The sequence below is a fragment of the Okeania sp. SIO2F5 genome, assembly GCF_010692685.1.
Classification (GTDB): domain Bacteria; phylum Cyanobacteriota; class Cyanobacteriia; order Cyanobacteriales; family Microcoleaceae; genus Okeania; species Okeania hirsuta.
This window is the reverse complement of record NZ_JAAHGU010000039.1, coordinates 1-51,358: the sequence shown is the minus strand read 5'-3', so window position 1 is coordinate 51,358 and position 51,358 is coordinate 1. Positions and strand designations below refer to the sequence as shown.

At 37.3% G+C, this 51,358-nt stretch carries 13 protein-coding genes; all 13 read right to left on the bottom strand.

The window, feature by feature from the left end:
- The coding region (locus tag F6K27_RS14915) for an amino acid adenylation domain-containing protein (RefSeq protein ID WP_287300886.1) at positions 1–2,505 on the bottom strand (2,505 nt) is incomplete at its 3' end.
- A 356-nt stretch (positions 2,506–2,861) separates the two neighbouring features.
- Positions 2,862–3,896, bottom strand: a complete 1,035-nt coding sequence (locus F6K27_RS14910; RefSeq protein ID WP_287275968.1) for a TauD/TfdA family dioxygenase — start codon at positions 3,894–3,896, stop codon at positions 2,862–2,864.
- An 84-nt stretch (positions 3,897–3,980) separates the two neighbouring features.
- A complete protein-coding gene (locus tag F6K27_RS14905) occupies positions 3,981–13,229 on the bottom strand; it encodes a non-ribosomal peptide synthetase (protein ID WP_287275966.1) in 9,249 nt (3,082 codons plus the stop codon).
- A 179-nt stretch (positions 13,230–13,408) separates the two neighbouring features.
- Positions 13,409–15,142, bottom strand: coding sequence for an NAD(P)/FAD-dependent oxidoreductase (locus F6K27_RS14900; protein ID WP_287275965.1), 1,734 nt, complete (start codon positions 15,140–15,142; stop codon positions 13,409–13,411).
- A gap of 85 nt (positions 15,143–15,227) precedes the next feature.
- Positions 15,228–20,912 carry a non-ribosomal peptide synthetase gene (locus tag F6K27_RS14895; protein ID WP_287300885.1) on the bottom strand — a complete coding sequence of 1,895 codons (5,685 nt, stop codon included), beginning with the start codon at positions 20,910–20,912 and terminating at the stop codon, positions 15,228–15,230.
- A 72-nt stretch (positions 20,913–20,984) separates the two neighbouring features.
- Positions 20,985–25,535 (bottom strand): type I polyketide synthase, encoded by a 4,551-nt coding sequence (locus tag F6K27_RS14890; RefSeq protein ID WP_287275961.1) that lies wholly within the window; start codon positions 25,533–25,535, stop codon positions 20,985–20,987.
- A gap of 157 nt (positions 25,536–25,692) precedes the next feature.
- Positions 25,693–29,910 (bottom strand): amino acid adenylation domain-containing protein, encoded by a 4,218-nt coding sequence (locus tag F6K27_RS14885; protein ID WP_287275960.1) that lies wholly within the window; start codon positions 29,908–29,910, stop codon positions 25,693–25,695.
- Between the two features lie 178 nt (positions 29,911–30,088).
- Positions 30,089–33,871 (bottom strand): beta-ketoacyl synthase N-terminal-like domain-containing protein, encoded by a 3,783-nt coding sequence (locus F6K27_RS14880; RefSeq protein ID WP_287275958.1) that lies wholly within the window; start codon positions 33,869–33,871, stop codon positions 30,089–30,091.
- Between the two features lie 220 nt (positions 33,872–34,091).
- Complete coding sequence (locus F6K27_RS14875) at positions 34,092–38,984, bottom strand: type I polyketide synthase (RefSeq protein WP_287275956.1); 4,893 nt, start codon at positions 38,982–38,984, stop codon at positions 34,092–34,094.
- A 10-nt stretch (positions 38,985–38,994) separates the two neighbouring features.
- Complete coding sequence (locus F6K27_RS14870; RefSeq protein ID WP_287275954.1) at positions 38,995–43,659, bottom strand: polyketide synthase; 4,665 nt, start codon at positions 43,657–43,659, stop codon at positions 38,995–38,997.
- 151 nt (positions 43,660–43,810) lie between these two features.
- Positions 43,811–45,070, bottom strand: coding sequence for a hydroxymethylglutaryl-CoA synthase family protein (locus F6K27_RS14865; protein WP_287275952.1), 1,260 nt, complete (start codon positions 45,068–45,070; stop codon positions 43,811–43,813).
- 37 nt (positions 45,071–45,107) lie between these two features.
- Positions 45,108–48,902, bottom strand: a complete 3,795-nt coding sequence (locus F6K27_RS14860; RefSeq protein ID WP_287275950.1) for a beta-ketoacyl synthase N-terminal-like domain-containing protein — start codon at positions 48,900–48,902, stop codon at positions 45,108–45,110.
- On the bottom strand, positions 48,892–51,358 hold a 2,467-nt coding region (locus F6K27_RS14855), incomplete at its 5' end, for an SDR family NAD(P)-dependent oxidoreductase (RefSeq protein ID WP_287300884.1). The genes F6K27_RS14860 and F6K27_RS14855, both read right to left, overlap by 11 nt.

Below are 51,358 nucleotides of genomic sequence, written 5' to 3'. Positions count from 1 at the left end.
AATGAATTTTGCTGCTGTTAATTCTGGTCTGTTCAGATATCCACGAGCTAAACCAGCCCCGCCGATGTACAATTCTCCTGGTACTCCTAGGGGGACTGGTTGCTGATGTTTGTCTAGAATATACAGTTGAGTATTGGCAATAGGAGAACCGATAGGAATTACTTCTTTGAGAGAATCCTCTGGTTTCACCTGATACACACAACAACCTACTACTGTTTCAGTTGGTCCGTATTCATTAATTAGTTTTGTTTCTGGAGCATTGTTTGACCAAAATGATACGGTTGTTGCTGGTAATGCTTCTCCACCAATAATGAATGCTCTGGTTTCATCGGATGCTTTTTCTGGTGGTATCAGAGTATTGAGTATTTGCAAGTGAGCTGGTGTCAGTTTCACTAAACTCAAATTATTTTGGGAACATAAAAGTTCTTTCAGAGCTTCTATTTCATTATCTTCCGGTAACAAAATCATTTCTTTCCCTGTCAACAAAGGAGAGAAAAAGGCAGTTACCGTAGCATCAAACCCAATAGAAGAATTAACAGGAACTCCATTTCCTTCTTTTACCTGATATGCTTTTGTACACCAGCTTAAATAATTTACCACTCCTCTATGAATAATCATGGTTCCCTTTGGTTTTCCTGTGGAACCTGAAGTATAAATTACATAAGCTAAATTATCTGGAGTTACTTCAATAACTGGGTTATCAATACTTTGATTGGCAATAGTATCCCAGTTACTATCTAAACAAACAACTTGTGCAGAATGTTCTGGTAAACTAGGCAATACTGATTCACTCGTTAGCAAAACAGGCAGCGCTGCATCTTCCAACATATAAGCTAAACGTTCTGTTGGATAACTCGGATCAATAGGAACATAAGCACCTCCTGCTTTTAATATTCCCAGTAATCCTACAATCATTTCCAGAGAGCGGTTGATGCAGATACCTACCAGTGTTTCCGGTTTTACACCTAAACTTTGCAGATAATGAGCAAGTTGATTAGCTTTGGCATTTAACTGCTGATAAGTTAACTGTTGTTTTTCAAATACTACTGCAACTGCATCAGGTGTTTTTTGTACTTGTTCTTCAAATAACTGATGAATACATTTATCTTGGGGATAAAATTCTTGAGTCTGGTTAAAATCAATTAGGAGTTGTTGCAGGTGATGACTAGCATTAATTTTTAACTTACTAATGTCTGCTACAGGATTTTCGACTACACTTGCTAATAATACTTGGAATTGTTCAGTTAATCTCTGGATATCTTCAGAATTATAGGCATTAGCATCATAGTGAAGTTCTGCACTTAAGTTGTTATCTTGAGTAATTACAAGTTTAATTTTATATTTATCAGTACAAGTGTAAATCCTGTCTATTTGAAAATCAACATTTTGAGAAACATTATTCAGTTCTATAAATTCAAAACTCAGAGGTAAAAAAGATTGTTCAGAGTAGTTTTCAGTGGTCGAAATAAATTGTTCCCAAGTAAAATAATCCTGCCATTTAAAAATATCAGATATTGATGCTTTTACCTGTTCTAATAATTCATTAAACTTCAAGTATTCCTGAACTTGAAAAGACAAAGGTAAATGTTTAGCAAATAATCCTAATGCTTGTTCTAAATCTTCATATTTTCGACCATCGCTCACCAGGCCAACTACAATATTTAACTTTCCTGTTAGTCGCCAGATTAATATTAACCAACAAGTTAATAAAAAGTCCGATGTTGAGATATCTAATTGTTTAGCTATGTTGTCTACTTTGGTAGCTAAATCTGAATCTATAATATTTTGTTGAACTTTTGGCTGAAATGCTTCTGACTGTTTTTCAAAAGGAAGTTTTAAATTGAAACGATTAGAAATGTCTTGTTTTTCCCAATATTCTTTTCCTAATTCAGCCTCTTCTGCTGCAAGTAATTGATTTTGCCATTCAGCAATATCAGCATATTGTAATTCAGCTTCTGGTAACTCATTTCCTTCTAGACAAGCAGCATATTCTTGGTTAAGTTCATTGACTAAAAGTTGCAGACTTTTAGAGTCAGCAATTAGAGCAGGTAAAGTAATTAGTAAAGTTTGTTGTTCAGGAGATAATTTTACAAGAGATGCGTGAAAAAGAAAGTCTTTTTTTAGATCGAAAAAATTTTGAGCTAAATTTTCCGAAATTCTAGCAAATTCAGCAGTTTTATGAGCTGTTTCTACTTGAGTTAAATCATATTCTTTTCCCCAGAAAATATTATAAGAAATATTCTCATCTCTAATAATTTGTACTCCAACGATCATGCCTGGCAATGAGTCGAAGTTTGTGCGGAAAATTTCATGGCGTTCAACAATTTTTTGTAAGGCAGATTTGAGTATTGATAAGTCTACCTTGCCAGGAATTGAAATTGCACATTGAGCTAAATATATTCCTATTTTTTCAGTTTTTTGCAACAACCACAGATGTTTTTGTTGTGGAGATAGCCCATATCCTTCAGTAATTTCTTGTTTTGTTTCAGCTACCAAATTATTCATATTTTTACTGCTATTATTTTTTCGTAAATTATATATATTTATATAGCAATCCTATTTTATTTGTGTCAAAAATATTGCTACTATTTGGGAATATAAAATAGGCAATGGGTAAAAGTTTCGGAGCTTATTTATAGTTTTTGAATTTTTACAACCTACTTAGGATTGCTATAGTCGATCGGAATATAGTCAAATATGATATATTCTCCTGCATTGCAAGTTTTACCTTGATTGGGTGTTGGCGTTTGCGTAGCATTCCGCAGGAAAGGAGGCATTACAACACCCTAATTCCCATTGTCAAAGACATCTTGATAATTGATAATTAAAGATAATTTTCATTATTAATTATTCATTATTAATTATTCATTAATTTCTGCCATTCCTACTACAACTTTCCGCTTACCAACAAAAGGAGTTCTACCATGAGCAGTCAGCATATTATCTAGTAATAAAACATCTCCAGCTTGCCAAGGAAATTGTACAGCTTCTTGCTGATAGATTTCGCGAATCTCATCAAGAATAGATGTTTCAATAGGACTACCATCACCATAATAAGTATTACGGGGCAGTTCATCTTCTTCAAAAACAGATAAAAGTTGCTCTTGAACTTGCTTTGTTAAATTTGAGATATGAAATAGATGAGCTTGATTAAACCATACCATTTCTCCTGTTTTTGGATGAGAAGCAACAGCTTGACAAACTTGATAAGTTCTGAGGGAATTTCCTTCTTGCCAATCAAACTTAATTCCCGCGCGATCGCAATATTTTTCTACTTCGGATTTATTATTAGTTTGAAAAACAGTTTCCCAAGGTAAATCTAATCCATTACCATAGTTACGGACATACATAATTTTTTTATCCTGAAACTTGTCTCTAATAGTAGGATTAATACGCTCAAAAATCTTTCGACTATTAGCTATTGGTGTAGCTCCTCCTTGTTCTGATGCTTGAACACAATAAAAACAAATTTTCATTGGCCAACTGAGAGTATATGCCATTTCATTATGCAAAGGAATTGATTGTTCTGGCGGATATTCAGTGGAAGTATATACCTGATTACTAACTTGAGTTCTAGGTGTCGAACGATAAGAATATTCTAACAATTTGCCAAAATTAGATTGCATAAATATTTCAAATTCAGTAATCGTATTTAATTGGAAATTTCTGAACAGAATACCACCATGTTTTAACAAATTAGTTTCAATTAATTCTCTATTATTACTTGCCCAACTAATTAAACTTAATTTTTCCGTAGATGGTTGAATGACAACAGGAAGTGAGCAATCTGGTTGAAAATAATCAATTTTAATCATGTCTTGAGGGGATAGTTTTACCCCTTGTCGTTTGACGCGCTCTATTTTCATTGGACTAGGTTGGTTAGGTGTTTTGTTCATGGTTTTTTTTAGGATAAAGGTGTTGAAAATATAGTATAGGTAGATGATAGCGTTCGCTTCATCTACCTAAAGACTAAATGAGTTTTAGCGAGTAGATTTTGGCTTTCGTTTAATCTTTTTCAGCATTTGGCGACTATTCGCCTCAAGTTCTTGTTCCTTGAGAAGTTGTTGTCGTTTTCGGTCTTTGTCAACAATATCTAATAGCTCAGTTAACTCCATATCCGTTGCTTGGGTATTAGCTACAATAGCCTCCAATAAAGTTTTGAGATTTTCTAAGATTTGAACTATAGTCTGCGCTGTAAAACGACTGTCATCATAATCTATCCTCACCAATAACTCCTCACCAGGTGCTACTACCATAGTTAAAGGTGTACTGGTTTTGAGGATATATTGAGACTTAGTTACGCTCATAGATTCACTATTTTGTTTGAGAGAGTCATCCATCGGATAGTTCTCAAACACCACAATACTTTCAAATAAAGGAGTTCCTCCAGGTAGTTCGCTCATACTCTGAATTTCTGCCAGTGGGCTATAGGAATACTCCTGTAATTCCGCTTGATGTTCCTGCAAAGCTTTCAACCAAGACCAAATTGATTCATTGGCAGAAACATTGACCCGCAGTGGTAAAGTATTGATGAATAGCCCCACTATATTTTCTACTCCTGGCAAACTGGGAGGACGACCTGAAACTGTTACCCCAAACAAGACATCTGACTCTCCACTATAACAACTCAGAAGCACTGCCCACATACCTTGTATTAGTGTGGATAAAGTAAGCTGATGTTCTCGAACCTGAGATTCTAATGCTTTTGTCGTTGCAGATGATAAATGTAATTTTTCTATGTGGTCTATCTGTGCAATTTTAGAGTTATCGGACTTTGACTTATCCTCCAATAGCGGAGTCGGAGTCTTAAACCCTGATAGAGTTCGTCGCCAAAAAGTCTCTGCTGCCACAGAATCTTGTTGTTGTAACCAGGCAATGTAATTTTTATAGGGAACAGGGGTTGGCAGACTGCTACCTTGACCCAGATACTGTGTTTGATAAAAGTTCAAGACTTCTTTAAAGATAATTGACGATCCCCAACCATCTATCAGAATATGGTGATGACTCCAAATAAACTTATAAGTTTGCTCCGACACCCGAATCAAAGTACAGTGCATCAAAGGAGCTTGGTTAAGTGCAAAACCATCTTGTCTTTGGGTTGTCAGTAAAGTATCCAAATTATTTTGTTGTTCGGCACTAGAGAGGGTTTGCCAGTCCAAATAATTCCAAGGCAAATCTACTTGTTGATGCACTATCTGTAGTGGTTGTTGGCATTTTTCCCAGACAAACATAGTTCTGAGTATTGACTGACGATCTATTACTTTTTGCCATGCTTGTTGGAAAGCTTCAACCTGAAATTCCCCAGATAAAGTTAAGACTAGCTGGTTAAAATAGGTTCCTGAATTTGGAGCAACTAGGACATGGAATAGTATTCCTTGTTGCATGGGAGAAAGAGGATATATAGATTCTATCTTATTCAGTTTTTCTGCTGCCAATATTTGGTCGAGTTGTAGTTGGTTTAACTGAGCTAATGGAAAATCTGAAGGTGTATAACCACCCGCCTCTGGGGATAAACAATGCTCTATCAGTTGCTCTAATGCTTCTATGTAATTACGGGATAACTTTTCTATCGTAGATTCATTATGGAAATTACGACTATACTTCCAGGTGACTTGCAGTTTTCCAGCCACTACTGCTGCATTAATATCTAATAAATAACTGCGAGTTCCCTCTGGACTATGTTCGGTTCCAATAGATTCTGATGCTACTTGCCAATCTATTTCAGAGGATTGAGTGTTGTCAAGTTGACCTAAATAGTTGAAGCAAATTTGAGCTTTGGGTAATGTATTTAATTCAGAGTCGCGACTGAGATAACGCAATATTCCATAGCCAATTCCACGTTCAGGAATAGCTCGCAATTGTTCTTTCACTGACTTGATAGATTCTCCCAGTTTCTTACTATCATTACCTGCTAGCAGCACTGGGAATAAACTGGTAAACCATCCTACTGTTCTAGATAAATCTATATCTTCAAACAAATCTTCCCGTCCGTGTCCTTCTAAGTCTATTAATACAGTTGATTTCCCTATCCATTGACTCAAGGTTTGTAGAGTTGCTGTTAGTAGTACATCATTAATTTGGGTATTGTATGCTTCAGGAACTTCCTGTAAAAGGGCGCGAGTTTTTTCTACACTAAGACTATCTGAAATCTCAGCTTTAGATGCAACTGTGTTTTGCTCTAAATTTACATCATTGTCTACTGGTATGGGAGTGAACTCAGACCAAGGTAGCGATCGCCAATAATTCAATTGTTGTTGTAATTTTTCTGATTTGGCATATTCCTGTAAACGGATAGCAAAATCTTGAAATGCTGTAGTTTTCAGAGGTAATTTTACAGTCTGTTTTTGTTCTAATTGTTGGTAAACTATCAACAAGTCTTGTAGTAAAACGCGCCAAGAGACTCCATCAATTGCTAGGTGATGAATGATAATTAATAAACGGCGACCATTATTTCCTAACTCGAACAGCACCACTCGCATTAGCGGCCCCTCTGAAAGGTTCAAGCTCCCTTGTCGGTTGTTGGCTATTTCCGATAAATTTGCCGACTGTTGCGACTCAGGAATATCGGATAGATTTACCACCTCGAATGGTACTGTTTCATCAAGTTCCTGGTTTGTTTGCTGCCATCCAGTCTCTGTGCGGATAAACCGTAGACGTAAAGCATCGTGATGTTCTAATAACTTAGATACGCTTTGAGACAACAATTCTGGCTTGACAGTATCAGGAACTTGCAACAATATTGATTGATTAAAATGATGGGGTTGGGATTTGTTTTGCTCAAAAAACCATTGTTGAATGGGAGTCAGGGGTAGTATGCCACTAACTATACCTTGTTGAGCTAATGTAGCTGTTACACTTTCTGCTACCTGAGCTAATTGTGCAATAGTTGGATATTGAAATATCTGTTTGGGAGTAATCTTGATTTTAGCTTGTTGAGCGCGGTTGACAACTTGCAGACTTAGAATAGAATCTCCACCTACCGCAAAGAAGTTATCGTGGATGCTAATTTTTTCAATCTTTAGTAATTCTTGCCAAATACTTGCTAATGCTTTTTCAATAGGTGTTTGAGGTAGAACGTATTCGGACGTTCTAGTTAATTCTATATCTGGTGCTGGTAAAGCTTTGCGGTTTATTTTGCCATTGGGAGTTAGTGGTATAGTCTCTAAGAAGACAAAAGCAGACGGCACCATATATTCTGGTAATTTTGACAGCAGGTAGGATTGCAGTTCCGCACTACTCAATGATGAGTCAGAACTAACTATATAAGCTACCAGTCGCTTATTCCCTGGGTTGTCTTCCCGAATAATAACTACAGTTTGCTGTACTTGAGGATAACTTGATAAAACCGATTCTATTTCTCCTAGTTCTATGCGGAAACCTCGGAGTTTCACCTGATTATCAATACGACCTAGATACTCTATGTTACCGTCGGGCAAATATCGAGCTAAATCTCCGGTTTTATATAACCTCTTCCCTCCTGACTCCGTAAGGACGTTGCATGCAACGTCCCTACCTCCTGACTCCTTCCAGATAATGAATTTTTCTGCTGTTAATTCCGGTCTGTTCAGATATCCCCGTGCTAAACCTGCACCACCGATATGTAATTCTCCGGCAACTCCAATGGGTACTGGTTGATTATTCTTGTCTAGAATATAAAGTTGGGTATTGGCAATAGGACGGCCTATGGGAACTATTCCTGGATATTTTTGCACTGCACAATTCCAGAATGTCACATCTATTGCTGCTTCTGTTGGTCCGTAGAGATTGTGTAATTCACATTTGAGCTTTTCTTGAAAATCCTGTTGAAGTTGGTAAGATAATGCTTCTCCACTACAAATTACTCGTTTGAGACTACTACAATCTTTGATTTTTTCTGCTTGTAGAAATACGCTCAACATTGAAGGCACAAAATGAATTGTGGTAATTTGCTGTTGAACAATCAAATTAATCAGAGCTTCACTATCTTTGTGAATTCCAGGAGCAGCTACTACCAAAGTTGTACCTGCTAGCAAAGGCCAGAAAAATTCCCAGACTGAGACATCAAAGCTAAAAGGAGTTTTTTGAATAACGCGATCGCTTGATATTAGTTGATAAGTATCCTGCATCCAGAGCAAACGATTATAAATTCCCTTGTGGGTATTCATTGCTCCCTTTGGTTTCCCAGTAGAACCTGAAGTATAGATTGTATAAGCTAAATTCTCTGGATTAACTCCACTAGCTATATTTTCAGAACTCTGATTGGCAATGGTATCCCAGTTACCATCCAAACACACCACCTGTGCAGAATGTTCTGGCAAAAGCTCCATTACCGATTTACTGGTGAGCAACACTGGTACTGCTGCATCCTCTAACATATAACTCAAACGTTCTGCGGGATAACTGGGATCTATCGGAACATAAGCACCACCTGCTTTTAATATTCCTAACAATCCTATTACCATTTCCAGGGAACGCTCTATACAAATACCCACCAATGTTTCAGTTTTAACTCCTAAACTTTGCAGGTAGTGAGCAAGTTGATTAGCTTTGGCGTTTAGCTGTTGATAGGTTAATTGTTCCTGCTCAAATACGAGGGCAACTGCATCAGGATTTTTCTCTACCTGCTCTTCAAATAACTGATGAATACATTTATCTGACGGATATTCGACTGCTGTATCATTCCACTCCACTAATAATTGATGGCGCTCTGCTTCTGTTAATAGAGAAAGTTGAGTAACAGGTTGTTCGGGATTGGCAATAATTGCTTCTAATAAATGCTGAAAATGCTCTCCCATGCGAATGATTGTTGCCGCATCAAAAATATCTGTATTGTATTCTAAAATTCCTTCAATTTCTGTGTCTGTCTCTCTCATAGCCAAAGTTAAATCGAACTTTGCTGTCACATTCTCTGCACCCAAAGGAGTTAAAGTTAAATCAGGTAGCTCCAGTTTATCCATCGGCGCATTTTGCAAAATAAACATCACCTGAAATAGAGGACTATAACTGAGAGAGCGTTCTGGTTGTAAAGCTTCTACTAATTGCTCAAAAGGTACATCTTGACGAGCGTAACTTTCTAGAGTCACCTGTCGTACTTGTTCCAATATATCTGAGAAACTAGAATTACCTTGCAATTGAGTCCGCAATACTAAGGTATTCACAAAAAATCCCATCAATGGTTCAATTTCCGAGCGATCGCGATTAGCAATAGGAGAACCTACCACAATGTCGTCTTGGTTGCTATAGCGCGAGAGTAAAACTACAAAAGCACTCAGTAAAGCCATAAACAAGGTTGCCCCAGACTGCTGACTCAGGGTTTTCAATTTCTGAGTTATTGTAGAATTTACCCGAAATGATTCAATACTGCCTCGGAAAGTTTGAATAGCTGGACGTGGGCGATCGGTAGGCAATTCTAATAATGGTGGTGCCCCTGCTAACTGTTGTTTCCAATAGTTGAGATTAGCTTCTCGCAATTCTTGGGATAACCACTGACGCTGCCAGTAAGCAAAGTCAGCATATTGAATGGATAACTCAGGCAAAGTCGAAGGTTTTCCTTCTGAAAATGCTTGATAAAGACTAGATAATTCTCGGATTAATATTCCAGTTGACCAACCATCTGTAACAATGTGGTGCATTACCAGCGACAGAATATGAGATTCTGCTTCTAGCTTGAGCAGGGAAACTCGCAATAAAGAATCGTTACTCAAGTCAAAAAGTCTTGCTTGTTCTTCTTTTACTATTTTTTGTGCAGCAGTTAATTTTTCTGCTTCTGGCAATGACTGTAAATCTATTATTGGGAAACTGAAACTAGATGGAGCATTAATTACTTGTATGGGATTTCCATTTTTCATCACAAAATTTGTCCGCAAGACTTCGTGACGGCGAACAATTTCCTCAATAGCTGTTTCCAGGGCAGAAATATTGAGTTTTCCTTTTAGCTCTAGTACACCATAGTTATGATAAGCAGTAGTTTCTTCCTCAAAGCGATCGAGAAACCAAAGTCGTTGTTGGGCAAAAGATAGAGGAATATCAATATCTCGTGAAATCGGTTCAATAGGAGGTAATTGTAATTTTTCTCCTTTAAAATCATCTATAGCTTTACTAAGTTCTCCAACTGTAGGAAAGTCAAATAAATATTTGAGAGGAATTTCTGTTTTAAATGCTATTCGTAACCGAGAGATAACTTGGGTTGCTAATAAGGAATTGCCTCCCACTGAGAAAAAATTATCGTGGATACCTATTTTTTCTACTTTTAATAGTTGAGACCAAATATTAGCTAAAAGTTCTTCTGTCGGGTTGCGGGGGGCAACAAAATTTTCTAATTCCTGCCGGATACTGTCTGGTTCGGGTAAAGCTTTTCTGTCAATTTTGCCGTTGGGAGTAAGTGGTAAAAATTCTAGTTTGACAAAAGCTGATGGGATAGCATAGTCTGGTAATTTTTCTTGGAGAAACTGACGTAAATTATTAGGAGAAGACTGTTTTTTAGTAGGTACAAAATAGGCGACTAAACGCTTATTACTAGAATCATCACCCTTAACAATAACTACGGCAGTTTGTACTTCTGGATGGGAGGCGATCGCTGCTTCTATTTCTCCCAACTCTATACGAAAACCACGAATTTTTACCTGGTTATCAATACGTCCGATAAATTCAATATTCCCATCTGGTAAATACCGTACTAAATCTCCTGTTTTATATAGGGAAGAATCCCCCCTAACCCCCCTTTGTAAGGGGGGAACGTTTTCCTGTATCTCCGTTGATAAGGGGGAAACATTCTCCAGTCTCCCCCTTTCTAAGGGGGACGGAAGGGGGATAAATTTTTCCGCTGTTAATTCTGGGCGGTTGAAATAACCACGAGCTAAACCAGCACCTCCAATATGAAGCTCTCCAGGAACCCCAACCGGAACAGGTTGCAATTTTTCATCTAATACATAGACTTGAGTATTAGCTAGGGGACGCCCGATGGGAACAGTTTTTGCATTATAGTTGTTGGAGTTATCAACTGGATAGGTGAGAGCGCCGACTGTAGTTTCTGTAGGTCCGTAATGATTGAGAATACGACATTGAGGCAAGTGCTGTTGGATGTTGGCAATTAAATCCCAAGTTGCTGCTTCCCCTCCCAGGATTAAACATTGACGTGGCAACAAAAAGGGAGATGGGTTAGATGTTAAAAGAGTTGAGAGGTGGGAAGGAACAATTTTTAGGTAGTCGATGGGATGGCGTTGAAAATAATTTGCTAGTGCTGTTGCATCGGAGGCGCATTCTTGGGAAATAATGTGCAGACATCCCCCACTGCATAAAGTAGGAAAAATAACTGTGTTACCTAAGTCAGCAGCAAAAGTGGAGACTATTGCGGATGTCGCAACAGAAGAAATTTGCAGTTTTTCTTGGATACCTTGGAGATAATTTAGAATTTGTCGGTGTTCGATCGCCACACCTTTAGGTTTACCTGTGGAACCGGATGTATAGAGAATATATGCTAGATTTTCTGTGTTGACTTTGCTAGTAGGATTTGTTTGTGGTTGTTGGGCAATATTTTCATCAGTTTTAGTGATGATTTTGATGTTTTGATTGAGGTTTTTTGGTGCAATTTCTGACTGAGATAATAGGATATTAACTCCTGCATCTTCTAAGCGAAAAGCTAAGTTTTCTTCTGGTAACTTTGTGTCTAAAGGTAAGTATGCAGCACCAGCTTTAAGAATAGCTAATATAGCTATAATTACTTCAAGCGATCGCTCCATAAAAATACCAACTATTGTTTCTGCTTCAACTCCTTTTTTTTGTAGATAATGAGCGAGTTGATTTGCTTGAGAATTAAGTTCTGCATAAGTAAGTTTTTCGTCTTCAAATACTACTGCTATATTATTGGGGTAAAGTTCTACTTGTGACTCAAATATTTGATGAATTAATTTTTCTTGTGGGTAATTTTGTCCTGTTTGGTTTAACTCATCTAGAAGAATTTTAATTTCAGATTTATTGAATATATTTAACTGGCTAATCGTAGCATCTATATTTTCAACAACACTGGCAACTAACGCTTCAAATTGCTTTGCAAAAGATTTAATTACATCAATATTTATCAGTTCGGAATTATATTGAAATTCTGCTATGAGAGATTCTTGAGTTTTGATACAATTTAGCTTAATTTTAAAATCTTCAAAAATGACTGACTGATTTTCTAAACTAAAAGATAAATCTCCTCCTAAGTAGGTTTTTGAGATATCAATAAACTCAAAACCAATACCTGGAACTTCTGTTTCTGAGTTAATAAAATATTCTTGCCTTTCTGAAGCTTCTGTGAGGCGATCGCTAATTTGTTCTAATAATTGAGTAAATTTCAAATTCTCTTCTAACTGACAAGAAATAGGTAAAGATTTTGCCAGTAAACCCATTACTTCTTCCAGATCTTCATATTGTCTGCCAGAAAATACAGTTTTGATAGTAATATCCGATTGTTTTGTGAGTCGCCAAAGTAAAGTTTGCCAACAAGCAAGTAAAAAATTCTCAATAGTAATATTAGGTAAAATATTTACTTCTAACTTAGCAATTACATTAGCATCTAAATTTAAACTATATTGTTCGGGTGTAAATTTTTCTGCCTCAAATTGAGACTTTTCAAAAGGTAAATTTACCCACTGGAATTGTTTATTTTGCCAATAAGCTATTTCTGCTTCTGCATCCTCTTCTTCTAATAATTCATTTTGCCATTCTGAAAATTGCAGATATTGCACCGCTTCCTCATCAAAATCTGATTCTTGGAGGCATAAATCATAGCTTTCACTAATTTCTTTAACCAAATTGTTTAGGGTAAAACTATCAGCAATAAGTGCAGGCAAGCTAACTAATAAAAGATGTTCCTCTTCAGACAGAGTTAGGAAAACTGTAGGAAATATTGGTTGTTGGTCAAGTTGAGCCATCAAACCATTTTGATTCTGTAGTATTTCCCCTATTTGCTCGGTTTGTTTTTCCGATTTTAAGTTACTTAAATTTAGATGAGTCCAGGAAATATTGCTATCTTCTAAAATAACTTGAATCGGCATTTTGATACCGGGGCGACTTTGGAATGTTGTCCGAAAATTGTCATGTCGGTTAAGAATTTTTTCTAGTGCCGATTTGAGAATACTTACTTTAACTTTGCCTTGAATTTTTATCGTACATTTTGCTAAGTAATTTAAGTTATTTTCTTGTAATCTCCAAAGATATTTTTGTTGGGGAGATAATCTAAATCCGGCGATAGTTGTAGTAGCAGTCATAGTTATTTTTTATATAAGGATGGTTTTTAAAACGAAAAAAATAGGTAAACAATAATAATAAAATTCATAGTTGCGCTTAATCCACAAGAATAATTATTCAGGTACAAAAGCGCAACTACAAAATTTTTGATTAGTAACGAGTTACGGGTGTTATAGAACCGGATTCTATGTAAATTATATTATCTATTGAAAGATAATTTAGGTATACTATTAAGGAAGATTTGACGAATCTTGTAAAGGATACTTAATAGTTTTAATTTGATATTATTTTTTGATTTTGCTGCTAATAAATCTGCCATATCGTAATCAAAAGATTTCTTGACTTCTGGTTTTGGAGATTTCTTAATCCAAAATAAAAAACGTAAAAACTCGGACTTATACCAATCCGATTTGATATCTATATGTTTTTGTGAAAAATCTCCCATCTGGCAAAAATTATCTGGTAGAAAATCAATCGAATTTATCAAAGACATAATTTTCTCTGAAGCCTCATCAGGAGAAAGTAAGCCTGATTCTACTTTTTCAACTGTTTCTGTAGCCTCTCGGAAAAAACCATCGCCTAAACCTTCATAACTAGGAGTCAAACGATATAATTCATCATCGAAATTAATTTTTGATAATTCTTCTGCTTTACCTGCCTGGATTTTTAGGCTCTTTGCAAATCCTGCTTTTGCTTGACGCATAAAACTTCCAAGACCCCAAACACGTCTCCACGCATCCCAAAGATTAAAATTGCAGAAAGAAATGTATGAGCAGTTTACTAAGTTATCATTGTAATCAAGAAGTTTTTGCTGTAAACGTTCAACTTTAGAAAAATTTTCCATCGAATAGTCGTTTTCTGAAATAGCCTTCATAATTAGAGAGGCTAAGGGAATCATAATCGTACAGCTATTTACTAATCCAAAAGAGTAGAGTGGATCGATAAATCCGGTAGCATGAGGCAGGAGATAAAATCGTTCTCCCGTGCATGAATGTGAAGAATATTGCAAACGATCTGTCGATATCCAGTTTTGAACAGGTTTAGCATTTTTAAATTGAACAGCAACCCCTGGATAATTTGAGAGAAAATTTTGAAATTCTTGTTCGGGAGATATATCTGTTTTCGGAAAACGGCGAGGATCGAGGTTAAGTCCCACACTACAAATTTGGTTAGTTGATTTTTCGTGATTGTTAAATGGAATCACCCACATCCAACCACCGTCAAATATGTGATGCAGAGTTCCTTGATACCAAAAAATATCACCTTCATTTGTACCGTTAGTAACGCAGTCATCGTATCTCTCTACACCAACCATATGAGTAAAAATACTTCTTGAGTGAGTCTTAAATCTAGTTGGAACTTCTCGCAAATTAAATTTACGACTAAGTATAGAGTTATACCCACTGGCATCTACTAAATACTCAGAGGTAAATTTTTTCCCATCTTCTAATTCGACTTTAACTCCCTGTGAGTTTATATCCAAGTCTAATACTTTAGTTTTTTCTAAAAGTGTAGCTCCATATTTAACAGCAACTTTTGTCATATAGTGGTCTACATCTTGGCGAAATAAGTGGCTGCTAGGGCGAACTCCAAGTTTATTGGTTTCTTGTAATTTTTGCTCTTCTCCTTGCCGATGATATATGAAATTGAATGAACGCTTTAACCCACAAGCAGAAGGTGAAATATTTTCGCAAATATTCTTAAAGGAACTTAGGTGTGCAATTTCAGGAACAGAATATTGATGACTGAGAATTTCCATCATTAAATCTGTATCAGGAGTCATAGCTTCTCCGATCGCAAATCTAGGATGTGCATTCTTATCAATTATGAGGACGCGGAGATTATGTTTAGCTAAGATAGTTGCTAGAATCGATCCTGCTAATCCTGAACCCAGAATAATTATGTCAAAATTTTGCATCTTTTTTTCACTCATTATTTATTTTTGTTAATCTAGAGAAAATTTACTAATTTTCTCAACTAAATTAGTTGACTCAAATCCGTTTAATTAAGCTGAAATTTTATTGTTCCTCCATCAATTCTCCCATAGCAACAACAATTTTCCGCTCCCCAACATAAGGATTACGACCATGAGCGATTAGCATATTATCAAGCATAATCATATTTCCTGGTTGCCAAGGAAAACTAATTGCGGCTTGTTCATAAATAGCTTCAATTTCCTCAATTACTGAATCTTCAATTGGGGAACCATCACCATAATAAACATTCCGAGGCAGTCTTTCTTCTCCAAATTCAGATAATAAAGATTGACGTACAGCAGCGTCTAAATATGAGATGTGATGTAACTGAATTTGATTAAAAAATATCTTTTCTCCAGTTTGGGGATGAGTAGTTATTGCTGGCCTGATTTTAGCAGTTTTTAAACCATTCTTATCTAACCACTCAAATTCTATTCTAGCATTTTTACAATAACTTTCAACCTCCGATTTATTGTTAGTATGGAAAAAGTCTTGCCAACTAACATCTAAATCTTCAATATAATTTCTGACATACATTAATTGTTTTTCCTCTAATTTTTCTCGTAACTGAGGATTCAACATTTGATAAACTTTTCGGCAATCAACAATTGGAGTTTCTCCACCAGATTCAGCAGCCTTTAAACATAAGAAAAATATTTTCTGAGGCCAACGATGTAAATGAGAGCTTTCATTATGAAATAGGATAGCTTTATCCTCTGGATAAGGTGTGGAACCATAAACTTTTTTACTCACACCTTCCCTTGGTAAATCTCCATATTCTCCAAATAAACTAGGAGTAATAGCACCAGCAACCTTTTCAAATTTTGAGGCAGAATTAATATTAAAATTTTTCAACAAAATTGCACCATGTTGACGTAAATTAGTCTCAAAAAAATCTTGGTTATTTTTTGCCCAGTCAACTATATCGACTTCCTGACTATTAGGTTGAATTACTAAAGGAAAGGTTTGTTCTGGTTTTAAATAACTGGTTTTAATTAAATCTTTTTGTGGCAGACTAACTGCCTTTGGTTTAATAGATTTAAACTTTTTAAAGTTAGCCTTTGTCCGTTTAACTTTAGCAGCTTTTTCAGCTTCTTTTTCCGATTCAGTTAGCATTTCTAAGTCCTTAATTTTAATCTCTTGGTTATTAGCAATATTAGTTAATAATGTTTGTAAATGGCTGGACATTTTAGCAATATCTTGTCGATCAAAAAGGTCTGTACTATACCTTAAATTCCAGGTAATTCCTGCTTCAGTTTCTTCAACAAATATGGCTAAGTCAAATCTGGCAATTTCAGTATCTATAACAAAAGGTGAGATTTTTAAATTGGGCAGTTCAAACTCTGGTACGGGAGCATTTTGCAAAACAAACAATATCTGAAACAGTGGAGTTGTATTCGCCTTTCTTTCAGGTCGTAAAACATCCACCAATTTAGCAAAAGGCAAATCCTGATGAGCATAAGCTTCCAATGTCACCTCCCTAACTCGCTTCAGTAACTCCTTAAAAGTGGGATTGCCAGATAAGTTAGTTCGCAACACCAGCAAATTTACAAAAAACCCAATCAGAGATTCTGTTTCTGCCCGATTACGATTAGCAATATCAGTACCTACAACAATATCATCCGAATTTGTATAACGATACAAGAGAGTTTGCAAAGTTGCCAACAATGTCATAAACAAAGTAGCGCCTTCTTGACGACTCAAAGCATGGAGTTTTTCTGCAATTGTTGGAGACAGGGTAAAAGATTCAATTTTACTTTGCCCATTCCTAATTTCTGTTTCCTCCTTCTTAAATGGTAACTCCAAAGTAGGAGGTGCCCCTGCTAGTTTTTGTTTCCAGTAAGAAATCAGATTTTCTAGCACCTCTCCGCTTAACCACTGTCGTTGCCAAAAACTATAGTCACCATACTGAATAGGTAATTCAGTTAATGGGGATGTCTGGTTTTGACTATATGCAGTGTAGAGAGCAGAAAGTTCTTTGACAAATACTCCAATCGACCAACCGTCAGAAATAATATGGTGCATTGTCACCAATAGTATTGATTCTGTGGCAGAAAATTTCAGCAGATTAACTCGTAACAGATGACTTGTGGTGAGATTAAAAGGTTTTGCAGACTCTTGGCGGGCGTATTTTTGCAGCTTTGTTTCCTGTTGATCAGAAGATAGATTTTGCCAATCACTAACTTCTAGTTGGAAGTTAATATCTGGTTCAACTATCTGTACTGGAGTACCATCCTTTGCTTCAAACCGAGTGCGTAAGACTTCATGGCGACGGACAATTTCTACTATAGCTGACTTAAGAGCATCATGGTTGAGGTTGCCTTTAATGCGTAACACTCCTGAATCATTGTAAGTATCGCTTTCTCCTTCGATTTGGTTGATAAACCAGAGTCTTTCCTGTGCCCAAGATAGGGGTAGAGGTCCTCCGTTACGGGGTAGGGGTTGAATGACTGGTGCGTGCAGTGAGATTGAGTATTCACTTAATTGTTCTATGCTTTTGTCTAATTCTGCTACAGTGGGTGATTCAAATAGAGTTTTGAAGGTAATTTCTACTTCCAAGTATTGGCGAATATGAGAGATAACTTGAGTTGCTAGCAGGGAATGACCTCCTAGAGAAAAGAAGTTCTCATGGATGCCTACTTTAGTTATTCCCAATACTGTAGCAAAAATGTTAGCAATGATTTCTTGAATGGGGTTTTGAGGTGGAATATATTCTGATGAATTAGTCAGAGCATCTGGTGCGGGTAAAGCTTTCCGGTCTACCTTGCCATTGGGAGTTAGTGGTAGAGTCTCTAAGAAGACAAAAGTAGACGGTATCATATATTCTGGTAATTTTGGCACCAGGTAGGATTGCAGTTCTGTATTTAAGAGCGATTCCTCATTCCTTACTATATAAGCTACCAATTGTTTGTTCTCTGGGGTATCTTCCCTACAAATAACTACAGTTTGTTGTACTTGAGGATGGTTAGATAGAGCTGATTCAATTTCTCCAAGTTCAATACGGAAACCGCGAATTTTTACCTGATTATCAATACGACCTAAATATTCTATATTGCCATCGGATAAATAACGAGCTAAATCTCCTGTTTTATATAGCTTTGAGTTATTATTATCAAAGGGATTAGGAATGAATTTTGCTGCTGTTAATTCTGGTCTGTTCAGATATCCACGAGCTAAACCAGCCCCGCCGATGTACAATTCTCCTGGTACTCCTAGGGGGACTGGTTGCTGATGTTTGTCTAGAATATACAGTTGAGTATTGGCAATAGGAGAACCGATAGGAATTACTTCTTTGAGAGAATCCTCTGGTTTCACCTGATACACACAACAACCTACTACTGTTTCAGTTGGTCCGTATTCATTAATTAGTTTTGTTTCTGGAGCATTGTTTGACCAAAATGATACGGTTGTTGCTGGTAATGCTTCTCCACCAATAATGAATGCTCTGGTTTCATCGGATGCTTTTTCTGGTGGTATCAGAGTATTGAGTATTTGCAAGTGAGCTGGTGTCAGTTTCACTAAACTCAAATTATTTTGGGAACATAAAAGTTCTTTCAGAGCTTCTATTTCATTATCTTCCGGTAACAAAATCATTTCTTTCCCTGTCAACAAAGGAGAGAAAAAGGCAGTTACCGTAGCATCAAACCCAATAGAAGAATTAACAGGAACTCCATTTCCTTCTTTTACCTGATATGCTTTTGTACACCAGCTTAAATAATTTACCACTCCTCTATGAATAATCATGGTTCCCTTTGGTTTTCCTGTGGAACCTGAAGTATAAATTACATAAGCTAAATTATCTGGAGTTACTTCAATAACTGGGTTATCAATACTTTGATTGGCAATAGTATCCCAGTTACTATCTAAACAAACAACTTGTGCAGAATGTTCTGGTAAACTAGGCAATACTGATTCACTCGTTAGCAAAACAGGCAGCGCTGCATCTTCCAACATATAAGCTAAACGTTCTGTTGGATAACTCGGATCAATAGGAACATAAGCACCTCCTGCTTTTAATATTCCCAGTAATCCTACAATCATTTCCAGAGAGCGGTTGATGCAGATACCTACCAGTGTTTCCGGTTTTACACCTAAACTTTGCAGATAATGAGCAAGTTGATTAGCTTTGGCATTTAACTGCTGATAAGTTAACTGTTGTTTTTCAAATACTACTGCAACTGCATCAGGTGTTTTTTGTACTTGTTCTTCAAATAACTGATGAATACATTTATCTTGGGGATATTCAACGACTGTATCATTCCACTCCAACAATAATTGATTACGTTCTGCTTCTGTCAGTATAGGTAACTCAGAAATAGGGCTATCAGGATTAGCTACAATACCAGTAAGCAATATTTGAAAATGTTGTGCCATTCGTTCAATTGTTTCGGAATCAAATAGATCTGCATTGTAATCAAATCCTGCTATCATACCATATTTGTTTTTATCCAATGATCCTGTATAATTGTTCTCTAAAAGAGAAGTTTTTCCCGGAGAAATTTCTTCCATTGAGAGAGTTAGGTCAAACTTTGATATATTTTTTTCTCTAGGTATTGGTTCGAGTGTTACCCCTGATAGCTTGATTTGTGATAAGGGGTTATTTTGGAGAACAAACATTACTTGAAACAGAGGCGTTTGCCCTAAGTATCGTTCTGGGTTCAATACTTCCACCAACTTTTCAAAAGGAAAATCTTGGCGATCATAAGCTTCCATAGCTACTTGAGACACTTCAGTTAGAACCTCTAAAAAGCTAGGGTTGCCCTCCAAGTTGCTGCGTAAGACTAAAGTGTTAACAAAAAATCCGATTAAGTTTTCTGTCTGAGCTAGGTTGCGACCAGCAATGGGTGTTCCTACTGAAATATCTGGCTGTTGTGTATAGCGATACAATAAGGTTTTAAATGCTGCCAACAATGTCATAAATAAAGTGGTACCTTGTTGTTGACTCAAAGCTTTGATAGCATTACATAATTCTTTTGGCAGTACCAGAATTTTAGTAGCACCTCTATATGTTTCTGTAGTTGTTCTGGGTCTATCAGTGGGTAGCGCCAGAACTGGCTGATTTTTAAGCTTTTGCTCCCAATAATTCAGTAAGTTTTCCAGCACTTCTCCTTGTAGCCATTGATTCTGATGTACGGTAAAATCCGCGTACTGGATCGATAGTTCTGGTAAAGGGGATGGTTTATGATTGCTAAAAGCTTCGTAAAGTGTTTCTATTTCTCGAAAAATTAATCCCATAGACCAACCATCATGGATAATATGGTGTAAAACCAGGATTAATACATATTCATTTTCTGCTAATTGAAGTAAAGAGGACCGCATGAGCGGTGCTTGTTTTAGGTTGAATGGTTTTTGAGCTTCTTGTTCAATTAGTTGTTTGACTTGAACTTCCAGTTCATTTTCTGCTATTGAACGTAGGTCGGTAAGAGACAATTTGAAGGTTAGAGATGGCAAAATAACTTGAACTGGTTCTCCCTTGACTATGGCAAAGTACGTTCGTAATACTTCGTGTCTACGCACAATCTCATTTAAACTTTGCTCTAGTGCAACTGTATTTAGTTGACCTCTACAGTTCATGGCACCACATTCGTTATAAGCAGAGTTCCCTGGTTGAAGTTGCTCTAGAAGCCACAGTCGTTTCTGACCAAAAGATGCTGGAAATACAAATACTTCCTCGCTATTTTCTTTTACTTCTTCGGTAACTGAAGAATTATAATTATTTACTTTCATAGTTTTCTGATTTAATAATTTTTACAATCAATTTAGTTGTTAGTTGAGTGATATTTTTTAAGTTATTTATTATTATTCAGTAAGTTTGATTTGATATGCCTGTCGATCTACTGGAAGTATTATCTGAGTTTTAACCGTCTCTCCTTTTGACTGATAATCTTGAATTTTTTGGCAAATTTCTCCTACTGTTGGTGCATCAAAAAATTCTTCTATAGATATTTCTACTTGAAATATTTCCTTAAGTCGAGAATTAAGTTGTGTTGCCAATAATGAATCACCTCCAAGTTCAAAAAAGTTATCATAAATTCCTACTTTTTCAATGCCTATAAGCATCTCAAAAATAGTTGCAACTTTCTCTTCCATTTCATTACGGGGTTTTACATAAGCATTGGTAAGATTGGGGCGCAGAGTAGTAACTTTAGACGATTGCTCCTGCCCTAAAGTCTGCTTAGATTTCGATTTGAGATTATAAGATTGTTTGATTCTTTCTGGAAAATCTTTTGTTGATACTACTACTTGGGAAAAGTTATTTAGCTCTAATTTATTTCCTTGTAAAATTCGACTAAATACTTCTATTCCCTCCCGGTTAGCAATAGCTTGCTTTAAATTTTCTTCATGTTGCTTTTGATATTTTTCTGGCAATTTGATATTGGCTGCCATTCCTACTTCTTGCCATGTATCCCAATTAATAGATACTGTGAAATTTTCACTTTTACGATTAGCAAATATGTCAAGAAAAGCATTAGCTCCAGCATAATCTATTTGTCCAAATCCCCCTATTATTGAACTAAGAGAAGACCAAAAAATTAAGAAGTCTAATTTAGTATCTCGAAAAATTTCATCTATAACTAATGTACCTTTGATTTTGGGAGCAAAAATTTTCTCTACTGTTTCTGGTGTTTTGAGTTTATTTTCAGTTTGGCCAATAGTCCCGGCAGCATGAATTACTCCATGAATATTACCGAATTTTTCATATACTTGATTTACTGCTGTCTGCATTTGTTCTTTATTGGCAACATCAGCTTGCAAAGTTAAAACTTCTGCACCGAATTTTTCTAGCTTTTGTAACTTTTGAATTTTGTCGATAACTCCATTATTATCTCCAGTTTTCAATAAATTTTCCCACTCAGATTTTGGAGGAAAATCCGAACGCCCAATTAATACTAATTTTGCTTGTACCGTTTCAGCTAAATATTCAGCGATCGCTACACCAATACCTCCCATTCCTCCTGTGATTAAATAAACTCCTTTTTCTCGTAATCTTTGATTTTTGGAAGCTGGTTCTAAAGTGATAGGTTCAAAAGTTTCTACCCACCGTCGTCCTCCACGATAAGCAACTGCCGAAGCGCTAAAATTTACTACTAACTCTGTAATTAGTCTATCAATTTTTATGGTAGATATATTGCCGGACGCATCAGATTCTTCTATATCTATAGAACAACAATTTACATTAAATAATTCTTGTGGAATTACTTTACAAGCACCTAATATAGTGGCTTTTTCAGGAATGATTTTTTCACTTCCAGTCACTTTTTGAAGATTGCTAGAAATTACTCCTATTTGTAATGATTCCTTAAAAGTTTTGCTATTTAATACTTGTGCTAAATAGAGCAAACTGTAGAATCCTAATTTCTGATATTCTTCGTAATTTTTAGCCGGAATCAAGCTCCAGAAATGAGAAATATTTTGAATATTTCCTAATTCAAGAACCTCATTTAATAAAATCTCGTAATTTTCCTGAATTTCGGGATTGATGGTATAAACTCCTTCTTGGATTTTGTGAAATTTATCTCCTCTTTTGACTTGAATAACTTCTGCACCATACTGAAGACTCAATCTCTCACAAAAAGCAGAACAAAATTCAGAATCATCTACAAAAACTAACCAACGTTTGCGTTCTGAAAAATCCACTGATGGTAAAATTTCATGTTTCCAACTAGGAACATAAAACCAATCAGCAATATCAGGCTTTTTCAATAAATGTCCAATTTTACTCCTGACTCCCGACTCCTGAGGACTGACTCCTTCTTCTGCATCAACCCAGTAACGTTGACGCTCAAATGGATATGTGGGTAAAGGAATACGACAACGTTCTTCCTGAGTAGAAAATCCCAACCAATCTACTTTAACCCCTGCTAACCAAAGTTTACCGAGAGTATTTAAGAAAAATTCTGTATCTGATTGTTCGTCTTTAGGATGGCGCAATGAAGTTAATACTAACCTTTCCCCTGCTTGCTTTCTGACAAAGGTAGCGAGAGTGCGCCCCGGTCCAACTTCCAGGAATATCTGTTCTGAGTCTTTCAATAATTCCCCAATACCATCAGCAAATCTTACTGGTTGCCGTAAATGTCGCGCCCAATAAGTCGGATTGATCGCCTCATTATTTGTAATCCAAGTACCAGTAACGTTAGAAATAAATGGTATCTGTGGAGGATTAAGATTTACCTTTTTAACTACCGCTGTAAATCGTTCAACAATGGCATCCATCATCTGAGAATGAAAAGCATGAGACGTATGCAAGCGACGACAATTTATTTCTCGCTGCATCAGCATATTTTCTAATTCTGCTATAGCTTCCAAACTACCAGAAACTACACTTAAAGAAGGAGCATTATTAGCTGCTAACTCCACTCCAGTAATTTTAGTTTCTGCTAAAAGAGACTCTACCTCTGAAGCAGACAAACTTACAGATAACATTGCCCCTGGTGGTCGTTGCTGCATCAAACGACCGCGAGTGGCCACCACTTTCAAAGCATCTTCCAGAGAAAAAACGCCAGCTAAAGTAGCAGCTACATATTCTCCTATACTATGCCCTATAGTTGCTGCTGGATAAACTCCCCATGACATCCATAATTTTGCCAAAGCATATTCAATGATGAATAGTGCTGGTTGAGCAATGGAAGTTGGGTTTAAGTCGGATAAAGAATATATATCTAAGTCTAAGTGTGGTTTGAGTAACTCCCGACAGCGATCGTATTCTTCCCGAAATACTACCTCTGTTTCATATATTTCTCGCGCCATGTTGACATATTGGGCACCTTGCCCCGTAAACATAAATACTACCGGGCAATTATTTGATTCGTTGAAACTGCTGAAAATTCGTTGGGGGTCTTTTGTATCTAATACTTTGACGGTATCTTCTATATCTGTAGTTACTACTATGCGTCGATGGGCAAATGCTTTGCGCCCTACTTGTAGAGTGTAGGCAACATCCGCAAGTGGGATGTTAGTATTATCTTTTAAATGGTTGACTAAATTCTCTGTTGCTGTTTCTAAAGCAGAAGGGGTACGAGCAGAAAGTAATAATAGTTGATGTTTTCGCGAACTAGGAATAACTTCTACGTCAGGAGCTTCTTCTAAAATGACATGAGCGTTTGTGCCACCTATTCCGAATGAACTTACCCCCGCGCGACGTGGCGTACCATTAGTTTCCCACTCTGACAATTTAGTATTTACAAAAAACGGACTGTTGTCAAAATCAATTTGCGGGTTAGGAGCTTCAAATTTGATACTAGGTGGCAAAACTTTGTGCTTCAATGCCATTACAGTTTTAATGAAACCTGTAATTCCAGCCGCTCCATCTAAATGTCCAATATTTGATTTTACCGAACCGATAGCACAATAACCTTTTTGACTACTCTCTGACTGAAAAGCTCCTGTGAGAGCTGCAATTTCAATTGGATCGCCTAAAGGAGTACCTGTACCATGAGCTTCTATGTAAGAAATTGTTTCTGGTTCAACTTCTGCCATTATTTGAGCTGCTTGAATAACCTTTTTTTGACCTTTTTCACTTGGAGCTGGATAACCAATTTTGTCATCCCCATCATTATTAATAGCAGAACCTTTGATAACAGCATAAATAGTATCTCTATCTGCAATTGCTTCTTCTAAACGTTTAAGAACAACTACTCCTATTCCATTGCCTCCTAAAGTACCATTTGCTTTAGCATCAAAGGGACGACAATGACCATCTTTAGAAATTATTTCCACAGGAGATAAAGTTAATTCATTTTGAGGAGTTTTAACAGCAACTCCACCAGCTAAAGCCATGTCACATTCCCCACTTAGCAAGCTCTGACAAGCTAAATGAACTGACACTAATGAACTCGAACAAGCCGTTCCTATACTAACACTAGGACCTTTTAAGTTTAACTTATAAGAAATGCGAGTTGGTACATAATCTTTGTCACTTCCAATTAATCTTTGTAATGGGGTAGTAGATGATATTATTTCTGGGTTATTGTAGAGGTTATAAATAGCATAAGTACCCATTGATATACCAGCATAAACCCCTATCGGTCTTTTTTCTATTTCAGTGTTATATCCTGCGTTTTCTAATGCTTCCCATGCACATTCTAAAAATATTCTGTGTTGGGGGTCTGTTATTTCTGCTTCCCTGGGATTCATACCGAAAAAATCTGCGTCAAATAAGTCGATATCTTCTAATATAGACCCTGCTTTAATGTCTTTTTCGTCAGTTTTATCTGTAGGGAAAATAGAGGTTAAATCTATTCCATCAATTAAATTTTGCCAAAATTCATTCAAGTTTTTACTTCTGGCATATCTACCTGACATACCAATTACTGCTATTTCTAAACCGTTTATTTCTGTAGAATCATTCATTTTTATTATATTAGTATTTATTAGTAATTTATAAATTTAAGATTATTATGATAGATTAATACTTTTTGATTTTGAATTAAATTTAGATATTTTTTTGGGTTGGGTTGAACTAAGTTTTTTATATTTAAGAGTATAACCCAACCTAAATAAAACTACATTATTTAGTAGCCTTCGTTTTTTTGAATCTAGCTTTCATCCTATCTTTACCTGCTTGAATTTTAGCTTTTAATTGGTCATCTTTTTCTTCTGTTGAATTCTGACTTAATTGCTCTGATAATTTTGCAATCGTAGCATAATTAAAAATATCTACCAAAGAAATATTTTCTGATTCATTTGGTAATACTTCTCGGAGTTTGTTATAAATTTTAGTTACTTGTAAAGAGTTGCCACCTATGTCAAAAAAGTTATCATTAACTCCCACCTTTTCTAAACCTAAAACCTCTTCCCATATTTTCACAACAGTATGCTCAATTTTTGTTTGAGGTGGCGCATAATTAGCATCTTTTCCGAGTAAATTTATTTGTGGTTGAGGGAGCGATCGCCGATCAATTTTACCATTAGCAGTTAAAGGCAAAGTCTCCAGAGTAATATATTCAGCAGGCACCATATATTTAGGCAATTTATCTTGTAAATACTCCCGCAGTTCCACAGAAAGAGAACGAGTGCCAGGAGCAGCTTTAGACTTAAACCATTGCTTGGTCTGAGCTAAATCTATTTTTCCACCCACAAAACTATAAAGCAAAACTTGACTTGACTTCAACTTTAATAAATCTTGTAATTCATCAAATTCTACATGACCAACAGGGCACAAACCAATCTCTTGTTTTGGTGCGCTACTCATCAGTAATTGACCGATATGACCTGCTTCCAACAAACTGAAATCCTTGGCTAATTCTCCATACATTGGAGATATGGCATCTAATTTCCCAATCAAAAATATTGAAAAAGCAGATTGTTCAAAAATTGGTTGATTACCACCATAAATTTTACCATCAATTTCACTGGTGCTACTAAGCAACATCAAACGATGGTCAGCAGGATGATAATAATATAAACCTCCTTCGAGACCTTCCACTCGGTTAGGTTTGATGAACAAGTAAGTCTGAACTGGATAGAGATTACCCGCTGAAGGATAACGATATTTTGGTAGAGGATAATCATTCAGTTTCATTTGTTGCAGACAACTTAAAAACTTGCTCAACTGCTTCAAAGAAAGTGGGTGATATAAAAACTCTCGATAACTTTGGCGTTCCAAATAAGCCTGCATCAGATTTTCGTCTACTTCAGTTTCTGGTAATTCTACACTGGTAATAGAAGATTCTAACTGCTCTAACCCAGGCTGCTTGAGCTTAAATTCTATACGCTCTAAAGGGTCTGTCAACACTCCTTCCTGTTGAGAGGGTTGATAAGCTTCTGCTGCATTTTGAGATGATGCTAATTCCTGGTTGAAAACAACATAAGCTACTAATCCTTTTTTATGCTGCTCTTCTCCGAAAACACTAATCACAACTTCCTTGATTCCAGGATAGCGTTTCAATGCTGCCTCTATTTCGCCTAATTCAATCCGATGACCGTTAATTTTTACCTGAAAATCTTCTCTGCCTAAAAACTCTATATTGCCATCAGGTAAATATCTGCCTAAGTCTCCTGTTTTGTATAATCGCTCTTGAGTTTTCGGATGAGTTATAAAACTAGCTTGTGTTTTTTGCTCATTTTTCCAATAACCGACAGCTAATCCCACACCTCCAATGTAGAGTTGCCCAGGTACGAAAACTGGTCTCGTTTCCATGCAGTCATCCAACACATAAAAACGTTGATTCAATAAGGGTTTACCATAAGGAACACTTTTCCAATCTGGATTAATTGTCTCAATAGGATAGTAAATTGACCAAATTGAGGCTTCAGTTGCTCCCCCTAAACTAATTACCTTGATATCTGGCCATACAGATTTAATTTCTGGTGGCAAGCTTAATGGCAACCAATCTCCACTCAACAAAGCTAGACGTAATGAAGATGATACTATTTCCGTTCTAGCAGATACATATTCTACCAACATTTGCATTAGGGCAGGCACAGAATTCCAGAGAGTGATTCCATGAGTCTCTATTAACTCTATCCACTCAGACGGATCTTTTGTTCCTGTTGCCGATGGTATGACCATACTCGCGCCAGCAGCAAGTACACCAAAGATATCGTATACTGAAAGGTCAAAGTTCAAAGCTGATACTGCTAGTATCCGGTCAGATGGCTCTACACCAAAGCGTTGATTAATATCTAGAATGGTATTAACTGCACCTCGATGGTCGATGGTTACTCCCTTCGGCAAACCAGTCGAACCGGAGGTGTAAATAACATAAGCTAAATTATCTGGGGTTGCACTAATCTTTAAGTTATCAGGTTCATCTATAGATGGGTTAAAAGTATCGACATCAATACGTTTAACATTATTAGGCAAGACAATATCTGTTAGGTAAGATTGGGTAAGTACAATTTCTACATCGCTATTTTCTAACAAATATTGCAACCTTTCTTTTGGCTCTTTGGCACTAATTGGCAGATAAGCAGCTCCAGAAGCTAAAATTCCTAAAGTGGCAACTACTTGCTCCCATCCTTTTTCCATGACTATTGCTATTAGTCGATTGGGTACAGCTCCCAAATACTGCAACTTTTCGCCTAAATGTGTTGACAATTTGTATAATTCATTGTAAGTCAGAGAGCGCTCGCCTGAAATTACAGCAATTTCATTTCCGCGTATTTTAGCTTGCTGTACAAACAAACTATATAAAGTTGCCTCAGAAATTGGCATCTCTGTAGTATTAACTTCTGCCCTTTGTAATAATTGGTTTGCAGGCATTAAGTATTCTCTACTTGTCTCACTCCAAATTTCATCAGATTTAGCCATACATTCGAGCAGATTGCAATAAGCTCCAAACATATCGTCAATTAATCCTTCTGGGAACAAATCTATTACTACATCCCAGTTAAAAACTAATTTTCCATTATGTTCGGTGACTTGATGATCCATCCACACCTGAGAAGCTTGACTGATGGCATAAACTAACTCACCAAATTTATCTACATAATTTTCTTGGCCTATAGCGCTAGTAAAAACAATTGGCATAGCAACAGGATTTCCTCCTTGTCTGCGATTTATTTCTCGCATGACTCGCACTCCACTAAAATAGCGATGCTCTAAATCTTGCCATAATTGTCTCTGTAACCGTAATGCTCTATTAGTAAATGTTTCAGTTCCTGAATTATCTACCGCCAAGAGGTTAACGGAAGTGAAATCTCCTAGTATGTCGTTAACCTGGGGATGTAAAGGAAGGCGATTTAACAGGGCAACATTCACGGTAAATTTCGGACTTTTACCCCATAAAGTCAGCACTTCAGCAAATGCTGCTAACAAAATACCAGAGGGAGTTAAACCAACTTCACCCCCCCGTTGTTTTAAATTTTGCCAGGTTTCCGGACTCAGCTGGCCACTAAATCGCTGACATTGATAATTTTTGAGAGAACTTGGATTTTTTACTAGAGGTATTTCTGGTGCTGGAGGCAAACTATCAATTCGATTTAACCAATATTGTTGCGATCGCTTAAAAAGTTCAGTGTTTTGAAGTTTTTCTTCAGCTAAAACACAGTCTCGGAATGTAATTTCCAGTGCAGGTAGGAGACTTTCTGGATTCTGATAAAGTTCCATCCACTCCTTAAAAAGGAGCATCATGCTCCAGCCATCAAATATCTGAACATCATAGCTGAAATGTAGTCTGAGGCGTTCTCCATCTAGAAGAGTAGCTCTAAATTCAAACAGAGGCCATTTATCCGTAGGCAAAACTTGATGAGACAGGATATTTCTGATTTCGTCTATCTGCGCCTGCACAAAATCATCGTCTTTCCCTCTCAAATCTAGAGTTGATATTTCATACGGTGGTACTTCTTCAAAAACTTTTTGCAATCCTTCCGGTAATACAACTGAGCGCAACATATCGTGACGTTGAATTAATTGGTTTAGCGCCTGGTTGAGACGATCTATCTTTAAACCCACTCTTTCCAGTTCATAATAACCATGATTGGCAACATCACCCAATTCCAAAACTCCCATGCGCCCTACCCAATAAGCATATTGAATATCTGTAAGTGGGAAAGGTTCATAGCGTTGCTCTGGTTGAGGAGTTATCGTTGGTAAATAACTAACACTAGCTCCTATTTCGTTTTGTTGTAACCGCTCAATAATTTCTGCTTTATGTTCGGAAATTATTTCTCGTCGTTCGGGAGTCATTAAACCTTTGGCTGCCTGGATGCGTAATTGTTCGCCATCAACCCACAATTTTACCCCGTTTTCTGAAAGTTCGTTTAATAGTTCGTTTACAGTCATTTTATTTTGAAGTTAGTTTATAATTTGGCTTTAGCCCTATAGTTTTATAATTTTTTCTTTGACTAATTTTTAATCAGTTTTATTTTTTTATACTGTCTTTGAAAGAGTTTTTTTTGTTTGATGCTTCTACTAGCATCTTGCTTAGTTTGATAAATTTAGGTGAAAAATTTTTATGTACTCATAAAACAATTTCCTCTATATCTTCACTTATATCCTTAGATAATGGTTTTGATGATGTTAAGTTTGCTAAATTTAATTTTTCTAGTATAGCTGAAGCTAACTTAGCTATATTATTTTCTCCTATAAAATCTTCCATTGGTAATCGTACTTGTAGATCGGTTTCAATACGACTTCTAAGTTCCGATGCCATTAATGAGTCAATCATAGTAGCTAATGGTTCTTGTGAATTAATTTTACTAGGGTTTAACTGTAGTGATACAGCTAATTCTTCTATTATATATTTTTCTAATACAAGGGAGCGCTCTTTCCCTGAAGTAGCAAAAACTTGTTCGGGAGATATCTTACTTTGATGACGTGGTTTAATACCAGTATTACTAAGTTTAGCTTTCTTCAAAGGAGCTACATTTGCAGCACGTCGCAGAGTTTCAAAATTGATCTGCTTTAACTTAGCATTAGTAATCTTTCCAATTACTGTTTCTGTATCATCAAATAGCCAAAGATTACCTTGAGTTATTTGTTCATTGTTTTCATTTAGTTCTAGTTTTGCTTTTGCCCAAAGTTGTTGCCCAGAATAACCATAAAACTCAAATTTTTCTATTTCTACAAGTAATTCCATACCTGAAAGTTCTCCTGGATAACAAAAAGGTAAGGTTTGTATCCAAGCATCAATATCTCCTAGTGGAAGTAGATAATTTTTATAGCTATCTGGATTTTCTGGGAGTTGAATTTTAGCGATCGCCTCCCCATCTTTTCGCCACACTGTATCTAGTAACTGACAGCTTTTGCCTAACTTAACTCCCATTTTCTCCATCATTGTTGAGTAAAATTCGGAACTAGGTATTTTTTCTGGATAATTTTCGAGAGTAATTGTTGATAACTTTGTTTCTACCGGAGTTTTGCTATCAAAGCAAACCTTTCCCGAAGCATTAAGTACCCAATTTGTCAAATCAGTTTCTGTTGGCAAACTGAAAATTTTAAAAGATACTTGATCTTCACTTTGAGAACTTAAAATTATCTGCACAGTACGAAGTCCATTCTCTGGCATAATTAATGCTTGAGAAATACTGATATCCTCAAAATGATAGGATAACTTGCCAAAAGCTTCTTGAACAGCAGCTACAACCATTTCCAGATAAATCACAAGATTCATTACTGGCATTCCATCTATGCGATGGTCATTTACCAGTGGTAGTCTATCTAATGTAAACTGTGATTCAAACTGAATCTCTGCCAAAGGTGAGTATAGTCGTTTATCTAATAAGGGATGGGAAATTTTGGCACCAAGAGTTGTCGTACTGTGATTTTGAGTTTTATTAATCCAATAACGTTGTCGCTGGAATGGATAAGTAGGTAACTGTAGGCGTTGCCGTTGATAATCACGGTCAAATCCTGACCAGTCAATATCTGCACCTAGTCGATACAGTTTTGCCAGACTAGACAATAATACTTGCCAGTCACTTTGTGTTTTCTCCAACGAAGGCAACCAAGTCCCTAAATTTTCTAATGATTGCTGTTTTGCCATGTTGATAAAAATAGGGTTAGGACTTATTTCCAAAAATAAATTTTGTCCATCTGCGGACAGAGTTTCGATGTTGGCAGAAAAATTTATCTGGTTTTGAGTTTCCTGTTGCCAATAGTCAGGAGTTGCTATTTCTCCTCGTGTAGCCAATTTTCCTGTCATGTGGGAAATAAAACCGATACTTGGAGGAGAGTAATTTATTTCTGACGGCATTTGCTGTTTGGCGATCAGTTTCAGTGCATCTTCTAAACTAAATACCCCTGCTACACAAGCAGCCACATATTCCCCTACATCTTCTCCCATTACTACATCGGGTTCTATCCCCCAAGATTTCCATAACTCAGCAAGAGCATATTCTATAGAGAATAAAGCAATTTTACTGTATGTTTCGTCTAAATCTTTACTTGTGACTTCTTCAACCTCTGGGTACAATATTTGTAGTAATGATTCTTTGAAGTAAGGTTGAATAATTTCATCACAACGCTCTAATGTTTTGCGGAATATTGGTTGAGTATCAAAAAGCTGCCTTCCCATATTGATGTATTGGGAATCAACACCAGAGAATAAAAATGCTATCTTAGGTTTCACTGTAGACTCAGCAGGAATTTCAATATTAACAAGTTGTTGAAGAATTTCTGCTGATGACTCTCCTACTACAGCAAGGCGATAAGAAAAATGAGAACGCCCTGTATTAGAGGTAAAACATATATCTGCTAGTTCTACTTCTGGATGAGCTTCTAAATATTTTTGATATCTATTTTTTAACTCTTTGAGAGCAGTCTCAGTTTTTCCTGATACAGTTAACAAGTGTAAAGGACGTTCTAATTCTCCTTCATTTTTGACTTTTGACTTTTGACTTTTGACTTGATCGAATGACTCCAAAATCAAATGAGAATTAGTACCACTAAAAGCAAAAGAACTAACTCCAGCGAACAGCTTTCCATCTTTTGTTGGCAACCAAGGAGTCAATTCAGTAGGAATATTTATAGCAATACCAACTTCAGAAATATGTGGATTTAGTTGAGTAAGATTTAGATGGGGCGGTATTTCTCCATGCTGCATTGCCAATACTACTTTGATCAAACTAGCAATTCCTGCTCCTGCTTCCAAATGACCAATATTAGTTTTCACCGAACCTAACATTAGTGCTGGTGCTTCTATATTTTTGCCCCGCAAAACTTCTGTCAAAGCTTTAACTTCAAGAGGATCTCCTAAAGATGTTCCCGTACCGTGAGCTTCCACATAACTAATATCCCCGGGTTCGACTCTGGCATTTTCTAATGCTGTTCTAATAACTTCTTGTTGTGCTTTAGCATTGGGAACTGTTAAACCACTACTGCGACCATCTTGGTTAACTGCCGAACCCCGAATCACTGCCAGAATATTGTCCTCGTCATTAATAGCATCAGACAAGCGTTTCAGTAGTACCATTCCACACCCTTCACCCCTACCATAACCATCAGCAGCAGCATCAAAAGTTTTGCACCGACCATCAGGAGACAAAGCTTGAAGTTTTGACATAGCAATAGTTGTCTGGGGCGACACCATTAAATACACCCCACCTGCAACAGCAAGGTTACACTCCTTAGCACGCAAACTTTGACAAGCTAAATGTACTGCTAGTAGGGACGACGAACAGGCAGTCTCAACTACCATTGCTGGACCTTGCCAACCTAAACTGTAAGATAAACGACCTGCTGCTACACTCAAAGCATTTCCTGTTGCTGCATAAACATCAATATCTGTAGGACTATTAAATAAAGCTTGTTGACCGTATTCGTTGACGCTAATGCCTAAAAATACTCCGCTCTTGCTACCCGTAAGTTTTTCTGGTGCAATCCCAGCATTTTCTAATGTTTCCCAACTAACTTCTAATAATAATCTCTGCTGGGGGTCCATGCTAGTGACTTCGCGGGGATGGAGTCCAAAGAACTCAGCATCAAACTCATCAATTTTGCTTAAAAATCCTCCGTTACGAGTATAGGTTTTACCTGGAGTCTCTGGAGTGGGATCATAGTAAGCATCAACATTCCACCTATTGCTAGGAACTTCCTGAATAGTATCCACCCCATCACGCAATATTTCCCAGAATGATTCAGGGTCATTTGCCCCACCTGGAAATCTACACCCCGTACCGATAATAGCTATGGGTTCTGTAGTAGCAGTTTCCACTGCGTCTAATCTAGAGCGCAATTCCTTGATGGTGACAAACGCTCGCTGTAAAGGAGATAATTCTTCTGTGTTTTGGGAAGTTGTGTTCATAAGTCTTTTTTGAGTAGTCAGTAGTCAGTAGTCAGTAGTTTTTTTGAGTACTCAGTAGATAGTAATTGAAAATTTTATGCAATAAAATTTGGTAGTTTTTGGTAGGGGGTTTGGTCTCCAAACCCCTAGGGTATCAAAAAAATATTCGATTCAGTGTTTCAAGCTTCTGGTTTCAGACGGAGGTACTGATAACTGAAATAACCAAACCCCCTACTTGTGTCTACGAACTGCTTAATGCTTTTAATTCCTGGTCAATAAGTGCTGATAATTCTGCTTCTGATAACTGTTTAGCTTCTTCTTCCCACTCTTTTTTCTGGTCTATAGTTGTATCTTGAGTAGAATCAATGGATGATTCTAAACATAATACCTCTTGTAGTAGGTAGTCAGCGATCGCTTCAATATTGGGATACTCAAAGGTTAAGGTAGAAGGAAATGAATGACCAGTAAGATTTTGCAAGCGATTCCTGAACTCTAAAGCCATCAAGGAATCCATACCCATTTCAAAAAAGCCAGTCTGGGGTTGATATACTTTATCTGTAGCCAAGGTAGCAGCTACTTCCTCCTGAATAGCAGTAATTAAAATAGCCTTTTGTTTTTTGGCAGGTACATCTTTTAATTTTTGAGCAATTTGTTCCTGCTGTGGTTGAATTGACGACTGGTTTTCTTGAGCTATTCTTGATAGCAAAGGCGGTTCCATCCCACCCATAAACTGTTGGAAAAATTTTGACCAGTCAATAGGTAGTATACTAACTTGAGGTGGGAATTGCAAGGATTTTTGTATTTGTTCCCAAATATCTATTCCTTCTAACTTTGATATAGCTTTAATCCCCAAAGCTTTCCAACGTTGTTCATTTTTATCGTCCACAAGAGCCGCCATACCACCTTCACTCCAAGGACCCCAGTTAACAGTCAAACTAGGTAATCCCTTCGACTGTCGGTAGTGGGTAAGAGCATCCAAATAACTATTGGCCGCCACATAATTTCCTTGACCGGGAGAACCTAAAACTGATGCTATAGAAGAAAAACATACGAAAAAGTCTAAGGGTAAATCCTGGGTATAACAGTGAATATTCCACCCACCTTTTACTTTAGGAGCCATAACTTTAGCAAAACGTTGCCAATTTTGTTTTTGCAACACACCATCATCTAAGACTCCTGCTAGGTGCATTATACCACGCAAGGGTGGCAGCGACTGAGCAATATCATTAATAATTTTTTGTACGTCATTTTCCAGAGAAATATCGCCCCTTGCTAAAATTATCTTAGCACCCATTGTTTCCATTTTTGCAATACGTTCTTTGGCAAATTCGGAAACTTCTTTACGTCCCACTAAAACTAAATTTCGCGCCCCATTTTCTACCATCCACTTAGCAAATGTTAATCCTAAAGCACCACTACCACCTGTGATTAGATAAGTAGCATCAGAACGCATATCTATTTTGTTGGTAGCAGCAGAAACTTGAGATTTTGTCAACCGAGGTACATAACGTTTATTTCCTCGAATTCCGATTTCTGTCTCCCCATCTGGATGCAAAATTTCTGCCAATAACGTCGATGCTATACTTGCCACATCTGCTGATTCATCAGAAGTTAAATCTATCAACCCACCAAAAACTTCTGGATGTTCACTTGCCAAAACTCGCCCTAATCCCAACAAAGGAGCTTGAGTAACTTCTATTTCCTTCTCATTTTTGACTTTTGAATGTCTTGAGTGCGTCTTACATTCTGAGGAAACCTCAGAATTACGCACTCGCTTTTGACTTTTGAATTCAATAGGTTGAGCATCTTGAGTAACCATCCATAATTTAGGTAAATTAGATGTTACTCCTTTAGTCAAAGCTTGGACTAAATGGAGAATGCTACCAGCATTTCTCAGTTGGTCTTTTTCTAAAGATTCAATTGTAGTCTCAGCAGTTGAAGTAGTTTCCAAACTCCACAAATGTACTATTCCTTTGCATGGTGGCAACTCGGTCGTCAACAGTATATCTATTAAATTTTGAAAATCTTGAAGTTGTGCCGGATTAACTCGCCGCATTTCTCGTTCACCTTTGAGGGCGATAGACCAACGTTCTTCCCCAGCAAACACAACAATACAAGTCTGCCCGCGTTTCTCTAACAAATCTACTAGGTTTTCCCATAAACGCCCATTTGATTCGGCAAATATTAACCAAGTTCCGGGAGTAAGGTTTGTTGGCAAACTAGCATTTGCCAGCGCCTTTTCCTCCCACTCCACCTGATAAAACAAATCAGAAAGATCGGATTTTTTCGACAGTTCCTTGTCTTGACTTCTTCCTTCTTCTTTCTTCCTTCTTCCTTCTTCTATCCAATACCGTTCTCTCTGAAATGGATAAGTCGGTAGTTGTAAACGTTGACGAGAATAACCTGCATCAAACCCATCCCAGTCTACCTCAACCCCTCGAACATACAATTCACTCAAGCTAGTCAATAACTGCTGCCAATCAGATATTTTGTTCCGCAATGAAGGCAACCACATCCCTGTCTCCTCTGGCAAACACCTGCGCCCCATTCCCAAGAGAACAGGATGAGGACCAATTTCTAGAAAAAATTTGTATCCTTCTCGGTGCAAAGTTTCCATACTTGCAGAAAACTGTACTGCTTCCCGAATGTGCTGACACCAATAACGAGCTTGACAAACTTGATTTTCCTCTACTAACTTGCCAGTCAAATTAGAAATAAGTTTAATACTTGGGGATGAATACTGAACTTCTGATGCGACTTTAGCAAAATCATCTAACATTGGCTCCATTAATGGAGAATGGAAACCATGAGAAACATTTAACTGTCTGGTTTCTAACCCCTGTTTCTCTAGTTGAGATACCACAGTTTCTACTGCTGTCGCTTCCCCAGAAATAACTATGTTATTCTGACCGTTAATAGCTGCAATAGAAACTTGGTCAAAACTAGATGATGATATAGTCGCCCGTACTTGCTCTTCCGAGGCAAATATTGCGACCATTTTGCCATTTTTCGGCAACGCCTGCATTAGTCGTCCCCGTTCGGCAATCAATTTTAGCCCGTCTTCTAAACTGAATACTCCTGCTACACAAGCAGCAACATATTCACCTACACTATGCCCCATGACTATATCTGGCTGTATACCCCAAGACTTCCATAACTCAGCGAGAGCATATTCTATAGCAAATAGGGCAGGTTGGGTGTAAGCTGTTTCATCAAGCTCTTTCTCTAAACCTACCTCCTGCGGGGTAGAGGGATTGGCTTCTGCTTGAGATGGATACAATACTTCTAGGAGTGGTTTTTGTAAATATGGCCGGAGAATTTCATCGCAGCGTTCCAAGACTTTGCGGAATATAGGTTGAGTGTCATACAACTCTCGCCCCATATAGATGTATTGGGAACCTTGCCCAGTGAACAAAAATGCTACTTTAGGTCGAGCATTCGACGACAATGGTTCATCGAAAGAGTTGATAACAGCTAGTTTTTCGGCTATTTCTGTTGATGAATTCCCTATTAAAGCTAGTCGATGAGGAAAATGATTACGTCCTGTATTAGCTGTAAAACAGATATCTGGTAAGGACGTTCCTACATTAGTTTCTAAATAATTTTCATATCTCTCTGTTAGCTCTTTGAGAGCATCCTCTGTTTTTGCTGACAGAGTTAATAAGTGTAGCGGACGTTCTAAATAATCTTCACTTCTGACTCCTGAATTCAGAAGTCTGACTTCTGAAGGTACTTCTCCTACTACTACATGAGCATTAGTACCACTCATGCCAAAAGAACTTATTCCGGCAAAACGTTGTTCATCGTTATTTACCTGCCAGGGAGTTAATTTGGTGGGAACCGTCACGGGCAGTTTTTCCCAAGCAATAGCAGGGTTTGGCTTGTTTAAATGTAAGTGAGCTGGAATTTCCTGATGCTGCATTACTAGCACAGTTTTGATTAAACTTGCTATTCCTGCTGCTGCTTCTAAATGCCCAATATTAGTTTTGACAGAAGCTATTGTTAAAGGTAGATCGGGAGTTCGCTCCGAGTTTAATACTTCTCCCAAAGCTTCTACTTCTATCGGGTCTCCCAGAGAAGTACCTGTTCCATGAAGTTCCGCATAACTAACTTGGTGCGGTGCAACATCAGCGTTGGCTAAAGCAGCACGAATCACTTTTTGTTGAGCTAAACCATTGGGAACAGTTAACCCACTGCTACGTCCATCGTGATTGACTGCGGAACCACGAATAACTGCTAGAATATTGTCATTATCTGAGACGGCATCAGATAGTCGCTTCAAGACCACTATTCCACAGCCCTCACCCCGCCCATAACCATCTGCTGCTGCATCAAAAGTTTTGCAACGACCGTCAGCAGATAGCGCCTGCATCTGAGATAAAATTACGCTTCCGTAGGGAGAAATAATTAAATTTACTCCTCCAGCAATGGCTAGCTTACATTCTCCAGCACGCAAACTTTTACAAGCGAGATGAGTTGCCACTAGAGAAGAAGAACAAGCTGTATCTACTGCCATTGCAGGGCCTTGCCAACCCAGATAATAAGATAGACGACCTGCTGCCACACTAGGAGTATTGCCTGTAAAGAAATAAGCTCCTAAGCCATTTCCATTAGATGTAGATGAATCTATCTGTAGCATCATATAGTCAGATGTATTAATCCCGATAAATACTCCATTACAACTACCCATCTGTTTTTTGGGAGCAATACCTGCATTTTCTAATGCTTCCCAAGAGACTTCTAATAATAACCTTTGTTGAGGGTCCATCTTAACTGCTTCTTTGGGAGCAATACCAAAAAAATCAGCATCAAATTTATCTATTTCTTCATGTAAAAAGTTGATCTTACGGACATACATCTTACCAAAAGTTCCAGGGTCAGGATGGTAGTAAGAATCAATATCCCATCGTTCAGGTGGTACTTCTATAGCGGCATCTTTCCCTCTACGCAATAATTCCCAGAAAGCTCCAGGGTTATTTGCACCTCCAGGAAATCGACATCCCATACCAACAATCGCGATCGGTTCTTTTTCTGTATTTTTAAATTCTTCAACTTTTGACCGTAATTGCTTGACTAATAGCAATAGTCGTTTAGATGAAGATAAGTCTTGGGTTTCTTTTGACAAATTATCCATTTATTTTAATTTATTTTAAAAGTGTTTCTACTTCTAGAATTTCTTGAAGGATTGAATCTTCTAATTCATCTTCTGACAACTCTTCTATTTGTGAAAAATCGTCGATAGTATTATTATTTTCTGTTTGTGTGATTTCTTTATTTTCTGTTTTAGCGTACCCCAATAAATCTTCAAGTATATAACTAGATAAAGATGAGATATTAGGGTAATTAAAAGCTAAAGTATCAGACAGAGTAACTAACAATATTTTTTCCAGTCTTTTCTTTAACTCTATAATCATCAACGAATCCATACCCATTTCAAAAAAACCTATTTCTGGGTCTGGTAGTTGTGAAGATGGCCATTTTAAAAAAGTAGCAATTTGATTTTGTAAGTAATTAATTAAAAAAGGTTGACGTTCTTGTTGAGGAGTTTTCTCTAAAATATGGACCAATTCTGAATCCGTTTTTAGTTTTTCTAAATCCTCTACTTGCGTCACAGAATTATTTTCTAATATCTTTTCTATTTTATCAAATAATTGTAATTCTGAATCAGAAAATTCCGCAGTTGTTTTCAAATAATTAATTAAGCTTTGAACAGTATTTTGACGGTCACCAGAAGCCATCATACTTTGGGTATTATCGGAGGAATCAACAATTGCTGTTTCCACCCAATACCGTTGTCGTTGAAATGGATAAGTTGGCAATGTTACTTTCTGGTGAGTATAATCTTTGTCCACTCCTACCCAGTCTATTTTAGCTCCTCGTACATACAACTCTCCTAAACTAGACAACATCTGTTGCCATTCGTCTACTCCAGGACGTAATGATGGCAACCACACACCTACATCTTCTGGCAAACACCGCCTTCCCATCCCTAATAATATTGGTTTGGGTCCAATTTCTAGGAATATTTCAGCACCTTGTTTGTGCAAAGTTTCCATCCCTTGAGCAAACCGCACTGGTTGACGTACATGATTTACCCATCTCTTTGCTGACACCTCACCTTTGCTTTCGGGTGAGGTAGCAGTTAAAGCAATACTATCGTCTACTATTGTTCCTGTAAGATTGGATATTACTAATATTTTGGGTTCATTGTATGTAAGTTGATTAGCTACTACTTCAAACTCTGCCAACATAGGTTCCATTAATGGTGAATGGAAAGCGTGGGATACCTCTAGTTGTTTGGTTTTGATTCCCTCAGCTTCTAAGCTACTAACAACAGCTCTGAGTGTAGTTGACTCTCCAGAAATAACTGTGCTCTCAGGTCCATTTATAGCTGCAATAGCTATTTCGGGATATCGAGCTATCAATGTTTGAACTCTTGACTCTGATGCCATTACAGCAAACATCTCACCACCCGGAGGTAACTCTTGCATCAACCGTCCTCGCTCGGCAATCAGTTTCAAACCATCTTCTAAACTGAAAATTCCTGCAACTGTTGCTGCTACATATTCGCCCACACTATGACCCATAACTAGCTGTGGTTTTACTCCCCAGGATTGCCATAGTTGTGCTAGAGCATATTCTATAGCAAAAATGGCTGGTTGGGTATAAGCAGTTTGACTTAATAGAAATGAGTTGGATGCGTCTTTGTCTTCAGAATAGAGAATTTCTAGTAGGGAGGTTGTATGAAGTTTACCTAAGATTTCGTCACATTTATTAATAGCTTCTCGGAATACTGATGATTCCTTATAAAGTTGCCTCCCCATATTCACGTATTGAGAACCTTGACCTGTGAATAAAAAGGCGATTTTAGGTTTAGCACTCTCATTAGGCAGTTTTCCAGAACAGATTCCTACTACTTCCTCACCCGCTTTGTATTGTAGGAGTTTTTCTTCTAGTTCTTGTTGGTTGGAGGCAATGAATGCTAGTCTGTGGTTAAAGTTAGTACGTCCGGTATTAGCTGTGTAGCAAATATCTGCTAACTCACTGTCATTATTTTCTTCCCTTAGATAATTTTGATAACTAACAACCAACTCAGAAAGAGCTTTTTCTGTTTTTGCTGAGAGAGTTAATAAATGCAACGAACGTTCTAAATTATCTGCCTCTTGTAGAAGAGTCACGCTATCATTATCACTTCTAAATTCTGAATTCAGAATTCTAAATTCATAAGGTGTTTCTTCTACAACTACATGAGCATTAGTGCCACTAAAACCAAAAGAGCTAACCGCAGCTCGCCTTGGTTTGTCTTGAAGTGCTTCCCAATTTTTCAATTCTGTATTGACATAAAATGGGCTATTTTCAAAATCAATATGTGGGTTTGCTTGATTAAAATGTAACGAAGGAACTAACTTCTGGTTTTTGAGACACAAAATTGTCTTGATTAAACCAGAAACTCCGGCAGCAGCAGCGGAATGACCAATATTAGTCTTTACCGATCCGATCGCACAAAACTGTTTCTTGTTTGTCCACTTAGAAAATGTTTCTGTTAAAGCTTCTACTTCTATTGGATCTCCCAGAGGTGTTGCTGTACCGTGAGCTTCCACATAACTAATAGTTTCTGGGTTAATGCCAAATTTCTGATAAACTGCTTCTTCTAAACTGGCTTGAGACTGACTACTAGGGGCACTAATACCGTTAGTATTACCATCATAATTAACTCCTGTTGCCTTGATAACTCCATATATATGGTCGTTATCTTGAATCGCTTGATCGTATCTTTTTAATAAGACAACACCACAACCTTCGCTCCAAACTGTACCTGACGCTGAAGCATCAAAAGTTTTACAACGTCCTTCAGGAGACACCATTTGAAACTGGCTCGTTACTATTTGCAAGTCTGCTGTTGACATAACAGTAATACCTCCAGCGATCGCCATTTCGCTCTCTCCCCTTTGTATACTTTCACAAGCTTGATGAACAGCTACCAATGACGACGAGCAAGCCGTATCAATAGCTACTACTGGCCCGCGCAAGTCAAGTAAATAGGCAATTCTTGCTGGTATAACGGACAGAATATTTCCTGTCAGTGCCATTCTATTGGTATCTAATCCAGAAATTGACAATAACTTGCTATAATCACAATTTGTTGATGCTCCAACAAACACTCCATATTGTTTACCTTTGAGAGAATCAGTAGCATATCCTGCATCCTCTATAGCATGATAAGCTTCTTCTAAAAATATTCTTTGTTGAGGCTCCATAAACTGAGCTTCATCGGGAGAAATTTGAAAGAATAAAGGGTCAAATTTTTCAACTTCATCTAAAAAACCAGCACATTTTGAATAGGAAGTACCTGGATGCTCTGGATCTGGATGAAACCAGTTTTTTTCTTCCCATCTTCCGATAGGAACTTCTGTTACACTGTCAACTCCATTCTTTAAATTGTCCCAAAATTCTTTCCAGTTTCTTGCACCTGGGTATCGACATGACATTCCAACAATTGCTATATCTGTATTATCAATTGAAGTAGACAGAACCCTATCTTTTTTCGACTTTAGTTCTGCAATTTCTGACCGGAAAATGTTCTTAGCATTATCTAAAGACATTTTTCCTGTACTTAGCAAAGATAATACATCCTCTGAATTTTCTGTATTTATCCTATTAGTTTTCCGGGATTTAGTTATATCAGTTGAGGTAGACAGAACCCTATCTTTTTTCGACTTTAGTTCTGCAATTTCTGCTCGGAAAATGTTCTTAGCATTGTCTAAAGACATTTTTCCCGAACTTAATAAAGATAATATATCCTCTGAATTTTCTGTATTTATCCTGTTAGTTTTCTTGGATTTTGTTATATTCTTGAGAGTTTTTTCTCCTCCAATAATTACCCTAAATAGTTCCTTGGTATTCTCTAAAGAAACTTCACCTAATTGTAATCTATTTAATAAATTTTCCTGTTGATGTTGAATCGTCTGTCCTTGAGATATCAAATCACTATCTATCTCCCGACTAATTTCTGTCACATTTGATGTACTGTTAAGTTTTAATCGATCATAATTTATCTTAATCCTATTTTCAACCTCTGGTTGATGAAAGGTTATTTGGTGCATTTCTAGTTCTTTTTTGACCACCAAAGGTAACTTTTCTTTAAGTTCTGAGATATAATTTTCTTTTAAAGTTACTAAAGATAACCTCGGCTTTTCTGCCAGTTCACTAGCGATTTGTTGTGCATAATTTAGCACTTCTTTTCTTGGCATAACTGGAAAAGGAATACCTCGATCTGCTAGTTCTTGACCGCTATAGTTTCTGGCTGTAAACGTCATTTCTTGCCCTAATTCTACTCCTAGTTTCTTAGGCAACATATATGTTACTCCTACCCCTGGAGTAAAACCATATTTCATAAAATTACTAGCATAATAACTTTCTCGACTCAGCACCAAAAAATCTGCATATAAGCCAAGAGCTAAACCTCCTCCTAATGCGTGACCTTCCATAGCAGCAATAACTGGGATCGGACATTTTAATGGCAAACTCAATATTTCAAAACCATCGGTACATTCAATTTCCGCTCTAAAAATTGACATTAATTGTTCCTGAGTACCACCAGTAGAAAAATAACGATTAGTTCCTGTTAATATAACCACTTTATAGGTAGAATTATTGCTAACTATTTGGAAACATTGAAACAATTCTGCCATCAATTTCTCAGAAAGGACATTGTGATTTTCCTCATCTTGCATCACAATTTGGACAATCCCTTTCTCTAACTCTACAAGTCTTACTATTTCTGTGTCTGTTATTATACGATTTATCATAAAGTTGATGTTTTCTATATAAATATAAGAATTCTAAATTGATTGTGTCAAGCTTCCATTTTGTTTTCTGCTATCATATATGACGTTATTTAAAACTTTTAATTTTGCCTTATTACTCTAATAATTCCTATGTAGTGTAAATCTACACAACTTAGACCCATTCATACTCTCGATGAAATTCCTTAATTTGTTTCAAAACTAATCTACCTTTACCTTCTATCTGTTTCCAGACTTCAGGGAAAAGTTGATAGTCTAAAGTCACATTTCTGGTTCCAAAAGCAACTACACTACTTTTATAAAGTAAATGTTCGTATTCATTCCAACTTAAAGAATGGCGCTGTGCCAACTGTGCAGAAATTCCCTGTTGAGCTTGACTTTGCTTTCCTTCTGGAGTCACAAACCCACTATAAAATTCTGAACAACAACCAGAACCATAAGAAAACATCCCAATCCGTCGAGGTTTATCGAATTCTCCATTGTCAATAGTGCTAGCTAGAGATAAAAGTACAGTTGCTCCCATAATATTACCTACTTGTTGACAATAAACTAATCCAGGCATCACCCTTCTTTGAAAATCTTCCTCAATCTCAACTGGTTTAGCCTTTTTCATTTTACGCATCATACTTCTATGCGCCCCTTTTACCATACCACCAAAAGGTGTATGAAAACTCAAGTAATTAAAAGTTTTTTGGTAGTCAACTCCTTTTACTCGCTCTTGATATTCTAGGTAAGCATTTTCACAACAATCTAAATAAGAAAGAAGTGATAAATCTGCATCTCCTGCTTCTGAATCTGGATTTGGTCTACAAGTATCCATGACTTCATAACCATAGTAACCATTGCAACCTACATCAACTTGAAAAATTTTAGGAATATCGCTAACTAGAATTGCCACTGCTCCTGCACCATTACTAGGTTCAGCAAAAGACAAATCTTCGCTTAAAGCTTCCCCTCCTTCTACAATTGAGAAACGAGATATGTCAGTTGCTATTACTAAAGCTTTAGCTCCTGGAGATGTTTGGGATAAAATAAAGTTCAATCCTATCTGCAAACCTGCGGTACCCGAATAGCAAGCTTGCTTAACTTCAAACATCCGACAACCGCGACTTAACCCCAAATAATCGTGAATATAGGTACTCATAGATTTACCAAAATCAATACCAGACTCACTACAAGTCACTACCATTTCTATAGATTTTTTCTCTGAGTCGCTCAAGCCATCTATGATTGGTTTAGCAGCATTAACTGCATAAGAAACAGGGTCTTCATAAGGCATAGCCACAGTTTTCTCTTTCATCATTAAGTTATCGAAGCGAGTCATATCTAATTGACGTGCTTGTGCTAGCATTCGTATATCTAATTTAGCTATTCCTCCATATACATTTAGTGCTTCAATTCCTACTTGTTCCATCACTTTAACTCCTCATAAATAAATTAAATAATATTAATTAATTGGCACGAGCTTTTTGTTTTAATTTTTCAATCATTTGATTTGCTACTTTAGTAGACAACTCTTTTTTCGCTACCCATTCAAGTATTGAATCTAATTCTTGCATCAAACTTTCTTGTAATTCACTAGAGGAATCCATGTTTTGAGTCAATGAATCCGCAACTGGATTTTTGGGCAATTCTTGTTTAACGGGAACAGCGGTAGAATTATCAGAATCAATTTCTTGCTTGATATATTCTGCCAGTTTTAATATAGTAGGATAATTATAAACTTTAGTTACTTTAATATTCAATCCATAATGTTTATTAATACTATTAATCCATTCAACTCCCACAATAGAATCTAATCCCAAGTCGATAAATTTTTTATTTTCTATTATTTCGCTTGGCTCTAGATACATAGCATCAGCTAACTTTTGTTTCAGGGTTTCTTTAATTTCTGACAAATTTACCTCAGCCTTAGATTCAGATGGTTCTGTTTTCAGTAAAATTTGAGGAGTGTCCACAGGAACTTTTTTCTGGCTTGACAACTCTTGAGCGATATATCGTGTAAATTCCAACACAGTAGGATAATTATAAACTTTAGTTACTTTAATATTCAATCCATAATGTTTATTAATACTATTAATCCATTCAACTCCTACAATAGAATCTAATCCCAAGTCGATAAATTTTTTATTTTCTATTATTTCGCTTGGCTCTAGATACATAGCATCAGCTAACTTTTGTTTCAGGGTTTCTTTAATTTCATTAAAATCTAAGTTCTGCCTAGTTACTAAAGGCTGAAAATTTGAAACTTCAGTATTTGTTTGCTGAAAATCTGAAATTTCAGTATTTGTTTGTTGCTTCACAAAGCTTGTTGGTGATGATTTGGCTACAGACATTGAATCTAGATTTAATAATTCAATCTTGACTTTCTGCCCTCTTTCTCGATTTCTTTGTGTTTGGGTTTTTAATAATTGTGGTTCGGATAAACTTTTACTAAGTTTGTTGTTAGGAATATTTTTAATCCAATAGCTTTTTCGTTGCCAAGGATATGTTGGTAACTCTACCTTATTACACGAATAATCCTTATAAAATCCTAACCAATCAATTTGTATTGATCGTATATACAATTCCCCTAAACTTTGCAACATTTGTAACCAATCTGGTTTGCCCAAACGTAAACTTGGCAACCATAGTTTTTTTGATCCCATGAGACACTCACGACCCATACCTAACAATATAGGTTTTGGTCCAATTTCTAAGAATATTTCAGCACCTTGTTGGTTTAATGTTTCTATTCCTTGAGCAAATCTTACTGGTTGACGGATATGATTTACCCAATAATTGGCTGAAGCAATACTCTCATCTGCTATTGTTCCTGTCACATTGGAAATGATTGGGATTTGAGGTTGATTGTAGGTCAGTTGATTGGCCACGGCCTCAAATTCAGACAACATCGGTTCCATTAATGGTGAATGGAAGGCGTGGGATACTTCTAGTTGTTTAGTTTTGATGCCCTTGGCTTCTAGTTGATTTACTATTCCTTTGATGGCAATGGATGCTCCAGAAATAACTGTACTTTCAGGTCCATTGATTGCTGCTATTGCTACTTCACTCTCTGGAGTGATATATTGACTCACTACTGATTCTGATGCCATTAATGATACCATTTCTCCACCGGATGGTAAGTTTTGCATCAATCTGCCTCTGGCTGCTATTAGTTTCAGACCATCTTCTAGACTCCATACTCCAGCTACTGTTGCTGCAACTATTTCTCCTACACTGTGACCCATTACTATACTTGGTTTAATTCCCCAAGATTCCCATAATTTAAATAGGGCATATTCAACAGCAAATATTATCGGTTGAGTATAACCCGTTTGGTTGAGTAGAGATGCTTGGGAATCATTGTTATCTTTATACAGAATGTCTAACACAGACTCTTCTAGTTCAGAGCTGAGAATTTCATCACATTGGTTCATAGCAGCTCGGAAAAGGGGTGTTGTTTCATACAACTGCCTGCCCATTTTTACGTATTGAGACCCTTGCCCTGTGAATAAGAAGGCTACTTTAGGGGTGCTGCTGTCGTCTGTTACTTCTCCTGAGTAGATACCAGCTACTAACTCTCCTTGTTTGTACTGTTGCAGTTTTTCTACCAATTCTTGTCGGTTTGAGGCAATAATTGCTAATCTATAATCAAACTTAGCTCTTGATGTATTGGCTGTATAACATATATCAGCTAGCTTCCTTTCATTATTTGTTGCTTGTAGATAATTTTGATAACTCTTGACTAAATCACTCAATGCTTTTTCTGTTTTTGCTGACACAGTTAATATATGCAGCGAACGTTCTATATTCTCTTCAGTTCCTGTTATAGATGCAGGTTCTCGGCTATATTTATTCTGTAGTTCCATCGAAGTTTCTTCTAAAACTACATGAGCATTAGTGCCACTAAAACCAAAAGAACTCACACCCGCCACACGAGACATACGATGTTCGGGCCAAGACATGAGCTGAGTTGAAACTTCTACAGGTAATTCTTCCCAATTTATATAAGGGTTCGGTTGATGAAAATGTAACGAAGGTACTATCTGTTGATGCTGCAATTGCAATACTACTTTCATTAAACCTGCTATCCCTGCTGCTCCTTCGGTGTGACCAATATTTGTCTTCAATGAACCCATAATTACAGGTTTGTCTTGAGTGTGAGTCTTTTTAAATACTTCTCCTACTGCTCCTACTTCTATGGGGTCTCCCAAGGATGTCCCTGTACCATGAGCTTCTATATAACTTACACTCCCTGGCTCTACTCCTCCATTTTCTAATGCTTGACGAATTACTGCTTGTTGAGATGGACCATTTGGTACAGTCAATCCTCCACTCGCTCCATCTTGGTTTATGGCACTTCCACGAATCACTGCCAGGATATTATCCCCATGGGCTACAGCATCAGAAAGTCGTTTCAAGATAATAACTCCACATCCTTCAGCTCTTACATAACCGTTAGCATCAGCATCAAAAGTTTTACATCGACCATCAGGAGATAACATTCCTGCTTGAGAAAATACAATACTATTTTTAGGAGATAACAACAAATTCACACCACCAGCTAAGGCCAGCTCTGATTCCTGATTTCTCAGACTTTGACAAGCTAAATGTACAGATACCAAGGAGGAAGAGCAAGCTGTATCTACGGATAAAGAAGGCCCTTTAAATCCTAATAAATATGATAAACGTCCGGCGGCTACACTCAAAGCGTTGCCTGTACCCCAATAAGCTTCTGGTGTGCTCGAATGAGCTAGCTGTTCTGAGTAATCACTGCTGCAGATACCAATAAAGACTCCTGTCTGAGTCTTGAAAAGTTTTTCTGGTAATAGATTTGCTCTTTCTATTGCTTCCCAACTGACTTCTAGCAATAACCTTTGTTGTGGGTCTAAGCTTTGAGCTTCTCGGGGAGAAATGCCGAAAAATGGTGCATCAAACTGCTCTACTTGGGAGAGGAAACCACCATAGCGAGTGATAATTTTGCCTGGAGTATCGGGGTTGGGGTCATAGTATTCATCAATGTTCCATTTCTGTTGGGGGACTTCAGATATAGCATCTATTCCTTGATTGAGCAATTGCCAGAATGCTTCAGGAGAATCGACTCCTCCAGGGAGACGACAACTCATGCCAATGATAGCTATGGGTTCCTTTTTCGGATTTTTGATAGCTTCTAATTCTGACTTTAAAGCTTCTATCTGAAGAATAGCATTTCCCACTAAAGCTTTGTAGTCTTGTGTCTGAGTACTTGTACTGTTATTTATCAATTTTTTTACCTCCTATAGATTCGAGTGTTTGAGCAAGTAAGCCAAACATTTGGTCTTCAGACATTTCTTCAAAACGAGACATGTTATTACTTTTATCGGAGTTATCTGTTACAGAAAACTCAAGAGGAATAACATCAGCTAAATGTTCTACTAATGCTTCCAGGGTAGGATAATCAAATAACAGTGTAGAACTTAAACTTGTCTGTAAAGTTAACTCTAACCTATTTTTTAACTCCACTGCCATCAAAGAATCTAATCCTAAATCAAACAATGGTTGACGCCTTTCCAACTTTTGCCCATCTTTGAGTCCTAAAGTTTGGGCTATCATTGAGCGAATGTGAGTTGTAAATAACTCCATCCTCTCGCTAATCGCTATAGCTTCTAATTTTTCTAACAATCCCGATTTTTGAGGCACTGATGGTTGAGTCGAAATCAACTCTGACAACAATGGCATTTTCTGCATACCAGGTACTGTTAAAAACTGTGACCAATTCACCGGAAACACTCCTACTTGGCCTTGAGAGCCTGATAACAAGCTCTCCAATGCCTCCATCCCTTGCTCTGGTTGAATTGTCCTGATTCCACTACTTTCTAAGCGATTCTGAAGCTGAGTCTCCAAACGCACTGCCATACCCCCAGATGCCCATGCTCCCCAGTTGATACTTAACCCTGGTAATCCTAAACCACGACGATATTTAGCTACCGCATCCATAAATCCATTGGCGGCTGCATAATTTCCTTGACTTGCATTTCCTAATATTGAAGCCATAGAAGAAAAACAGACAAAGAAATCTAATTCTAATTCTTTGGTCATCTGATGCAAATTCCAAGTGCCTGCCACCTTGGGGGCCATGACTTTTGTCAACTGTTGTGTACTCATCTTTTGCACTAACCCATCATCCAATACTCCCGCAGCATGAATTACTCCTTTGAGTGGTGCTAATGTCTGCATTTTTTGGAAAATTTCTGCTACATCTTTCTCCACAGAAATATCTCCTAATAACACACTGATTGAAGTTCCGACTGCTTCTAACTCAGCTATAACCTCTTGTGCTGTTTCATTTGCCGCTCGACGCCCTGTTAAGACTATTTGTTTAGCTCCCTGTTTTACCATCCACTGGGCTACTTCTAATCCTAATGATCCTAAGCCTCCTGTAATCAAATAACTTGCTTCGGGTTGGATTGAGATTTGATGATTTTTAACCTCTGGCATGGAAACTACTACTTTCCCTATATGTTGGGCTTGCTGCATATACCTGAAGGCGGAGCTTACTTCTGTACTGGAAAAGACTTTATGAGGTAATGCTTTGAGTTGCTCCTTGTCCCATTGCTGAGTTAATTCTGCTGATAGTTGAGTGATGATATTTGGTTGTTGTTCAACTACTTCTCCTAAGTCAAAGGGAAAATACTTTACATCTGCTCGTTTTTCTGTAACTTGTTCAGTTGACCAAATTCCGATTTTGCCAATTTCGACAAATCTGCCTCCTGTTGCTAATACTTCTATACTTTTGTCTATATACTCTCCATTGAGACTATTGAGGACTACATCTACTCCTTTTCCTTCTGTCTGTGCCATCATTTCCTCTGCCCAATTCAGTGTGCGGGAGTTATATATGTGTTTGATACCTAGTGATTTGAGAAATTCCCATTTTCCGGGTGAGGCTGTGGCATATATTTCTGCTCCTACTTCTTGAGCTATTTGTACTGCTGCTTGCCCTACTCCTCCTGCTGCGGCATGGATTAAGATTCGCTCTCCTGGTTGGATTTTGGCTAGCTGTTTTAATCCATAATTGGCTGTTAGGAATGTCGTGGAAAGGGTTGCTGCTTCACTGAAGCTCATTTGTTGGGGTTTGGGTAGCAGATACTCAGCTTTGACTGTCACAAAACTGCTGAATCCATCGTGTATCATTGTAGCTATCACTTCGTCTCCAATTTGCCACTGTGATACTTCTTCTCCGACTGCTACAATTGTTCCTGCACATTCAAACCCAAAAGTCAGTTGCTCCGTACTGGTAATTCCTAAATTTTCCCTGTAGTATTCTTGGAGTAATCCGAGAGCATTGAGTACGTCTCGGAAGTTTAATCCAACTGTGGCGACTTGGATTTCTACTTCGTTGCCTGATGGGCAATGTCGCTCCATTGGTTGCCAGTTGAGGTTGTCTATGACTCCATATTTTGATAGTTTTAATTGGAGGGGTTGATTTTGTTGGTCTCTTTGTTTATGTTCCTGTGCGAGCCTAGCTACATAACGGACTCCATTACGAATGGATATTTGGTTTTCTAAGCTCTGTGATTGGATTTCTGCTACTACTGCTGTCAGTGTTTGGGTCTGTTCTGATTTGCTGTCGTAGTCTATGCGTTGACATCTTAGTTCTGGGTGTTCTAGGCTGATGATTTGCCCTAATCCCCACAAACTACCTGATGCGGGATTTGTCACCTCTATCTCTGAAAGTACA

Excerpts from the sequence above, each read along its gene's own strand:
- F6K27_RS14910 (WP_287275968.1), bottom strand. The coding sequence starts at position 3,896 with ATGAACAAAACACCTAACCAACCTAGTCCAATGAAAATAGAGCGCGTC.
- F6K27_RS14905 (WP_287275966.1), bottom strand. The coding sequence starts at position 13,229 with ATGACTGCTACTACAACTATCGCCGGATTTAGATTATCTCCCCAACAA.
- F6K27_RS14900 (WP_287275965.1), bottom strand. The coding sequence starts at position 15,142 with ATGAGTGAAAAAAAGATGCAAAATTTTGACATAATTATTCTGGGTTCA.
- F6K27_RS14895 (WP_287300885.1), bottom strand. The coding sequence starts at position 20,912 with ATGAAAGTAAATAATTATAATTCTTCAGTTACCGAAGAAGTAAAAGAA.
- F6K27_RS14890 (WP_287275961.1), bottom strand. The coding sequence starts at position 25,535 with ATGAATGATTCTACAGAAATAAACGGTTTAGAAATAGCAGTAATTGGT.
- F6K27_RS14885 (WP_287275960.1), bottom strand. The coding sequence starts at position 29,910 with ATGACTGTAAACGAACTATTAAACGAACTTTCAGAAAACGGGGTAAAA.
- F6K27_RS14880 (WP_287275958.1), bottom strand. The coding sequence starts at position 33,871 with ATGAACACAACTTCCCAAAACACAGAAGAATTATCTCCTTTACAGCGA.
- F6K27_RS14875 (WP_287275956.1), bottom strand. The coding sequence starts at position 38,984 with ATGGATAATTTGTCAAAAGAAACCCAAGACTTATCTTCATCTAAACGA.
- F6K27_RS14870 (WP_287275954.1), bottom strand. The coding sequence starts at position 43,659 with ATGATAAATCGTATAATAACAGACACAGAAATAGTAAGACTTGTAGAG.
- F6K27_RS14865 (WP_287275952.1), bottom strand. The coding sequence starts at position 45,070 with ATGGAACAAGTAGGAATTGAAGCACTAAATGTATATGGAGGAATAGCT.